Origin of the sequence: Sphingobacterium siyangense (assembly GCF_023277505.1) — a bacterium.
GTDB lineage: Bacteria > Bacteroidota > Bacteroidia > Sphingobacteriales > Sphingobacteriaceae > Sphingobacterium > Sphingobacterium siyangense.
Genome location: NZ_CP080574.1, coordinates 4,437,360 through 4,495,030 on the forward strand (window position 1 = coordinate 4,437,360; position 57,671 = coordinate 4,495,030).

Genomic DNA, 57,671 nt, shown 5'->3' on the forward strand with positions numbered 1-57,671 from the left:
CTTACCCTCAAAATCTGGATTAGGCAATTCATTACCATCTTTTAAAGGCCAGTTATACGCCCGAATATAATCGACCTCCATATTGACTCCGCCTTCAGATCCATAGGCTCCAAGAAATACGTTCAAAAAGTGGTTGGGTGAATAAATCTGATTTTTATTCGTATATTCTTTGATCAGATCTCCATTGATATAATGTTTAATACTTGTGGGTGTCCACAATACCCCATGTGTTACCCATTGTCCGACATGTTCATACCCCTCTGCAATATGTGTAGCAAGGTTACGTTGAAATACCCCTTTTTGATCAACATGTCCATGTATCACAAACTGAGCCGTAATATATTCGAAAACGTCGATTTCAAAAAGCTGTCCCTTGGGGCGAATGCCTTTAATTCCGTCGACTTCGGATCCTTCTTGAAGATAATAACGAATATCTGGTCCAGGTGAATCAAACCAAAAAGCTGTATTTGTTCCCTTGGGATTCCCCTGTCGGTTACGTCTTACCTTAACTTCAAAGTACCCACCTTTGCTGTTGTCCAATAAATTTTCATTGGACTTCCAATCGTAGGTTTGGATGGATGAAATCTTCTGGTTGCCACCCGCTGTAAAAATCCGTTTGGGAATAGTATCATTGACATACAGATTGATCGCTGATCCATTTAAAGTATAAGCGGGTTGTGGCAAACGATCATGCAACATTTCATCCTTGGATTTTGCATTCAGATAATTCAAGGATGAAAAATAGTTGGTCGTCCATTTATTCCGATTAAGTAATTGATCGTTAAATTCATCCTGCCAATAAACTTCCATACCAACAGGAACTGCTCTTGAACTTGGATTCTTTCGCTCTTCATCGAGTTCAGTATTATCCAGCTGCCATCTCTTGCTCGTATACACTTTTCCATTTGCCAAGGATTTTCCTGTAGCAGATTCTACCCAGATATAATAGGTCGTTTCAGGCTCTACCTGCTGAATATAATAACGTTTGGCACCTTCTGCCAATATCGCATTGGCTGTCTGCGGTTTCTTATTCGTTTTTGCCCAAAAGACTTTCGCTCCGGATATGCTCGGTTGATTATCCTTCATGTCTACACGGATCCAACTCCGGGTACCCAATAGCTGTAATGGTACATTTGAACTTGTCGTTTGAGCCGATAGCCCTAACGCTGACATTACCTGAATACCTGCAAGAAATAGATATTTTTTCACAATTTTCTTATTTTATAAACGAACAAACGATAGTCAATCTGCTTACGAACAGACTATAACCTTACGATAATAACGAGAATTATCAGCATTGGCAACTCTGATCAAAACGCAACCGTTTGTTCAATTTAGCGATTCCGAAAATTGGGACTTAAACAATGGATCAGACAACTCGAATTTTCCGCGCTAACGCGTTCTGCAGCATTGGTAAAGTCAAGAAAAAAGCCGCTTGGAAAATCCAAAACGGCTTGATATATAGCGTAAAAAAAGTTTCCATTCATATTATTCATGCAAAACCAAAATCGCTTTAACTGATCGGTTCAAAACTTCATTCACCGTACTACTTGCAAATAAACGGTAAATCATATTATGGTTGCGTTTGACCAAACACAGAATATCGGTCTGATTGTTTTCAACAAAGTCAATGATCGCATGTGATGGCCGTGTATCATCCTCATCCACATAATTAAAGTTGATATCTACGTTAGGAAGCAACTGACGCATTTTTTTCTCCCCATTACGCACCAGCTTTTCGTCCAAATCCCTTTCTGAGACGTGTAGAATTTCCAACTTCTTGGGGTCTGAAAGTTTTAAAATACGATTGAGCGCTTTGACATCACGAACAGACAATTTTGTTGTTTTATAATCCGTTGCCAATGTAATGACTGGAATAACCGACAGATTACTTTCAGGAGGTACAATCAAGGTCGGAATACGCAATTTTGTCACAGCCATACTCGCATTACTACCGACAATTTCTTTAATGCCTGTCGCCCCGGTAATTCCCATCACCAAAAAAGAAACATCCGTATATTCAACATACTTTGTGACTACATTACGCAGATAACCTACTTCAACAACGGTTCGCACCTTGAGGTCATTGTATTTATTTTCCTGGACCACCTGATCAGTCCATTCTTGCAAAGCAGCACGTTTTCTAGCGTAATAATCTTCTATAAAGATCGCGTTATAAGTACTGTTGTTGATCCCTTCTGTCGGGTGTATGGCATGTACAACAGCAACTTCCATATTCAAACGAGAAGCCAAAGACAAGGCGTAACGCAAAGCATGACTTGCATTGATTGAAAAATCGGAGGCAACAAGAATTTGTTTCATTTTTTAAGTTTTTAATATTTACCTGTCAATAGCCATGTGTACAAATGCAATGGATGACAAAAACATTCAGATAACAATCAACTAAATAAAAAGATGGAAGAATACAAATAGTAATAATGCCAAGCCAATTGACACGGGTAAAGTAAGTACCCAGGCAAGACCGATACTTTTGAGTGTCCCTTTATTCAGATTGCTCTTTCCTCCAGAAGCGACCATTGAACCGGCAATACCACTTGAAAGCACATGCGTTGTACTAACCGGCAAACCCAAGACGGTACTGATACCAATTGTCGAAGCAGCAACAATCTCGCTTGAGGCTCCTTGAGCATAACTCAAATGTTCATTTCCTATTTTTTCACCAATCGTTACTACAATACGTTTCCAACCGATCATTGTCCCAAGACCTAAGGCGATTGAAATAGTTAAGATCACCCAGATCGGTGCAAAGTCCGTAAGATGTTTCAATTCGCCCAACTTACGATTAAGCTCCAATCGATTTTCAGGATTGATATCGATCTGTTTACTGCTCTCTAATGTAGCAATGGATTTAACTAAACCTTCAACCTCTTTTCTGAATTTAAAAGTACCGGCTTTATCCGTTACACTTTTATCCATCAAATGCAACTTGACTTGCTCAATCTCCTGATTGACTTGCACAAACATCGTTCCCTGAGCGACATTACTGGAAGCAATTGTCTGTAACACGATTTCCGTTTGATCGAGCGTTTTAATGACAGCCGCATCTGGTACGGAATGGTTTATTGCAAAACGAGCAGGCAGAAATGCAATTAAGATCAACATAAACAGTCCTACACCTTTTTGTCCATCGTTGCTACCGTGAAAAAAACTGACCAATGTACAGGTCAGTATAAGAATACCGCGTACTAACAAGGGAGGTCTGTCATCTTCTCCCTGTGGGATGTGAAAAAGTGCTTTATAACGGACGACATGCTTTAAAAAGAGCATCAATAACACCGCTAGACCAAAACCAATCAAAGGTGAGAGAATCAAAGAAAGACCAATTTCCTCGGCCTTATGCCAATTGACACCACTGCCTCCATAATACCAGGTGAAGCCTATACCAGCCCCGATAAGGGCACCAATCAAGGTATGTGAACTCGAACAAGGAATACCAAAATACCAAGTCCCCAAATTCCAGATAATAGCAGCTAATAATACAGAAAGGACCAAACAAGCGCCTACCGAAACCGGTAGTGCCATTAAAGTATCTAGAGGCACCAATTTAAGTATTCCCATAGCCACTGCGATCCCACCTGCAAAAACACCTAGAAAATTCCAAAAGCCAGACCAAGGAATGGCTACAATTGGTTTAAGTGCTTTGGTATAAATTACCGTTGCAACAGCATTCGCGGTATCATGAAAGCCATTGACAAATTCAAAGGCCACAACGGCAAATAAACAAAGGGCAAAAACAATAAGAAGTCCAGTACTAAGATCGGTTTCCCCTAAGAGAGGAATCATGTTGCAGAAAATTTGCATATTATTCTTTCATAAGATTTATGGTTGTCCTTGCTGAGTTTTTCTTACTTGCTGAGTTTTCCTTAAGGAAAACTACCGCAGGAACAATCGCTTCATTCAGCTCAAAAATAATTTTCAGATGTTAACTTTTGATAAAGGATATATTACGTTATACAACACGAAAGAAAAACTTAAAACACTGTTAACGAATCTTATTCCATCGCTATTTTATTTCCCACAAACTTTCTTAATTTTCAGGGAGCTAATACGGACTTTATAGGGACCTCATTCGGACTTCATTCGGATGAAAGCGAATAAAGACCGAATAAGTTCCGTAGAAATAACGATTATAAAACGGATCAAAAGTAAATTTGATCGCTAGTTTCTACCCACAAAATATAGCCCCCCATATAAAACCAACTGTGAAGCAAGAGCCGTATAAGACCAACCGTAAAGTAAGAGCTGTATTAGACCTTTTGTAAACTTTTTTCAGGAATGGACATAGTGTATCTGCGAAATGCCAAGCAGAGGATTCGAGAGAATTTTAGTCCGCCATTTACAACGAAAATAGTACGATTTACCGATTCAAATCCACAGTCTACCGAAAAACGCACACTTTTTAGAATTAAACCCATTACTTTAGACAAAAGTAAATTTAACACCGAATTAATTATGCCTAAAACTTATCCATTAGACTGTTCCTTGACGAACTATTCTCCCTTACAGCGGATTACATTTAGTACGCTAACTTTTCTCATCGCCATTTATTGCGTTCTTTTTGCACAGCATACAAAAGCGCAATCTTTAGACTGGTCTACAAAAGATATTGTATTTAAGAGTGAGGGTATTAACCTGGCAGGAACCATACTTCAGCCTCGGCGTGCCCATGCTGCCATTGTCCTCATACATGGTTCTGGACAAGAGAAAAGAATGATGGATTTTGCCTCATATTTAGCCCAAAACGGTGTTGCCGTATTTACTTATGACAAGCGCGGAGTAGGAAAATCTGAGGGGACCTATGCTGGCCCTGAGGTCGGTACCAATAATATCGATTCTGCCAACCTCCACCTGCTCGCTAAAGATGCACAAGCGGCAGTAAAAGTATTCCATCAACAACTAGGGAAAACGAACATTCCTGTAGGGCTACTGGGATTCAGCCAAGCGGGATGGATCATTCCCTTAGCGACTAACCAAAATCCTTTGGTCGACTTTTTTGTATTGTACAGTGGAGCAGTTATCCCTGCCCGTGAGCAGCTCCGCTTCCAGTTCTTTACAAATGGAAAAAAAGATTTTTGGGATAAACATACGGAAGCCGATGCCCGACAACATGTAGCGAATGATCCAGATCGCTATCAGTTTACAAATACCGATCCGATGACATCACTTAAAACGATAACAACTCCAGGACTCTGGCTTTTTGGATCCAAAGATATCCAAATACCTGTAGGCTTATCGATTGAACATATCAATGCACTGAAAGCACAGGGAAAGCTCTTCGAATATTGCTTATTTCCTTTATTGGATCACAATACAAGCCTTTCGGCATCGCGTGAACCAAGTGCTATTGCATTGAATTGGATCAAAAATCAACGTAAAAAAAAGTCATAAAAAATGCCTCCTGACAACGATTCATCTGCATAAAATCAAGCATTAAAAAGGCCTAAGTTTTTTACTTAGGCCTTTTTAATGCTTGATTTGAACTCGCTAGATTAATGCAAATCCGTACGAAGTACTTTACTTTTGTTCAATGCTCGATTGGAATAGATGATATACACGGTGCCAATGATAGTTGGCATAATCCAAACCAGCGTTGAGCCAAGCTGAATCCCAGCAACTAAAAATGCAGTCACCGACGCAATCAATGCGCCCACCATACGGCCCAGGTGACTGACCAGCCAGGCATTTTTCTTTTCTTTGAAACTTTTAAACAGCTGAAAATCCCGAATACTCATAAATGCACCAAAACCACCAAAAAAGACATATAAAACAGAATTTGCCACCTGTTGTACCAATCCAATTAAACCAAGACATAACATACCGACCGATACAAGTAGCATCGTGGCGGAAATCAGTTTGTCTTTCCAATCGGCCTGTTGTTTAATTTTACTGCGTAAAGTCAATGCGCGATTACCAGCTAGAATGAGATAGATGGTAAAGATACCGATCAAAAATAAAAATGTGTTTTCGTGGCCCGGCATCCTCGCAATAACGAGTGAAATTAAAGAACTAATCACCATCGCATAGGAAAATATAATCCCCATTTTCTTGTGCCCTGCTCCCCCCTTTTTTACAGCCACACTTATCAGGCCGGTAATCAATCCTATCCCACCAAAAAATGCGTGAACGTAGATCAATGTCTTAATTGTTTCTTCCATAGTTCTTCTTTAATAATTGTTTATAGCTAATAATGGTATTGAAGCAAAAAGGCTAATGGTTATGCCACATTTAAAATAGATAGACAAAAAACAACACTATAATGCCGTTTGCGACAATTGGCCAAATGTAAAAAATATCCTTTAATTATCTATTTGTTTAAATAAAAATTACTCTTTTTCCTCACGGACGAGAAAATCATAAGAGTACCAGAATTTCAGGTGCCCATGGGAATTAAGGCCTCCTAGACTATAGCTAATGGGATAATCAAAGCTATTCTGTTGCAGTTCAAGTTCATTTTTATAATCAATGACAAGTTTTTTAATTTCATCCAGACCTGTCGCGCGTCTAATAAAACTTGTTTGACGTCCACCGCGCAGATAAACCAATACGTCGGACCCTTTTAATACCGTTTCGTCGGTTTTCGTCAGAAATTGATTGTACAGCAATTTTTCCAATACATTTTTAAGATCACCTCGTGGAAAATCACTTTCTCCCATCATGATTGAGTGTGTACCATAGTTGACTGAGGAAACATAGTAGGGATTATAACCTGTATTTTTTAACTTCCCAAGTGCATCCCTATTAAAAGCCTGTTCATAGTCTTTCAGATCCGCATGGAGACTAAATGTAATATGTTCTCGACGCAACAACAGGCTATTAGCTCTTTTTATCGTGGTGGAATCATGGTGACGGACCAATTTGAGTACACTATCTACGTCAGGGCTATTATTAAGATGGTAACGTATTGCCCTATAATCGAAAAATGCCCCTACCGATGATTGCTTCAAAACAGCCGGTTCCCCCTTGCTTTTCTTCGCGAAAGCTCGCACAGCATCAAATCCAGGAATAATATGAATGGGAGATAAAGTGGGTTGTGTAGAAAAAATTGTGCTTTTGAAAGGTTTATAATAGTTACGAAGGGAAGTTAGTTTTAGTTGCGGTGTGGTATCTTTTAATCCCCAAACTGTCCCCAAATAGAAGTTTTTATTTGTGGTACCATCCACGTAAATCTGGCTAACCGAAAACCCGACGGAACGCCCTTCAAATTGATACCTTTTAGCCATTGTTCCACCACCGACCTCCGTGGAGTCAAAGTCAATATCTTCTTTGTCACAGCTGGACAAAAAACAAATGCTTAGTAACAACAGGAAAAGATATTTCATAATTTAAAAAATTAATCGTCAGCTCTGGTGCAGCACTTCGATCTCATCTACCCGTCGGACAATGGCCTTTAGATTCTTTTCAAATATATACAAAATTCCTAATCCAATATACATAAAAATAAGAATAACAACACGATACAAAGCTAAAGGTATATAATTAACGATCCATTCAGAAGAAACCAACCCGATGATCAAAACCATAATCGGTATCGTTAAACCTAGATAATTGCGATAAACGCAGTATTTGCTCCCTCTAGGCCGATGCCGCAATAAGTATACTGGAATATAAAAAACGAGTGTACCGATCATCCCTAATTTTAATCCGGTCCAAAAAGCATCTGCATCGAGCGGCACAAAATAATAGAACAATGTGAAGTACACGATATAAATTGCACTATGCCAATGCTTGACGAATTGTAAAAAATCAGCAGGAAATTTATTGATCTGTTTACGTTGCAGGTTCAATTCATAGCTAGCGGCAATGTTTCCAAAACCTGCCGCTCCAAAACTGGCATAAGCGAGATCAATGGCTCGATTGAAATATATACCGGCATCTGAAGACATGAGTTCCTCTACCTTACAAGCAAAGTGATCCAGAATTTCAAGTTGAACATCAACATAACGATATCCTTTAGAACGAATAAAATCCATCAGAATACCTAATTCCGCTTTGGTCAATTTCTTTTCTGTCATGATACAATTGGTTTAGTGTTCAAGATAACCTGTAACTTCTCCACAAAGGTCAACGCATCTTTCATTTTACTTACCTGAGCTTTTTTTCCCTTCACTGTCAGGGAGTAATATTTTCTTGCTCTTCCATCGACTACTTCTATTGCTGTATCCAGGAGTCCTTCCGCTTCTAGCTTATGTAATGCAGGGTAGAGCGCTCCCTCAGTCAGAATAAACTCTCCTCCGGTTAAGAGTTTTACTTGTTGAGTCATTTCATAGCCATACATTCTTTTCGTTCCAGACAATAGCTTTAGAATAATCGTTTGTAAAGTGCCTTTTAATAACTTCGTATCTTTCATTCGTTCATCTTAAACAATTAATTAAATATACCTAATTTTCTTATATATACAAAAATATAAGAAAACTATGATACAGCAGCTTGCATTTTAACCGCCGCCATTAGTTATGGCCCTTGCACTGCCTTTTGACTGGACTGCTTCGGCCCTGCTTTTGCAATTAACCAATCAAATTCCTATGAATCGCCTAGTGTTTACCTCGTGAACCAGATAAACATTAGGTCTCAGGTAGGCGTTTACGAGGAACAAGAGTGAACAAAGGCACTGGCAAGAGCAAACAATGGCAACGGCAGGGATACAGGGAAAAAGCCGCTAGAGCTGGGAACTCCAAACGGCTTTGCATTAACAATTATATATAGAATGATATGATTATCCCGCTTTCAGGAGATCAACAATAAGACGATCTCTATTTTCATTCAATGAGGGATAAAATTGATTTAAATCAACCAATATGATCGGCATACCCCTATTTTCGGGTTTATACAAGACATTATCTACCAAGTCCCGACAGAAAACTAACGATTCATTATCCGTGAATACTTCTTTTGACCTTTTGAGGAAACTATCAAAAAAACGTCTTGGATTATTGATGATTTTAAGATGTTCCTGGTTTGGAAAAACCGTACTGGAGAGATCTAGCCTTCGAGAAAATATAACGTCCTTCAATTCCGCATGACCGAAATTTATCAAGGGAGTTTTTAATGGTTTGGCTTTTTTGAGAATAAAAAGATTGGTAGAGTATAAATCTTCTGTAAAAGGAATTCCATAAAACCATGAAGAACTGATCTTTCCTTTAAAAACCACATGAACCAAATTTGTCCCATCGAAAGTTGTTTTGTCAAATGTATTGTAAAGAAAGGAGGACTTTTCAATTTTTAAATTTCCAATAATGGCTTTCGAAAAATCGTTCGCTTCGAATGTACTTTCCATCCAAAGCCCAGATTCCTGAAAAACAACAGACTGAAAGTTACAGTCTATAAAGGTACAGCGAATGAACTTACAATCACGAAACATGGAGTTCATGAAGCTTTTCCCTTTTATCGTACAATCGATAAATGAACAGTTTTTTAAAACTTTGTGATTGAATTCAAAACTTTCAATCTCACTTTGTTGGAATATTTTATTAGTCAGTGCCATGCTAAAAATGATTAATAGGCTAAAATTTCATAGTAGTTGCATTGTAAATGGATTTTTAACGGCCAAAATCTCCATTTATACAATGATGACAACGGGAAAGACAAAACGTCCTAAAGAAATTTTGACTTTTTTTTTTATCCTAGCCTAAAACAGCCAAGAAATATAAGATCTCCTAGCAAACTGACTATAGGACTACGCTAGCCAGCGATTCTTATAACTGGCCAATAGACACAAAAAAGCCGCAAGAACGGGGAGTCCTTTACGGCTTACTACCTATGAAAAACATTCACCTTAAGTATAAGGCACTATCTACTATGACAATTAAAATTAAAATGGCACACATAAACCTACAGCACAATGAATTAGCGAATTAAGATCTTTTCACTCCCTACTTCAAAAAAAACTCCAATCTATGTTCTTGGCATTTCTTGGAACCAAATATAAAGTGCTCGGTCAGAGATTCTCCCCCCCGTTTACAATTCGCCAAAAATGATTTACGATTCGTCTGTTGTACTATTTGAATCGACCGGTTAATCAGCCCTTTACTGCTAAAAGAAAAAAAAGTATATTGGTGAACACAATTAAAACTGTTTATGAAATTGATAAAAAATATTTTGGCGGTGCTCGTACCACTTACCTTATTCAGTGGCACAGCCTTTTCCCAAACCAAAGAGGAGCTTAAAAAAAAATATGAAAACAGCATACCAATTCCTATTATGTATTGGACTCAGCCGTCAATGATTTCCATTCTATTTCCATTGATATTATTGTACAAGATGAAATCCCAGACCACTATTCATTTTACATTTCACCCTTTAATATATCCCTAAACAATATGCCTTTATATTGTGGTATTCAATCTGCCGGTGGCGGTATCAGTGTTAAGACTGGTAAAGAAGAAGATATCAAATTTAATGGCATCTTTTCACGTTGGTTTGAACGAACAAAAAAGGCTTTAAAAACTACAGGATATTATGCCAGTTCAGATGCGGAGGGTGATTTTATCAGTGTCCGCAATACCGTAGGCTGGCACAAAGGTTCTTATCGCATCACACTAAAAAAAGAAGGTTATATCGCAGGCAAAGCCGTTCCAGACACTATTAATCCCAAAGAAACCTATTTCAGCTGGGGCGATTATGAACATTCCTGGGTCACGATGTATGTCGAAGATTTAAGCACTAAAAGAGTGGTCAATGTAGGGTCCCTAGCCTTCCCGGGTAAAAAGATCCAGATGAAAAAACACATCACATCGTTCTTGGAGCAATACAAGTATTTTATTGATTTCGCCCAAAGACAGCGGGACCTCGAAGGGTTGAATGTCATCCGATACGATAAATTGCCTAAAGTAACCGTTGTTCAAAAAAATCTACGCATCAATGGTAAATTGGTCAAGCTTGAAAAAGTGCCGACTTACCATAACCGTACACATAATCCCGAACAAAGTAAAGTAGCCGGTGAAATCCCTATCCTATCCAAGGATAGTTATAATGCTGCAACTGGTGAACTTACACTTGAAACGGGCGTGTTTGTAAAATGGCCGGAGAAAAAAGACGTTAAGTAAAAAGAACCTTTTTAATTAAGTCCAAAACTGACAATAAACGAGTTTTCTTCTTTTGCGATCCTATCTGACTTATTCTTAAAAGGCTCTCCAATGGAAGCGCCATTCTTCGCAACAGCACAAAAAATTGCTCCATATTGAATAACGTATAGCATGGCTTATCCCATTGCGTAAACGACGACAAACCTGATCGGAAAAGACACATGTGGTGAACTCTTGTCAATCAGATAAAGTCGCACACAAAATAACATGTAAGTCAAGTCCAAAAAAGAGTCTTCTCATCATTGTGATGAGAAGACTCTTTAAAAAATTGAAGTCTTGATCCGAAATGTTTGCCGAGCGGCTTACTTAATGACGAACCAAGTTTGACTTTTTGCCGGTATATTGACCTCAAAGATCGCTTCTGAGGCTGCATTTAATGGTATTATGCTGCTGTTCTGATCTTGCTCAACCACTTGTGCATTTCCTGTCAGTCCGGTATAGTATAAGTTGACCTTAATTTTTCGTTTTATCGCTTCGTCCAATGGATTATAGATCATTAGTAATCCTTTTTCTTTCCCCGCCGGATTCACGTGCAAAATAGCATCATAATCCATCCCGTCAGGACGTCTTACATGGATAATATCACTGTCCAAAACTTCGCGGTGTTTCTTGTAAAAATTCACCCATTTGGCCACTACATTTTTTGTTTCTGGGGAGTCATAAAGCTGTGGCCCACGATAACAGGCCTGTACACCTGCGCCAAATAGATTGGCCAAGCGTTGCTCGTAATGCGGTAGGTGATCCTTCAAAGGCTCGATCGTTGCCTCTTTGCCTCCACCTTGATATTCTACCAAAGGAACAAACATCCAGCCCATAGACGGCGCCTTTGCCCAGGTACCATCAAAAATATTCTGTCTTTCCACAATCTCCTGTTGTGCCCTCGGAAGCGACCAGTTCGCCTCACGGTAGCCCATCCCGACTTTGTTTCCGCCATTCAAGAAATACATATCCGGAATATTCAGGTAGATTCCCTTTTCACGGCACCATTTGTAAAAATCAGTGATCCGTTTAAACTGATTCCATTGTGAGTCTTTTTCATTATGATGCCCGGGGTGATCGGTGGAATAGCACCAATCTCCAGGATAAGATCCATCGTGCTCAAATACGCCCAATCCCGAACTTTCATACAGGTTATACAGCTTTTTGAAGTAAGCCTGGCCCCATTCACTCTCAATACAGGGTGAACTTCCAAAGCGAGGATGCATGCCTTCAGGTAGCACAACGTCATTTTTAGCATCAATATGCCGACTAGCCAGGAGCGAATAGCCTCCAAGTTCAATTCCTTTGCTATGCGCATAGTCAGCAAGCTCCTTCATACGCTTGAGATTTTCGGGAGAATCATCTTCGGCATTGAATCCAGACCAAAAGGTCATAATCACCATTTCAAAACCAACTTCCGATGCTTGATCAATTGCCTTTTTTACCGACTCGTTGTCCGAACTCCGTACATGCATCAATATTGGATTTTCAGTTGCCCATGGCGCCATGGAGCGCAGCATTTTTCGATATCCAAGGCTCTTACGTTCGCGTTCCCAGCTATCGTTCAACAGCTCCCAAACCCGATAGCTTGCAAATTCTCCACCGGCAGCAACCTGTTGTTCAGGTCCCATTTTAGGTGCAACTTCCAACAGACAGGGTGTCTCCCGGTCGTAGTGGACCTGTGTCGTATATAGCGGGTCTTTTTTCCACTCCAGACTCGAGGAATAAACGATTTCATCGCTCATACCGCCAAATGTATAATCTGTTTCCACCGTGATATTAGGGTATAACCAACGGCTTCTATGATCTACCGAACTTTCGGGCTCAAATACAGCCAATTGCTCACTCTTAAAGCTATTAACCACAATTTCCCGGTCCGACTGATTCTGCACGGTAATCCACTTACTAAAGATCGGCATGTCATCATAAAGATCATAATGAACCTGTACCGTAATGTTTTTCATATAAGCAAGTTTACTGGATAGATCGCCTGCAAATTGGGATGGAAAATCACCGTATGCCCAAAAACCTTCTATTTTGGAGCGCCCTTCCTTTGTCGAAGCCTTACCATCCTTATTCCCGCCGTTTGGATCCATTTTTCCTACACGAACCAGTTGTATCTTGTCACCCGACTTTAGTGGAAGATGACCAACAGTACGCCATTGCTGTCCGTCCAAAGAGGCTTGTGCCAATAATTCTTTATCGGCTATTTCATATCTAAACCATAGCTGATCTACTTTACCAACTTCGAAAGTTCCGTTATCGCGTTTGCCATCAAAAAAAACAACCTTGCCTTCGCTTGCTCTCCAATAAAGTCTGGGATTACTATTCGTTAGGCTTAGTCCAAAACCCAATCCCCAATCGTTGGATTGATCAGTACCTTTATTCATCTTGGCTACGAGTACCTTTACCTCTTGAGGAACTGTTCTTTCAGCGAACACAGCAGCATTTTCAAGTGCCATAATTTCGCCCACTTTTCCTTCATTGACAAAGGAATTACGCTCATGTGATTTTGAAACCATCAACTTCCATCCGGAATCTAGATGCTGAAATTTATCTTCCAACAGCAATGCCCTGTTTTGGTCACTTTTATTCTTTGCGGCAAGCGCATCGATCACCTGCTGATCCAATGTATAGGTAAATGTCAGCTCTTTGCCCGGGACAGGCCAAGGCATATCTTTAGGCATCCAGTTTGGTCTCTTTTTCCAACCAAAACGGGGTTTTGTATCTTCAATTTTATAGTCATGGAATTTAAAAGCCATGGGGTTTGCCTTTAAACTCGGGATCCATTCTTTCAGTAAATAATTATGTACTTTCTGTCCTTCCAATCCGCCGACATCAAAGGTAAACCCATCGATTGTTACGCTGGCTTCAGGTCGAATCGACCGTAGAAATGCTGTATTTCCAGTCAATTCATCCAAACCAATACTGGCTACATTTGGAAAAGTCGTAAATGTACGGCTGACCAAACCATTGGAAAAGACCAAATGACCTTCTTTCGTCTTGAAAAGTCCTGCTTTCGCCTGGGGAGTTCCTATTAGCCAGTCTCCAGACAGGCTGTTGCTTTCTTTGCTAAATAGCGGCAGCTGCTGACTATAGCTCTGCTTTGCCTGGCCCAACAAGCCCAATAGACACAGGATATAGAGTTGTTTTTTAAAGTAATTCATCTTTTTATTTTGCCAAAACATTTACTGATGCGACTTTCAGATACTTGCTTAAAACTTTGATTTTATTTGCTTTCAACACTTTTACTGAGCCCCCCATTCTTTATTCTGTTCTTTACCCATAAATAGCACCAAGGTTCCGCCTCGCATAATTTCATTGTGATCTATAAAACAGTTATTATAAGAGATGCCATTAAGTTCAGCCTTTTGGATGTAGCGATTTTCAGGCGAGTTATTTTCTGTTTTGATTACAAACTGTGTCCGAGGATAATATTTGGGATCAAGTTTAAAGGTGATCGTATCAAACACAGGACTTGTAATCTCATAGCGTGTGTCACCCGGACAAATAGGGTGTAATCCAGATGCCGCCAATACATACCATGCTGACATTTGCCCCACATCTTCATTACCTATCAGACCATAAACTGAATTATGATAGGCACGTGAACAAATTTCACGCGTCCATTTTTGCGTGAGCCATGGCGCTCCTAAACGATTAAACAAAAAGGGTGCATGGTGTACCGGTTCATTGGCATGGTTATAATAATTATTCCACATCATATCTTGCGGAGCGAGTTCAAAAAAACTATTGAGATCCGCGATGGTTTTTTGCTTACCACCCAAAAGGCCTGCAAGTCCATCCACATCATGAGGGACAAACCATCCCTGCTGATAAGGGTTGCTCTCAACACAGCCATAATTTTGGGTTAAGCGGCCCGTTTCTGGCCATTTACTCCATGTACCATCCTGTTCTTTCGGTCGAAACCAGCCGACTGTGGGATCAAATAGGTTTCTATAACTTTGCGCACGATGAGCATTTAAATCCACATCAGCCGTTTTATTTAATCGTTTTGCTAATTGAGACAGGCACCATTCTGTATAAGCGTATTCCAATGTCGTTGAAATTTCTCCTGTAGTTCCCTTTTCTCCATTTCCAAATTTTTCAACAGTCTGTCGCGCATATTTATAAGCTTTTTCTACATCAAAGTTGGATATCCCTTTCATATAGGCGTCCGTAATAACTGATACGGCAGGGTTTCCGATCATACAGCCACTATACGCATTCAAAAATTCCCAACGTTCTAAATAATCCTGTTTACTTTCTTCGGCCAATGTCACCAAAGAATTGATCATATCATTTACGATAGTCGGATTAATAATCGTTTGCAAAGGAAACTGACTTCGAAAAACATCCCAGCCGCTAAATACTGTTCGCTTGGTAAAATCTTTCGTTTGGTGAATATGTCCGTCACCGCCAACGTATTTTCCATCTACATCCGAGAAATCTCGCGGATCGATCATCGAATGATACAAAGCTGTGTAAAAAACAGTTTTCTCGTCTTCTGTCCCACCGTGAACCTCGATTTTCCCTAATGCATCATCCCATCGTTTCTGCATTTGCTTCAATACATTGTTAAAGTTCCAATCTTTGATTTCTGTTTCAAGGTTATTTTTGGCTCCCTCCATACTGACAAATGAAATTCCAGCTTTCATTAAGACCTGCTCATTTGCTTGTGTAGGGAATTCGGTATAAAACCCCAAATGTTTACCTTCCATAATGCCGATATTTTTTGTGACGACAGATTTGGAAACCATCTCTTGATAACTGGCACTTGTGACATCTTCCAATTTCCGTTTTTGCCCCTCTGGAAGGGCACAACTCCATACTCCTGTATCGGTAAAAGGCTTACTAAATTGGGCATAAAAATAGACCGTATAATTTGCCTTCCCATCACCATTTCCCCAACCTCCACCTTCGGGCGTGCACTTCATCCATCCTTGGATGGTATGGTTGTCCACCACTTTCACATATTGTTCCGTAGATGTACCACCTACTCGCCGCGCTAAGTCGATCTGAATCCGCGACTTTTTATGTTTGGGAAAAGTAAACCGAAGCATACCGCTATGCGGCGTAGCGGTCATTTCAGCTTTTATATGATAATCTGAAAGCACCACTTCATAATAACCGGCACCTGCTTTCTCATCTTTTTTGGAAAAACGAGAGCGGTAGCCTTTTTCCGGATGTTCGGCACTGCCTGCCGAAGTTTTCAGCTCTCCTGTGGTCGGCATGACTAAAAAATTACCTAGATCACCGTACCAGCCTATACCACTCATTTGTGTAAAGGCAAATCCTTCGATGGAGGTATGCTCGTAGTTGTATCCAGAACCATTATCTCCACCAGTGATCGTGTTGGGGCTAACCTGTGTTAAGCCAAATGGAGTTGCTGCCCCTGGAAAAGTTTTACCGAAACCATGCCCACCGGTTTCGGCTTTTTCACCACTGGTAACCGCACCGATAAACGGATTGACGTATTTAGATTGCGAATAGCAATTAAAATAGATAAAAAATAGAACAACACTAAATTGAATACGGGATATCATAAAAAATGGTTTAGATTACTTTGTCAAGTCTACGGAATCCGATAAGATACAGACAATTGGTTATGTTCGACCAAAAGTTTGCCAAAGACTATAAAACTGGAACAATATAATCAATCTCATTCTTTTTGTCTTCCCAAATCAAATTTCCTTAAAATCTCAAATACCCGTTCTTTACGCAATAACCACATGCCTAACTTTTCTTCGGCAACACCATCCAAAAGTCGGTACGTAAAGACAATCCCCTCCTGTTCATCCAACTGAACCTCTAAATATTTCATCGCAATACCATCTTTATACAGTATGGGGCAAATTTCTGTAATATGTGAGGACAATAAGAATACACTGTTCTTATATCCTTTCAAACAGTTAACTAATTCCTGGGTTGCTTCACTAGCATCACTATGGTTTGTCCCCTTGAATAGCTCATCCATGAGAATAAACATTTGCTTACCGGATGCCAGTAACTCCGCCAAATGTTTAACCCGTAATACTTCGTTAAAAAAGTGACTTGCACCTGCATTTATATTATCACCTAAATTTATGGTCGCCGATATTCCATCAAAAAGCACTGTTTTCATCGCATCTGCTGGAACCGGAAAACCAAGATGTGCCAGATAAACACAGCTTCCAATTGTCTTCAACAAGGTAGATTTTCCTGTCATATTTGCTCCAGTCAAATACCAAAGGTTATTTTCTTTATTGATTTCGACATCATTTTTAATGGCATCTTCGATAAATAAATTATAAGCTCCACGTATGGTGATCATATCCTCTCCCCCTGTCTTTTCCTCAATCTGAGGAAATACAAGATTCTTTCCTTTGATACTTTTTGCTACACTGAACAAGGCATCCAAATGATACAAAACATCGAAAATCTCACGTATTGCATTTCGTTTTATATTTCTAAAAAGATAATCGTATTTAATCATCAGCTCTTTAGAAAATTTGTTATTCAGCAACTGTATAAATTCATCCCGATCGATATCTTCCAAAACATAATCTATGTGTTTACTATACTCTTTGAGAATAGCTAAAGTATGACCTTCTGATTTTACATATTCTAATAAAATAGCAAGACCATCCGTAATCTTTGCTATTTCGTGAATAGATCGCTTTACAAGTATCTCGCGTTTTTTAAAATCCAAAGACAAAAAATTCGTTGACACCATTTCCAGGTAATAAGTAGTCCGAGAAGGTGAATAGGGTTCCTGTGGCAGAGACAAATATTGCTCAAGATCCTGCATCATATACTTATCCAATAGATCCGAAATCTCAACTTTTTGCATAAAAAGAATTAAATGCTGTCTGCTTTCTATTTCCAATTTAGAGGAAAGAGGTTTAAGAAAATAACTATACAACATGTCCCGCCCACCTACGGTAACTGTACAATCGAAAAAATCAATCATATCCTTATACCTGCTATTGGTAACATTTAAATCTGCTAAAGTCTGTTTGTCAACGATGGACATAATTTATTTACTGTGGCTCTTTCCCTAAACTTACTCAAAGTCATTATAATTAGCAACACTGTAGCAGAATCGTTATACAGCGAAATAAATTTTCATAATCATGAGATTACTAGCGATTATTCTAGAATATTAAAACTGAAATATATACCTAATGAGTCAATCAGGCAAGATATAGGTTCTTAAGCATTTAAATTTAGTTGAACATATCCAAGGAAATAACGGAAGGGTAAAAAACAAAAAAAACACCCGAAAGCATGGGGTACTCCGGGTGTTTTAGCCATATTATTAACCTATTTTATGAAAAGTGCCCTTGAATGGGCAACACTAAAATAGAAAATAACTTTGTATAAACAAAATAAAATCAAAAAAAATCATTTTTTCTAAATCACTAAACCGGTTAAACATGGAAATTTAGCAGCGCGGCTAAAGTATTTCAAGGTCCTTTTTTGTTTGGGCACAAGTTAAAATCTAATTGATATTATCTTAATATATTGCAGGGGTATAACAAAGGGTTAGCAGGGGTATATCCCCTACTAATCCCTTGTTACCCCCCTATAAAAGTAGTGTTATTCCTTTCTTAATTTTGAATCTGAGGAGAACTTGATGCAGGCCTTCGCTATCATTGTGAGATTTTGTTTAATTTTAAATCGATCAAGTAACTGTTAGCTATGACCGAGCGTGAAATTCTGAGACAACATATCGACAAAACCGTCCAGTTAAACGACGAACAATTCGACTACTTCTTTTCTTTTTTTAAACCGATCTCCTTTAAAAAGAAACAAATGATTATCCGTCAAGGAGACCTTGTGGAACAAGAGTATTTTGTGCTAAATGGATGTTTAAAGACCTATTTCACCAACGATGAACAAAAGATGCATATCTTACAGTTCGCAACAAAAACCTGGTGGGCTTCCGATTATAATGCATTGCATAACCAAGGCCCAGCTACGGTCAATTTAGATTGTGTCAGCGATGCAGACACTCTTTGCTTATCGAACGAAGACCGTGAAAAAGTATGTAAGGAAATTCACGAAGTTGAAACCTTTTTTAGATGGCGTTCCAATAAAGGATATATTGGGCTGCAAAAAAGAATAATGTCACTGCTGAACAACGATGCTCGAAGCCGCTACGAGGAACTCATGCAGCAATATCCCGAACTCTATAATCTCATTCCCAAACATTTGATTGCAGCATATCTGGGTGTTTCCCGCGAAACACTGAGCAGGCTATACCAAGCCAAATAATGTGATCTATATCACAAAAGCAAAACCATTCGCTAAATTGTGATGTATATCACATAGGGCTCTGGCAATTTATCCCCTACTTTGTACTATCGTTTTAAACATATAATTTTTTAACAGACTTGGTTATTTAATATGAAAAAAGACAAATTAAAAGTATTGGTTGTATTGACATCACATGACCAATTGGGAGATACGGGAGAAAAAACAGGTTTTTGGATTGAGGAATTTGCAGCACCTTACTATGTTTTACAAGATGCAGGAGTGGACGTCACAATCGCATCGCCTAAAGGTGGTCAGCCACCGATAGACCCTAAAAGTGCACTCCCGGATTTTCAAACCGAAGCAACCAAACGTTTTGATGCCGATAAGGAACTTCAAACAAAATTGGCAAATAGCATTCCTTTGGATCATATCAATGAGCAGGATTATGATGCTGTTTTCTATCCTGGGGGCCATGGACCTTTGTGGGATTTAACCAACGATAAGACATCCATTGCATTGATCGAATCATTTTGGGCCCACAACAAACCTGTCGCTGCCGTATGCCATGCCCCAGCTGTATTTCGCTATGTCAAGGATAGTAATGGTCAGCCACTAGTCAAAGGCAAAAAAGTTGCCGGATTTTCAAATAGCGAGGAAGAAGCGGTTCAACTAACGGATGTTGTTCCCTTTTTAGTGGAAGATGAACTCGTAAAATTGGGTGGTCAGTACAGCAAAGGGGAAGATTGGCATAGTTATGTAGTCAAAGATGGTCATCTCATTACCGGGCAAAACCCTGGGTCTTCGGAAGAAACTGCTAAAGCTTTGTTTACTCTATTGAGCAAGATATAATAAACAATTAGCTAAAAATCAACAAGGTTATTTCCTTGAAAGGAAATAACCTTGTTGATTTTTATATAGGTAGCAGCAAAGTACAAACTGGCTTTGGCCGATTTATATTTTTTGTGAGCAATATATAAAACCGTAATTTTTCCAATAGTGGAATGGACATCCTATAAGATTTTGGCATAAAAAAAGCACCGGAGTTTTCCGGTGCTTTTTTAGTTCAGAAGTTCAATAAAGACAAGTGAGTTAATTATTTTATGCTATAGGTTACGTTTGCCATTGTCAACCAAGGCGAGGTAAATCGTATATTAATTGTATCGCCCGATTTGCCCAAAGCCTGAACATACACGATCATTTTTCCATGATAAACGCGCTGTTTATTATCGGTATAGTCGCCCATATCTGCATTGTTCCCCGCTTCCATACCCAGTAATCGCGCATGTCCAGCAATATCACAGGTGATTTCATCTTCCGAAAGGACCACAGGAAGTCCCTTGTTATCCACCACTTGCAAGGCGACCTGCAAAATGCCACCGCCTTCAATCGCTTTCCCTCCTATCACCGTCGCCTGAATCGCCGCCGGACGTTCACTGGATTCGATAGTGTGCCGAACTACTTCTTTTTTATTCGTGTCCAGACCAACAACCTCTAGTTTACCAGCTGCATAGGGAATATCCCAAAAGATGATACCTGTCTTCTCATCGTAATTTCTCTCTTCGCCAACAACCTTACCATTGAGCTCCAATCGCGCCTGAGGGCTATTGGTGTAACAGACCACCCTGATTTGCTGTCCCTCCTGATAGTTCCAAATTGGCCAGGCATCCATGGAGGGCGCTTCATTTTTCCGTTGTCCTTGCTCGGATTCCAACGCAGACCAAACATCGGTAGTCGTTGCTGCGCCCTTCAATGGATAGGTTCCCAAATAAGCCATTGGTTTATCGGACCACAGCGATTGGCGGTAATAACCCCTCGGTTTAATAAAACCTGCGAAATCCAGCAGTCCCGAATAAAATCCACGTGAAGGCCAACGCCCCGACTCTCCGAGATAGTCAATACCCGTCCACAAGAACTGGCCAAATATATGCTTGTTGTCGCGTACGGCAAGCCATGCCGGAAGATCGTGCCGATTCTCACTTCCGAAAATCACGCGTGCTGGATAGCGCTGATGATCCAGTTGATAACGACTTTCGGTATAATTGTACCCTGCAATGTCGAGTGCCCCCGGATAGGCCGTTTCGTTGGACATAGCCACACCTGCAAGCCCTGCTGTAACAGCTCTGCTTTTATCATATTTTTTCACAACCGCAACCAAGCGTTTCGCTATATCACCCAATCGCATCGCATCTGGTGCATCCTTTTTGTATCCGCCATACGAAGCCTGTGTAAAACCACCCTCCTTCTTCTCGCCGTTAAGGACAGGATGTGAATAAGGGTCATTTGGATAATCCACTTCATTCCCTATACTCCAGGCGAAAATCGAGAGGTGATTGCGATCCCGTTTGACCATATCTGCAAGATCTTGCTCTCCCCAGCTTTCAAAAAAGTCATACGATCCCTCAAAACCGGGCGTTCCGACATTCCAGCCCTGCAGCCATTTCCGTTTTGGAAATTCCCATTCATCAAATGCCTCATCCATAACCAACAGCCCCAACTCGTCACATAAGGTGTAAAGCGAGGATGCTTGCGGATTATGACTGGTTCGAATGGCATTGACACCCAAAGATTTCAATGTCTGCAGCCGCCGACGCCATACCTCGGTATACATTTCAGCACCCAGCACACCGGCATCGTGATGTAGGCATACGCCTTTGACTTTCATCCATTCGCCGTTTAAAGCAAAGCCCTTGTTTGGATCAAATGTAAAAGTTCGGAAGCCCGTTTTGATTGCCGACTGATCAATTTGCTTTCCATTTTGCAATACGCTTGTCCGCAAGGTATATTGATTGGGTTGATCCAAGCTCCACAATTTAGGGTTTGCAACCGTCAATTGCTGCTGTATCGTCGCTTTAGCGGTAGCATCAATCTTTACTTTCTCCGATTTATTAGCGACAACCTTCCCTGCGGCATCAATCAACTCCTGCACAACGGTAAGCGCACTGCCGTTGGACGTACTATTGACAACGGTCACTTCGGTATTTAACATTCCTTTCCCTTGCTTTAGCTCGGGATAGGCATATACTCCCCATTGATCAATATGCAAGGGATTGGCCTTTACAAGCCAAACGTCACGATAAATGCCCGATCCCGTGTACCATCTTGAATCGGCACTTTTACTGTGGTCGACCTTAACAGCGATGGTATTTTCTTTTCCAAACTCAATATATGACGTGATATCATAAGAAAAGGATATATAGCCGTTGGGGCGTTTTCCAACAGATTTGCCATTGACAAACACCTCGCTTCGGTTGTATACCCCCTCAAAATAGATAAATATTTTTTTGCCCTGATCTGCCATAGGTATCAGGAGCTGTTTTTGATACCAGCCAATACCACCCGGTAAATAGCCTGTCGCGCTGGCTAAACTTGGACTGAGGGGGTATTTTACGCCCCAATCATGGGGCAAACGGACCTGCTGCCAAGCTCCACGCTTCGTTTCTGCGCTGGCCTGCCCCTCGATATCACCCAAATGGAAACGCCAGTCTGAATTGATCGCTTCGGCTTCACCAAATCCAGCCTGTGCGTATAGGCCACTGATGCCCATACCAATAGAAACAGCTAAGACGGATAGTTTTTTTATGAGATTATTCATTTTACTTTTTTGCATTAGGTTCAAGTGATTAAAGCGTTGGAACAACAGGCAACACATTGCCCTGATCATCAAAATACAAACGATCCATGCATACCTCCCGGTTAAATCCTGCTGCGTCGCCCATATCAATACCTTTGGGATAATTGAATCGATGGTAAACAATATACCATTCGTCTTTACCGGGAATCTGCAAAATCGAATTATGCCCAGTGCCATAGATCCCTTTCGCAGAATCTTTTTGTAAGACTAAATTATTAGCTGGAACAGTGATCGGTCCATCAGGGGAAGTTGCAGTTCCATAGCGTACCCGATAATTTTCACTCCGGGTATCGTCTTCTGACCAAAAGAAATAATAGCGTCCTTTGCGGTAGACAACATAGGCACCTTCGCGGAATGTCTTATCGGGAGTGAGTACCTTTACTGTATTTTTTTTGATGGAAACCATATCTTTGTTGAGTTCAGCAACAGCCAGATAGCCATTTCCCCAATACAGATAGCTTTTTCCAGATTTGGGATCGTTAAACACCGCCGGATCAATCTCCTGCCCGCCATTGACACCCTCAGGCTTAAAATCGATCAGCGGTTTTCCCGCGTCCTTAAAAGGCCCGGTAGGTAAATCAGCCACCGCAACACCGATCTTTTGCGCTGCTGTAAAATAATAATAGTACTTATAATCGTTCTTGACTTTCTTTTCCGTAATTGTAGGTGCCCATGCATTGCGAGGTCCCCAGGCAACATCTTTTTTCAGGTCCAAAATCACCCCTTCATCTTTCCACTGATTGAGATCGGAAGACGAGAAGGTCTTGAAATAATAGCCCCCCCAGCCATCAAAACCATCACTCGTTGGATAGATATAGTATTTTTTTGTTTTATTGGAATAGAGTACATCTGGATCGGCATAAAAGCCATCCAAAACGGGATTCTTTCTGAATGCGAATTCTATATCTTTGGGTTTCCCCCATTTGGAGGTCAAGTCCAAAAGTTCTTGTCTTGAAATAGGAATAATGGTCCCATGACGTGGATGGAAATCCATGTCAATTTGATGGTCGATTACTTTAAAACGATCAAGGTCTTCAGAGATGCAGAATTGGTACTTCCCTTTACCATAGACATCATACATCAGGATATATTTATCCGACTGATTGAGTTTAAAGACACTGGATCCTTCCACAGCATCATTGGTCTGCTGTTTATACCCCGGCTGTTCAATCCATTTTCCCGAAGTCAGAGAATCGGTTATCGCCAGCTTAATGCCATTTCCATGTCCTTCAGTTTTGTAAAAAAGGTAGAACAAGCCATTCTTTGCAATAATATCGCCATCGATACAGGATTTACCATTTTTTGGAAGAAACAGCACTTTAGGTTCGCTTTCAAAATCTGTAAACTCCTTATTAGCATAAGCATAGTAGATGATATCCGGGCCATTTCCGTGCTGCATGGACCAGTACACCATGTATTTACCGACCGAAGGGTCATATATAGTCTGTGGTGCCCATACTCTTTTCAACGCTTCCTGACCTTTGAAACGCTGCTGGATATCGATTGCCTGATGAGACCAATGCACAAGGTCTTCGGATTTTAGCAGGATCAAACCCCGATTAGAATCCCAGCCTTTGGAGGAGGTCATGTCGGTGAGCACCATATAAAATGTTTTCCCATCTTCGCCACGGAGAATATGGGGATCACGTACACCACCAGTCTTGCTGATCACCTTCGAATCCAGGATAGGCTGGTTTTCATTTAAGGCTCTGTAGGTATAGCCATCTGTGCTGATCGCAAAACAAACCGCTTCATCTGCGACAGCATTACCTTTGAAATAGGCAAATAAATAACCTGCAAAATCTTTGTCCGTAGGTCCGCTGCGATAAGCCTGAGCAAAAACACCGCATGTAGCATGTATTAAAAATAAGGTAACTAAGATTGAAATTTTGTTTTTTTTCATGAAGGTTTAGTAGAATAAATAAGCATTAGACCATTTTTTTGCATCGATGAAAGCCACGGGATATAATCCCGTGGCTTCGTAATCCGGCAATTTTACTTGCCATCAGCACCTATTTTAAAGCTATTTTTTGAACTGCCGTATAGTAGTACTCTCCAGATACCGTAGCTTTCACCCCTATTCGGGCAAACACATAATCGAGGTTTTTCAGGTTGTCCGGCAATTCACCGACGATACTTGTCGGTTGACCAAAAGCAACATTAGCCAAATTGGCATCCACACGTAGCTCGCGTTGTACCTGATCTGTTAAAACAGATTTACCGAGGTAAAGTCGCACAAACTCCAAATTTGCCGTACCTACTATTCTATTAACCGTAAAGTTAGCAGTAATACTGTTATTATTTTTTTGAAAAGACTCGTTTGTCACCGTGAAATAGGGTGTTACAGGCACATCAATTGTCGTATTGCCTTTCACTTGCACCAATACCGTATCGGTTGCCTGTTGTAGCCATGGTGAATCTCCTTTCCGCACCAATTTGTATTCGCCATCAAAAAGACTAACAGAAAAAGAGCCGTCCTGATCAAAATATACGGGTATTGCTGAGCGAAGCGGATACCCATCCTGCCATAATTCCAATTGAGGCCCATTATTCCGAACGCCAATCGCCTTTCCTTCATAAACAACGCGTCCCGAAAGCGTTGATTTTGGGGCTTCAAAATTATCATATTTGCAACCTACAACGAGTAGGCTTGCAAAAGCTACCAATAAGCTTAAAAATTTTATTTTCATGGTACAACTAGATTAATGGAATGGATTTCTAACTATTTTAGGATTTTTATTAATGACATCCTGACTAATGGACGCATAATAATTGGCCATACGGAAAAAGCGTGCCTTTCTGAAACGCGCAGGTCTTACCCGTTCATAGATATACTTACCGTCATCGGCATGCCCTGGACGCACGACACGATAAGCATACAGTCCATATACAACAGCGTTGGGATCATTTTCCGATCCGTCCCACACCAAATGTGCAATACGCCATCTTTTAAGATCATAGTAACGATGATCTTCGAAAGCAAGTTCGACACGTCGTTCGTTCCGGATAATATCCATTGTTAGGTTACTAACGCTATTGGCCGGAAATCCTGCTCTTTCGCGCAATTTATTGACGTAAGTTCTTGCGTCCACGGTCTGTCCCAGCTCAAATGCAGCTTCTGACGCGTTGAGATAAATTTCACCAAGACGAAACCACGGCCACCAGTTAGCAGCTGATGTACCGCGTGTACTGGCTGCCGGCGCATCGCTGACAAATTTACGGATATAGAAGCCGGTGTTGCTGACGTCCTGTGCGTCATAAAGCGGTCCATCAAAGCCGGTCCACAAACCACCACTCGCATAATTCTGTCCCAGTTGTGGCGCTGCAGTAAACTGGTAAGCTCCATTCGTCCCCCAAGTTGCCACTCCAGCCTGAATACTCACAGCACGTCCGCGGAAAGAAGTTCCCGGATAAATCACCGTCCCAAACAATCGAGCATCTTTATTCGCAAAAATATCGTTGATATTTTGATAGGCTACGTAATTTCCTGCGCCGTTTTTATCATGTAGTGTGCCTTTGCTACCGTCTAGATAATCAAAACTTTCTACAAGACTCAATGAAGGAGAAATTGTCGATGATGACTCATTGTCTTCGGTCAGACTTCTGACGATATTGTCATAAGCAAAGCGGTGAACTTTTAAACTCGTGACAAAATCCTTGGCAAAGATGACTTCGGCACCAGTTTTCTTATTGAGCATATCATAAAAATTGGCACCTTTATCGGCATTCTCATTGTAAAGCGCATAGGGACCATTCATAATTTCCTTGGAAGCAGCCAGCGACTTGGTATAATACCCCGTCGCCATATTGGCTGGAATACCCACTTCTCCTCCGGCAGTCGTTATCGGTGAGGCCATTAGATTATTATATTTCGCGATGGATGCCGCATAAAGCATTGCCCGACTTTCCAAAGCTAATGCTGTATACTTGTTGGCTCTGGTCTTACTGGCATTATAGACGGTAAGATCTTCCTTGATCTCTTCCAATTCTTTGTAAATAAAATCGTAGACTTCATACTCCTTGGCACGTGCTACCTGCAATGGTGTTGGATCACCGCTAAAGTCATAGATGAGCTGGGTTGTAACGATAGGTACGCCGCCCATGCGTTTGACGAGTTCGAAGTAAACAAAGGCCCGGATGAAGCGTAATTCGGCTTTATACTGCTTACGTTGTGCATCAGACAATTGTGTACTGAATTGATCGATATTTTCGAGGGAAAGATTCAGATCCCGAATCAGTCCATAATCCCAATAGCGACCGTAATCGTCACCAAACTGATAATCATTACGCCAGTTTTGATCGCGATGTCCCGACCACATGGCATCATCCAATTCGGTCATTCCTCCTGTATTGAAAACACCATGTAGCGTTGGCATTCTGTCGTAATAATTGGCGACCAGTGAAGTTAACAGTTTCGGGTCATTCCAAAGCTGTGCATCGGTAATCAATGATTTTGAATCCCGGTCAAACCAATCGTCGTGATTGCAGCTGCTCAACGAGGACAAGGTCAATAAAGCAACTCCTATATATGTAAGTTTAAATCGTAGTTTCATGTTAAAAAGTCATATTAAATCCAACCATAAATACCCTTTGCTGTGGATATACTACTGCTGCTCTCGCTTCGATCTCAGGATCAATCTGGTAGTCTTTGACATTGTCAAAAGAAATCAAGTTTGAGGCATTAACGTAGAACCGTATTTTTTCGGCCTTTATCTTTTGAATCCATGCTTTTGGCAGATTGTATCCAAGCTCCAGGTTGCGGACACGCAGGTAACGTACATTGGTCAACCAAAAATCACTATTTCGACTATTGGGACCTGAGTTGCCATTACGAATCGCAGGGTAGCGTCCCGGAATCCATTCACTGTTTGGATCATAAGGGTCTTTGCGATGCCATCTATCTTCAAGTAGATAGGCTGGAGAATTACCCCCACCGTGGAAGGCATTACGTAATTCATAATCCTGAAACCAGGATTGCACCGCACCACCGGCCAGATCAATATTTAAGTTGATGCCTTTCCAGTCAAGTCCTATCCGACCACCGAAGCTCATCATCGGTGCCCAACCCGTCGGATAACCGATCGGACGCTGATCCATATCATTGATAACCCCATCGCCGTTTACATCTTTATAAATCAGATCACCAGGAAGTTGCGTCCTATTGTTCTGACCATCATTATTGATCGGATGGTTGCGGATCTCTTCTTCCGACTGAAATCGTCCAACTACTTGGTATCCCCACCATACTCCGCCCCAGCGGTCTTCAATCGAGTTACGGTATTCATTCCACGAATTACTGAAACGAGGCTTATAGGTTTCTAGGTCACGATAACGTGAAAAAGTCATATTCCCACTGACAACATAGTTAAGCTCACCGACCTTATCGGTATAGGTAATGATACCTTCGGCTCCATAATAGCCGTTCTTACCGAGGTTTTCATTGGGAAGATCATAACCGATTTCGGCTGGTAATAGGACATCGTACCGTTTGCCAGGATATCCAGTACGGATAATTTTAAAGATATCGGCCGTCAATGTCAGCTTATTTTTCAGCAGTGTCGCATCGATACCCATGTTATAATTGGTGTTTTTAACCCAGGAGAGGTTGCGAACTGGTAAACCTCTAGGCTGTACCCCGGGCACATAAGCTCCGTCTAAGACAGCACTTCCAGCCGCCCAATTATACCCGGCAAGGTAATCGTGCATTCCCACGCCCTCTTCAAGTCCTGTTTGTCCGATCGAACCACGGATTTTAAGGTCACTCACCACAGATTTTAAGGATTTAAAGAACCCTTCATCCGAAATACGCCAACCTACCGATGCTCCTGGAAACAATCCCCAGCGTTTACCTTCATAATATTTAAAGGAACCATCATAACGGCCCAGTACCTCCAGAAGATACTTGCCCTTGTAGTTGTAGTTGATACGGCCAATATATCCAGCCCGAGCCTCGTAAGCCCATTCATCGGCCAAACTATTGAGCTCCGACAGTCTTAACAACGGAATATAATTGTTTGAAGGATTTGCGCCCAATGCCTTATACGTCCGGTCCCAATCTGAACGCTCATAGCCTAACATTCCCGCGAAAGTATGATCGCCGATCTGCTTGTTATAATCGATCTGGAACTGTGCAAAGCGAGAAACAATCTCCCTCGTGGTATCGTAACGCCAGCCAGCATCACTTCCACCAGTACGCTTATAGGCATTATTTTCGTACCGATATACATCATAGGTATATTGGAAGCCTTCAAATTTATTGTTGGTATAGTTGTAAGAAACAGTTCCTTTTGCCGACAAACCAAAATTTGTCTTATAGGCCGCAAAGAGATTCACATTTCCAGCAAGGTATTTATTGTCTTTATAGCCGGCAATATCGCGACTAAAGAGAGCCGGGTTATAGGGAAAATCATTGGTATGATTGATATATTCCGGATTGTCATTTGCGTAGGGACCTACAGTCGGCCTATTTTTCATAATAGCCAAAATAGACGAGAAGTATCCATCCCCACCTGGTAAGCCAACATCCTGTGTGCCCTCATGTCTTCCTGAAATCTGCGTCCCGACAGTAAGTCCTTTGAGTACCTCAGCTTCCATATTGGCCTGGAAATTGGTTCGCTTATAATTGAAATCCTTGATCATTGCATCCTGATTGAGGTGGCCCAATGACAGGAAGTAATTGGATTTTTCATTTCCACCGGTAACATTGGCATTGATGTATCGCTGTGGAATATTCTTACGGATCACCATGTCATAATAATCATAGCCTTGGTAGCCGGGCTCTGTCCCTGCCTGCCATTTCGCCAACTCCTCGGGCGTATATACCGTCCTCGGGTCGCGGTTTTCATTCTGTGCGGCCTCAACCAATCCACGTGTGTATTGTTTAGCGTTTGCCATGGTCGGAAAACGTGTCAAATTTTGCCAGCCTTGGTAGCCATTAATATTGATTTTTGCACTTTCTCCTTTTGCGCCTTTTTTGGTGGTAATCAATACAACACCTCTGGAAGCACGGAATCCATATACTGCTGCGGCGGCATCTTTCAAAATAGAGATACTCTCAATATCTTCTAGATTCAGCGAATTAAAGATATCTGCGCCGGAGCCATTCTGTGTACCAACCCAATCAGTACCTTCCTGACCTCCATAAGCAACCCCATCAATTACATATAAAGGCGAGCCCATATTCCGGATTTCGATCGCTGCACCACGACCGGGACGCGCGTCTTTGGCACGCACTGAGATCCCCTGCACCTTTCCTGCCAAAGCCCCAGCAGTCGTCGTCGATGATGACCGTACAATATCCTCTGATTTAATATTGCTTACCGCCCCTGTAATATTACGTTTGGACTGTTTACCATAACCAACAACGACGACATCCTCCAATACATTTTCATCGGCCTCGAGCTGGATTTTTAAATTTGTTGTTCCATCCAATGGAATTCGACGAGTCTTATACCCAACAAATGACACGACGAGCGTTCCTTTGTTAGCATTCAGCTCAAATTTCCCCGATTTGTCTGTTGAGGTTCCCTTACCTCCTTCCAGGAGGAGTACACTCGCACCAACGATAGGCTCGTTTGCTTTGTTGAAAACTTGTCCCGTAACCTTCTCCTGCGCATACAGCAATGTTGGCATCACGCTCAACATGGTGTAAAAAGAAGCAATCTTTAAGTTTTTCATAAATTTCAATACGAATTAAACAGTAAATAATACAATCTAGCCGGACAAGACAATATGATGGTAAACTACGGTCTACTTTGGTTATTTCTTTTGCATCGTTGCCACCCCTACCTAGATTTATAATTGGATTAATACCTCAAACTTAGCCGATTTTGCAGCATTCTATCGTACACAAATCCGTCAAAAAACATATATTTTTTAGTCAAAAACAGCTTTTTAAATATATTTAAGGCATATTTTATGTTTTTTTTCTCAAACTGATCTACGAAAAAACTATGCCCCTATCTATGTTGAAATAGTAGGGGCATACTTATCTGATGTGGATTGTTTTAATACACTACGCGAGCTTTATTGTCGGATCGTTGATATTCGGAAGGTAGCTGGCCAAACTCCTCTTTAAAACATTGTCGAAAATAAATCGCACTATTGATTCCGACCATAAATGACACTTCAGTCACGTTATACTTCCCGGTCCGAAGTAGATCTGCCGCCTTATGGATACGTATCTTACGTACGAGTTGATTGATATTTTTCCCTGTGATGCCTTTCAATTTCCGATAAAGGGTAGACTGACTCATATTCATGCGATCAGCGAGGGCAGCAGCATCCAATACCTCATCCTGCATATGCTGTTCGACAATCTGCATAAAATCCTGAACAAATTCATTTTCACGCCAGAGTTCCTCCGTAGGCTTTTGTTCTAGTCCTATATTGGTAGTTGAAAAAGATGATTTTGAATTTAAACTTTCCAAAATCAGTTCATTGATCTGTTTCTGTCGGCTCAATAGATTGTCAATACGTTTGAAAAGTAAAGCTGCTGTAACTGGTTTGATCAGGTAGGAGTCTATCCCCAGATCATAACCTCTCTGCCGATCTGCATCGGTATTTTTTGCTGTCAATAGCAACAGTGGGATATGACTTGTACTACGTTCCTGTTTCAATTGCTTTACAAGCTGAAAACCATCCATATCGGGCATCATAATATCACTGATCACCAAGTCGGGCACCCTAGCCATCGCCATTTGATAGCCTAAAGTTCCATTTTCGGCGAGCACCACGTCATATTGTCTTTGCAAGGTACTTCCCAGATATTCACGAAGTTCCAGATCATCCTCAACCAATAGCACTAGCGGACGTTGCGAAGAAACAGGCTGCTCGCCATTCTCAACAGGTAATCGATCGGTTTTCAATTTTACTGTAAAGGTGGTACCAAGGCCAAATGTACTATTCACATCAATCTTTCCATGATGGATCGCCACAAGTTCTTTCACCAAAGCCAGACCAATACCCGTACCCTGAGTACCTGTACCCGCAACCTGATAATACTTTTCAAAAATCCTACCGATATCTTCTTTGTCAATACCTACTCCTGTATCCTCTACGGACAACACCGCCCAATGGTCCAAATCCGATTCTTCGTAATGCAAGCTTAGTTTAATATAACCTGACTCGGTATATTTATAGGCATTCGACAATAAATTATCGACGATCAATTGTACGATTTCAGCATCAAATAGCGTACGTGAATCCCTCACAGGGAGTTCAGACAACACCCGAAGACCAGGTTTGTGATTCAATGTTTTATATTTATGGGCAAGATCTGCGAGCATTTCTCCCAAAGACCCAGCTTCGGGCACAAAGGGTTTAAACTGCGATTCTACCTTCCTAAATTCCAACAACTGGTTGACCAATGTGAAGAGTCTATTAGCGCTTTTCTGTACCGTCTGAACCAGTTCGCGATGTTTTTCAGTAAGCTGCTGCTCTTGGGACAGGTCGTCAAGGGGGCCTAGAATCAACGTCAAAGGTGTCCGTAGCTCGTGTGTTATATGCGTATAGAAATTTAGGCGCTCTGCATGTAACTGTTCGTCCTGCACATGTTGCCGCTCTTTCAGTTTTAGTTCGGATTCGGCTTTCATTTTTTTGAAATAGAAAGAAATGATAATATATCCAATTAGCAGCACAAGGAGCAGATACACGATCTTGGCGGATAAACTGAGATAAAAAGGTGGCGCAATGTTGATCAATAGATGCTGGTAGTCCTGCGACCATTGCCCATTTTTCATCCGGGTACGAATCAGCAACTCATGTTCACCGTAGGGTATATTACGAAAATCGAGGTTGGTCTCGTTTCCCAGAAAAATCCAGTCATTATTAAGCCCTTGCAATTTATAGCCAAACTCGACCAAACCGTCTAGAGCAAAGTCCATAACAGCAAGTTCGATACGAAAGCTATTTTCATCATAATTGAGTTCAATCGCCTTTGTCGGCGAGGGATATTTATCGACCTGCGTACCGGACTCTCCGGATCGAAAAACAATAAATCGGCTAATACTTAGGGGCGAGGTTGGTAAATTGGACGGGATTGTGGCTGGGTTGAAATAACACATTCCTTCCTGCATCCCAAAATACAGTCGACCTTCACTGTCTTTTCCTACACTTGCATTGATAAAACCTCCCAAAGGCAAACCGAAAGACTGGTCATATTGTAGAAAACGTCTTTCTTTCGGGACATAGCGTAACATCCCCGATTTGGTCGAACACCAAATATTTCCGGTCTGATCTTCTGCGAGTCCATTGACAAAAAGCCATGCATTCCCTCCCGGAGGCATCAATAGAGACAGATCACCAATCTTCTTACCCGCTTCCTGTACAGCCAGTCCTTGATTTGTAGCCACCCAGATATTGTTATTTCTATCCCGCAACAAATGATTAATCGTGTTATTTTGCAAGCCATTACCCTTGTCCATTTTTCGAAGCAGTTTATGCTGAGGATCGTAAACATAGAGTCCTTGCCCATAAGTTCCGACCCACATGTTGTGTTGGCCATCTTCCATCAACGTTCGGGGCGCATAATCGCCAAGCATTGGTTTGTTGATCAAAAGCTTCTGGACATGCCCCTTTCCTTCATCATATATAAATACCCCTTGATGTGCTGCAAACCAGATCTGTCCCAAATGGTCCTCATAAATCGCGCGTACCTCCGTCACAGGCTCACCTAAATCAATGGTTTTCCAAACGGACGATCCAGCATATTGAACGGCAATTCCACCTTTACGTAATCCGAGCCAAACATGTTGATGCTGGTCCTTAAAAGCTGTTAGCAGGAAATCGTCTGCCCCACCATTCTTTTTGGTAATCTGTCTCAATAAACGCCCTTCCGCATTCATTTCGACCAGACCTGAACCTTCAGTCGCCAAACGTATTGTCCGATTTTCCCCCACCAATACATTGCTCACTGTTGCCAGTCGATCCGGCAGCATATTGTCTGATGGAAAGAAACTAAAGAAGGGGGCTATATGACTCACAACTCCCAAGCCACCACCATATAACGCTAGCCAAACGTTTCCAAACCGATCGGGAGTAATATGCTGAACCATCGTATTATTGCCTTTCCCCAGATCAAAACGCTCTACATGCTGTACGGCTTCAATACGCTTATCATAACCATAGCTCGGCTGCAATAAAAAGAGTTGCGACGATTCGGCGCCTATCCACAATGTATGGCCAATTTCCTTAATCGCATATACAAAAGGTTCATTTCCATTTTTTGCCAATCCTGCCAAAGAAATCTGCTGTAGTTTACCGGAAGCTGGATGATACACAGCCAGCCCCTTTCGGGTCCCTATCCACATATTGCCGGCTTGATCACAAAACAAAACTTTAATTTCATTATCTGGTAATTGTCCGGAGGTATTGTGATTAGTTAGTCTTTTCAAAGAATGGCTAATGGGATCCATTATTGTTAAACCTTCGTTAACATGCCCGATGTAAAGCATTCTTTTTTGATCTTCGGCCAGAGACCAAATGCTATTTTCGGGAAGACCCGGAAAATTCTTTTTATTGAAATGACTAAATTCTCCCGTTACCGGATCAAAATGCTGCACCCCTTGATGGTAGGTCGCTAACCACAATTTCCCATCCTTGCCTTCAATCATATCCGTAATATCATTCGTGGCTATGGATTTTGGATTAGCTGCATCATGTGTATAATAACTGAATCTATTTGTGCCTAGGTCAAGCACATTCAGCCCATTGGACCTTGTTCCGATATACACTTTCCTGTCTGCATACAGCAACGTATTAATTTCATTGCTATTGATCGATTGACCGTCCTGCTTATCGGCGGCATAATATGATTTAAAAGACTTTCCCGCATAACGGTTCAGCCCCAGCTCTGTGGCTACCCACATAAATCCTTCATCGTCATGCACGATATCCAGTACCTGCTGATTGCTTAAGCCATCTTGAAGGGAAAAAAAATGGGCATTGTTGGGCTGTCCATAAACATAGGCCAACTGCCAAAGAAAAACAATAATAATGAGAAAATTTTTCATAGCTCCGCCACCACCAAATAAGTTAACAACACCAACCTGTTCTCTTGAATGGGATCCTTTGCCGACTATCATTCGCCCCAATCCATTTGCAACTTTTTGCAAAATTGTTGAGCACCACAACAACTATACAATGAAAATATTCAGGATATAAACACAACATAGGCCCATTCAAATAAAGGTTATTTTCAAGTTAAAGATAAGAATAAATATATAAATGTCAAACAAACATTTATAATAGTACCAAGAGGAATATCGTGCATAATCTCACGGAATATTGATCAACTAAAATTACCTACCAATACCTGAAATATTGGTATATTGCAACAAAATCTAATAACACTTGTGAATCACAAAAAACACGTTCATGAATAAAATCTTCTCAACCTTACTCCTATCCTGTGCCCTGTACCTGCCGACACTAAATTTTGCGCAACAAAAAAATGCACTTCCTCAACTCATTCCATTTCCGCAGCAATTGGAGGCTAAGCCAGGCCATTTTCAGCTAAAGGGTCAAGAATTGGGTTACTATATTGATCCAGCCCTATCTTCTAAATCATTATCGGGATGGATCGACCATTCCCTATTCGGGAAACTGAACAAAAAAAACGTAAAGAAAGCCAGCGCTACGTTGCAATTGATTAAAAATCAAGGCCTCTCAAATGAGGGGTATGAATTGATCATAGATCAAAAAGGTATCCAGATCATCGCCGCATCTGAAAAGGGTGCATTTTATGGATTACAAACAATCCAGCAATTATATTTACTCTCAGGAACAACAGCTAAGCTTGCTCTCCCCTATGTAACGGTCAAAGACGAGCCAGCTTTCCAATGGCGAGGTGTCGAACTCGATGTAGCCCGTCATTTTTTTCCAAAAGATTATATTTATAAATTTATCGATCTACTTGCAACCTACAAGTTTAACAAATTTCACCTGCACCTGACAGACGATCAAGGTTGGCGCATAGAAATCAAAAAATACCCCAAACTAACCGAACAAGGGGCTTGGCGGACGTATAACAATCAGGATTCTGCCTGCTTTGTGAAAGCCAAGGAAAATCCCGACTTTAATCTGCCTAAGGAATTGATCCGCACAACAAACGGAAAGGAAGAATATGGCGGTTATTATACACAACAGGATATCAGGGACATTGTAGCTTATGCGGGCAGCCGACAAATAGAAATCATTCCGGAAATAGATATGCCAGGGCATATGATGGTAGCTACAAAGGCCTATCCCGAACTCCTATTGGACAGTCAGTCCGCGGGCTGGGGAAAACAATTTTCTGTACCGATCAGCCCCTGGAAAGAAAGCAGTTATACTTTTGTTGAGAATGTACTAAGCGAAATCATTGAGCTATTCCCATCACATTATATTCACATTGGTGCCGACGAGGTAGAAAAAGACTCCTGGTCAAAATCAGCAGCTGCGCAGGCTTTTATGAAAGAAAAGCAAATACCTAACTTACATGATCTGCAAGGTTATTTCGTCAAAAGAGTGAACAATTTTATCCGTTCAAAAAATAAACAGAGTATCGGCTGGGATGAAATATTGGACGGCAGTTCCGATACCAGCATGATGGTCATGTACTGGCGTGGTTGGGTAAAAAATGCACCTATGGAAGCTGTTAACCGTGGTCACAGGGTCGTTATGACACCTACAAATCCGCTTTATTTTGATTACCTTCCAAATAGCAGCAGCCTAGATGCCGTGTACAATATGAGCGTGGTACCTTCGGATATATCCAGCCAAAAAGCACATTTGATCCAAGGTGCACAAGCCAATATCTGGACAGAAATGATCCCCTCAACCGCGCGGTTAGAGTTTATGATCCTCCCACGTTTAAGTGCTTTATCGGAACGCGTATGGACCAACAAATCCCTGTATGATAGCTATAGAAATCGAGTGATTGCACACTTTGGACTCTGGAACAAAATGGGTTTACGGTATCGTATGCCAGACCTCAACGGTTTCGCCGAAACACAGGTAATTGTCGACGGACGATCTACACTAAAAGTCTCGAATGAACTTCCCCAAAATCCAATACATTATACCACCGATGGTAGTCTTCCAACAAAGCAAAGCGCAGTGCTGAACGGCTCTCTTGTCGTTAAAAAAGAAGGCCCTATTCGTTTTGCGACAATCTCGCCTTCGGGTGCAAAAAGTGAGCTCTATCAGGTTGATTTTAAAAATGATACTTGGAAAAAGGGTATAAAAGTTGATGAAAGCACGGTGGTTCCGGGTCTTACGGCAACATTTTTCAATGGAACTTTTACCAATACTTCTGCCATTTCGGGTCCCGAAGTGCGTCAGGAAGTGATTAACAATGTAGCGCTAAGCGATACCATCAAAATGCCTTCTTTTGGTGCAAAAATAAGAGGATACCTCTACGTCAAAGAAAAAGGAATCTATAATTTCTATTTTACTTGTGATGATGGTGGTGTCCTGCGGATCCATGATCAGCTTGTCGTTGATAATGACGGGCAGCATGCACCGATTATGAAAAGCGGACAGATTGCGCTAGAAACAGGCTACCACCCAATTGCTGTAGATTTCCTTGAAGCTGGAGGAGGTTTCACTTTAAAACTTCAGTACAATGTCAATGATTCAAAAGTGATCGATATTCCCAAAGCGTCTTTTTTCCATAAAAAGGATTAGAAAAAATCGACATAAAATAGCAGTTATACCATCCCCAGTGCAGTCAATACGCACTGGGGATTTTTTTTACCCGACAAGATTCTGGTCTAACGCGAAGCTAGGGATAACATATTCGCAAAAAGCCGATATGCCCCTGCTACTCCTGCTGGCAGTTGTCTAAACAGCGACAGGCTGTTATAGATATAATAACCTTTTCCTTTTTTGTGCAGTAGCAATAACCCATCTTCCGTACGATTATCTCCATTTTGCCCACGCAGTATCGGTTCAAAATCCGAAGCCCATTTTTGAGGTAAAAAAAGTGCCCGGTCCTGCACCCAATTTTGAAAATCATACTGTCCGATTACATTAGGGTAGTTCAATATGCGATGGGAAGGGTTCAAAAATGATATATGGCTTTCCGTATCTGTAATTCTTTCCGGGGAAACCACTAAAGGATAAGCTCCAACCTCCGTCAAATGCAAATCATACGGCGTATTATACTGCCCTATCAATACACCGCCCTGCTCAACATAGTCACGAAAAAGCTGATGAAATCCCGTAATTAGGGGATGGCTATTGTATATTCGTATTCCCAAAACCACTGCATCAAAGCCTGAGAGATCCATTTCCCCAATTGACTCAAATGGAATAATCTCCAAATGACCAACAAGCTGGCGTAAGCTCCCTGCAAGTTCATCGTTCATCCCCGAAATATAAGCAACTTTCTGGGCCGTAATATTCACGGGTAAATTTAGCACCCGCAATATGCCCTTGGGAAAGTAAGTTACTTGATTAACATGTGGATAAACAATACTTCTGGATGTGAACGGATACCGCCCTGTAGCCGTCTCAATCTCAAAGCCGATCTCTTGAATATATTCCTGCTGCGCAGGCGACCTCAACTCAAAGCTAAGCTTCTCGGTTGCATTACCCGCTATATTGAGCTCAATTTCTTTCGGAAATACATCGAGCCCATCCGGTAGCGTAAGCTTAACCTTTATAGATAAGGATTCGGAGACATTAGATTGTAGCTCTAAAGCAATTAAACGTCTAGTCGCATTAGAGAGCACCACGATATCCGAATCAAAAGTTGCTGTCACCGGAGGGGCAACTGCAACAGGACCAGCAGCATGTTTTACAGGTAGCTTAACCGCAATCGGTAAGCCAGCAAACTGCAGTTCCAAATGAACAGACAATTCAGTTCCAAATTGTGTCAATACAACATCAGCAGGCGACGCGGGCGCATAGTTATGTGCATCGCCCTCAGCACTAAGCCAAGTTGGAAAAGAAGGTAAAATCGTATCCAGAAGCTGACCATTTAAATGGATCGTCTTCGAAGGTGACAAAGTAAAGTCTTTTTGCTCTCCGTTACGAATAAATGGAACTTTCACTGTAGTCAGCTGTAGATTGGATTCCGATGGGATATGCGCGTTCAGGATCATATTAACCTCGGTTCCTGGTACCCAAAGTTCCTCAATAGCCTGTACTTCCAAATATACACCAGCAAAGTCGAGCAGAAGACGCTCTACCTCAGCTCGTTTTTCATGGATAACATGACCCTCGGGAACAATCCTCATCCAAAATAAAATCGTTCCAAGCTCCAAAACAAGTTCTGCTGTATCTGACTCACATTTTGCAATAAGATCGTCCACCAAGCGATTAAATACGAGTGAATAAGAATCTTGAGCAGTATATTGCGTAAAAATAGCGGGCTGTCTCTCCGAACTGATCGGTGTACCTTTTAATAATTCAAAATATTCGGTGCTAGGCTGATGCCGAACAAGACTTCCCATGGCCTGAGAACGATGCCTATTACGGCTTTCTGCAGCAATCTCACCATAATGAAAGTCCAAAGAGCCGTGTCTCACTGGAATATCCAGCGAAAAATATGCTGGCAAAGGCCTTACTTCTCCACCGATATCCTTCACACCACTGTCCTGATACACATTCCACAACAGCTGCCGAGCCTTCCAAGGCTCCAATTCGGATAGCTGTTCTATATAAGCTGATGGATCAGCGGCCAGATCAAAAGCCTTTGCCGCTAGAATTGCTGAGGCCTGATGATGTCCATGTGAGTCCGGGACATCCGGTGAAAAACGTGTTACAATTACAGTAGGGCGAAAATAACGGATGGTCCAAACCATATCGGCAAGTACACCATTTTCATCCCATCGTGCCAGCGTTTCATCGACAGATTTTGCAAATCCAAAATCCTTAGCACGTGTAAAGAACTGTTTTGTTCCCTCAATTGCACGAGCCGCAAGTGATTCCTGCACCCGAAGTACACCCAGATCCAGTCCCTTTTCTGTGCCTATAAAATTCTGTCCACCCTCACCACGCGTCACAGAAAGATAGGCCGTATCGACCAACTGGTGTTGAGCCAAAAAGGTCAACAATTTATTGTTCTCGTCGTCCGGATGAGCACCGATATATAAAACACGATCAGACATTTTAAGCCTACATAACGCACGCATCATCATTTGTTCTTTACGCGAAAAAGCCTGATCTAAATGTTGTTCGTGTGCCTGTTGTGCTAAATATTCCAATGCCATATCCTTCCTACTAAATATTTCTACGGCTCAAATATAGGAATATTTTTCAATAAACTACTAAATTGGTGGATTATATATTTTAATAAAGAATTAGTATTAATTATAATGGAGGATTAGGGTTAAAAACAAACATGTTGCTCGTAAAAAAACACTAATCTAATCGTGTCAATACACCTTCTTTATGGGCGTAAAATTCATAGCTGGCTCCTTTGCTAAACTGCATAACCTTTTCGATATGGATACTACTATGGTTTTTGCTGAGGGTAAAGTATTTTTGCCGGAGCTGAAGCGGCAGACCAGTCCAGTGAATAGATCGCTCGAATTCCAGACCGTGAGCTTTACTATATTCCAAGACAAGATTTGTTTCTCTCCAGTTCAAAGTAAGCTCGGTTTTATTTGGCGAATGAGCGAAGCTAATCAGCAAACTATCCTGATCGACAATCTTACGCGAACTACCAACCAGCAATACTGCTCCCGAAACCACCATAGCGCCATAACCGATTTTTTTAAAGAGCTGATCACTGACATAGGGCAATATAAATTTGACTGTCACTGAAGAGACTATTGTTGCTATGGCAATAGCCAAGCCCAGTCCCAAGGCTGCCTTAGAATACAAACCTAAAATAATATAAATAATAAGCTTTACGAGATGTAAAAACACTTCATTTGCGGCACGGGTGGCTATAATCTCTTCTTTGGAAAGGCCCATTCTCAGATAGAACCGGTTGAACAGCAGCCCAATCGCACCTGTAATTCCCGAAATAAAGCCGGAAAGAAAACCAATAATTGCCAGAAAAGATTTCGAATACTTATTTTCCGATGGCAAATCCGCATTTTTTGATCCAAATAATTGGGGGATATTTCCAATAAGGAAAAAAGCGACAATCAACTGCAAATAAGAGGGTTCGATATATTTAATCAGATATCCCCCCAATAGTACAGCTGGAATGGAAAACGGCACAAACCATAAAAAGATTTTCCAGTTGATATGCCGTTTAAAAACGACTATTCTTGAGACTGAACTTGTAAATGTACCGATAGTCAACGAGAAAGGAATGACCGATGAAGGTAACATAAAATTCAAGAGAGGTATAAGGATAAGACTTGCCCCTCCTCCACAGATAGCGCTGATCCAAAAAGCGACTATCGTGCTTAAAAATAGGATAACTAAATTTGTAATCATATTTCAAAAACTAAAAAGCTACTTAACTGTAACACCTGACAAAGATGCCTCCCCTTTCTGTAGAAATTTAGAATTGATAGCCGCTGGTATTTATTTTTGATCTACATCATGCGTACACAGCCTGCTCAATCTTGTTTTGTATAAAAATTAAATGCTTTCGTATAATATCGATTTCCCGGTGTCACCAGGAACATAGATTTGTAAGGATACCTCAGGTGATTGGGGAATCAAATGATTTTGAACGCAAATAAATTAGTAGCGATGAAAGTTAGGCAAGTGTTGATTTTTAAAAGTTCTGTGAAGACCAAAGACAAGAAAAATTTTTTGATGCAATTGGTCAAAACCCATCTTCCACAAGTACAAGATGCCACGGTTGATCTTGATGATGAAGATGCTATTTTCCGGTTCGAAACAGAAGAGTGTTGTGTCGACTATCTGACAAATTTCCTACGTAGTTATGGTATCCAAGTCGATTTTCTGGATCGCTTTGTGATTGCCTAGGATAACTATTCGATCAAAGTAGCCCTCCGGTATATTGTTTAAAGAAAGATTCTCGATAAATCTCACCAATCGGGATTTCAAACTTATCGATGTAAACAGTATGGTTATCAAAAGAATCAATAAACGATAAATTAATCAGATAGGATTTGCTGGTACGCGCAAACAGGCTCACCGGAAGTTTCTGGTGAATTGTCTTCAAATTCATTGCAGTAATCAGTTTATTATTCCGGGTATAGATAACCACATAATCTTTGAGTGCTTCTATAAAGCGAATATCAGTAAATGCAATTTTATAGTATTTCCTATCCGATTTAATAAAAAGTGCATCCTCACTGGCCTTCTCAACCGTACTTTGGTTTTCTTTTAACGCTAGTAATTTTTTATAGGCCATTGCTTTATCGATCGCTTTGGCTAAGCGGTCTTTATTAATCGGTTTCAGCAGATAATCTATTGCATCCAATTCGTAACTTTTCAGTGCATATTGCGCATAGGCAGTCGTCAGGATAACCAGCTTGTCATTTGGAAGAGACTGTGCAAAATCGAGTCCATTGACCGTCGGCATCTCGATATCCAAAAAAAGCAAGTCCACCGGGTTTGTCTTAATACATTCCAATGCCGATATCGCATTGGAAAATGTACCGACTATCTGAATAGACGAAATTTCTTCGATTAAATTTTTCATTTCCTCCCTAGCCAGGGGTTCATCGTCTACAATAATGCAATTCATAAGGGAATAGTAAGTTTAACGCTATATAATGTCTCAGTTGTTGACACCGAAAGTTCATAATCATTTCTATACAGCAGATCCAGTCGTCTTTTGGCATTAGCCAATCCCAGTCCGCTATATTTGCTTCGGACAAATGAGTTGTCGGGATCTTTCGAATTTTCACATTCAAAACAAAGCTGCTGATCCGTCTCAGAAAAATGGATTGTGATGAAAGTATCAGCATCACCAGCGCTGAGACTATGTTTAATCGCGTTTTCAACAAAGGCCGTAAATAGATGCGGCGGTAGAAATACACCTTTTTTTTCCAATTCTATTGGGCAAGATATACGCGTTTTTAAGTTATCGCGGCGTATTTCCTCCAATTTCAGGAAATTGCTTATAAAGTTGATTTCGGACTTCAGAAGTGTCTTATCATCGTTATTTTCATACAACTGATATCTTAGAAAATCTGATAACTTCATGATGACCTCGGTAGCCATATTCGGATCTTTTCGAATTAAAGCTTTAACGTTGTTCAGCATGTTGAATAAAAAATGTGGCTGAATCTGATTTTTTAAGGAAACAAGCTCTGTGGTCAAAGCCAGGTTTTTCAGTTCAGAAATACGCTTATTGTCTTCCAACCAACGTTTAAAAAGCTTAAATGTCGTGGTGGTCAGAATAATCGGAATACAGATAAATAATGCGGCGATTAGCCCCATAGAGTCCGACTCCGGTTTTTTTATAGCGGGAATATGAATGGAATAGATGTAATTTGCAATGTACATGACTACCAGCAAACTGGCTGTTACCAGCAATATCAGTGCTAAGACATATAACTCATATTTGGCCTTAAAGAAAAACTTTGGGATCAGTACATACATATTGGCGTAAAACATGCAGACGAATACAAACCATAGGATAATAGAAAAATAAAACCGGTAACTCCCTTGAAAATGAGAACTCGAATTTGCATTTGCAAAGAGCAACAGTAAACCGATCAGAAAAAACACATGTCGCAGTGGCCTGAATTTATTTTCTGTAAAATACCTTAAAACAATGCTATTATTGAAGTCTTGCATGCATTAGAATGATTTTAACCTAAATAACAAAAATAAAGCTTTTCTTGGCAGGAATCCGATCTCTTATACGAAGACCTGTTTTTTTTATACCAAAACTGGGAGATGATTTTTAACGTTCCTTTTCACTGTTCCCCTAAATTGGACTTTTGTATAAAAACAAGACCTGTTGGTCTAAAAAAAAAATCCCACCTACAAATTTCGGCTATCCTTACAATGATTTTAATCATACATTTATGCAAAAAATACTTTTAGTGTTTGTACTATTGTTTCGTATATCCACTTCAATCGCACAGACTAAAGATAACGTACAGCAAAAAGTGAGGGCTGTTGTTACCGACAAATTCCCCATAACACGGGTTCTCAATTTGACCTATGAATCCAATACAGGATACAGTTATTCATCAAAACTCCAAGGTCAGGATTTACCTAAAACAAAAGTAGAATCGATGTACCAAGCCGGAGGTAGTATCAACATTAATTTTTTAAAGAGCAGAACCTGGAACTTGGGTACCAATATTGGCTATCAGTTCACTTCTGTCAACTCCAATCGTCTAGACCCCATCGCACAATCCACCATACAGTCAACCCATCAATATCATTATCATTACGAATCACTTAATCTTACCCGTTATTCACGTTTATGGGGCAAAGTAGCATTTTATACCGCAACGGTTGCTGCCAATGGGAGTGAAAAAGCAATAGAACGCATGAATGGGATATTATCTGCTACTGTGGTACTAAAAGCTACGCGGGAGATTCAAATGGCGGTGGGCCTCATCGGCTTTATAGATCCGGCAGCCATTATTCCGGTTTTCCCAACCTTTGCCTACAAGCAACAATTTGCCAATGGGATGATACTTGATGTCATCTTACCTAAAGGAGCCTACCTTCGAAAAGAGGTCTTGCGGAATGGCCGCGTTTCAATAGGTTCCGATTTAAATAGTACGATCTTTTACCTCTATAACTTTCAGGGCGCTGAAAAAGTATATACCTTCAGTCAGATGGAGATCAATTCGGGTCTGACTTATGAACATAACCTGGGCCGATCTTTTATTGCCACCCTTAAATCAGGACTAAAAACCATACCCCGTGCACGCGTATTTGAAAAAAACAAAACCCAGCGCGATTATATATGGGAAGCAAATCCCGATCCTTCATTTTATATTAATGCGGGGCTTTCCTTCAATCCCTTTGCTAAGAAAAGGAAATAATAGCTTTTTTTCGGGTTATCCACCCTATGTAAATCGATGATTGAAAGAATCGAACAGGAGGTTCAAATCCGGCTTCCTCACAGAGCTCGGCTAATCGTTCTTCCGAGACATGCAACAATTCATGCTCGATTCTTCGCAATCTTTGAGCGACCTGTATTTCATCTATCCCCTTGGGTAGAAGAAGTCTCAACAACTGCAAGTTTTGTTGAATCTGCTCCTTATTGCCCGTAATATCTAATAATAACAAGGGTGCTTGCGACATCATTCTCTTGGAAATGTCTTGGAGCATAACCAATTTTTCGCCATTGTCTTCTAAAAAGTGTAATACAAACAAAAGCGTCGCAGCACCATATTGTTTCTCTTCGTCCAAATCACTTACCACACCTTCGACAAGATGAACATTCTCATCCGCTTCAAATTTTTCCAGGGTTTGGCTAATCATCTCAGGCGATGGATCTACCCCGGTTATTGTCCAAGATTCTGCTGTATCAACAAAACGTTCTATTTCATTTCCTGTGCCACATCCTACCACCAATAAATCCTTATTTTCAGTTTCTCGGAGGAGCTTTGGCAACTGATCTAAAAAATAATGGTAATTGGGAATCCAGCTCTCAACAAATTGGTCATAGCCACTTGCGCGCTCATTTTCAAACAGTTCTACTTTACTCATCTAGCTAACAATAATCGTTCAATATAAAATCAGTATGCAGTTAAAAGGTATATCTTTTCTGCATTCCAAATATACATCCAAAGTCATCTATTTAAAACTATTCTAAATAACTAATGATTATACTGACAATCTCGTTACTTATATTTCACCGAATAGATCGGTCAATGAGTTTCTATATTCAGGTTATATCAATACTATTTTTTTGAGAGTGTATCAATTACTTTTTTCAGATCGATCCCTTTCCCCAATCAAGGCCTAAAGATATTACCAGCGTGTACATGTATTCAATAGCATTAAAATAAGCCTCCACTTTCTTATAATACTTTTTTAGTATCGACATTAATACAAGTTAAAACCTTAAAGGTATTATTTTAGAAATTACATTCTGCTCATAGTTAATTTTATCGTGCATGGTGACGATAATTGTCCCACAACTATGCTGTCCTTTTACTATACAATTTCAAAATTGCTATAATACTTTGAAATTTTTGGAATCAGAAGGATGATTTTCAACCATCATGATCAAGCGTTTTAGGAAGAGATCCCTATTTTTTTTATGGGGGATTGATGAAGGTTCAGAACCGTAACTTAATAACATCTGACAAATCAGCATAAAAAAGGCCAGGAAATCACCCCCTGACCTTCGAAAAATACAATATCTAACCTACATTACTTACTTTTTTAACCGATGCAGATCGCAAATAGTTTTAAATATTTTTAGGAAATTCGTCTTTCCACCAGGTAAAACGCCAGTCATCGCCTTCTTCTTCGGTCAACAGGCATTCTTCCAGCTCCGCCAGATATTTTTCTTTATCCAGATCCTGACCTATAAATACCAATTCATTTTTTCGATCTTCCCACTCCGGATGCCAACGTTTAAGAAGTTCAGCGCTGATTTCGGCATAACCGGGATACTGATAGCGCTGCTCTTCGGGCATGCTACTCCACCATGAGCCTGCACTTTCCAACCTTACGCTACCACCTGCCTGACTAAAACTGATGGCCAAATGCGGGCGGGAGGCCAACCACAGTAGACCTTTGGCTCGTATGATATTGTGCGGGTAACGCTCGTTGAGGTAACGGTGCAGCCGTTGTGGATGGAAGGGCCGTTGCGATCGAAAGACAAAAGATGAAATACCATACTCCTCTGTTTCGGGGCTATGTTCATTTTCAAGTTCTCTGATCCATCCAGCCGAAGAGGAAGCTTCATCAAAGTCAAACGAGCTCGTACCCATAATTTCCTTTGGATCAACACGTCCAAATTGTGTACGGATTAACTTGGCTCCGGGATTGAGCCGCCCAATAGCAGACTCGAGAGTGCCCAAAGTTTCCTCAGATACCAGATCGGCCTTATTCAAAAGGATAACATTGGCAAATTCGATCTGATCAGTCAACAGATTTACAATTGCCCTATTGTCATAGTCGTCATCCGTCAGTTTCCGATCTAATAAGGTATCGGCGCTTCCAAAATCTTTAGCAAAATTGAAACAGTCCACCACAGTTACCATAGTATCAATGTAACTGAACGTAGACAGATCAATCCCATTGTCAGCACTACTATAACTGAATGTCTGCGCTACTGGAATAGGCTCCGAAATACCAGTACTCTCGATAAGAAGATAATCAAAGCGATTTTCTATCGCTAGTCGCTCCACCTCCACCATCAAATCCTCCCTTAAGGTACAACAAATACATCCGTTGCTCATCTCCACTAACTTTTCTTCTGTTCGCGAAAGCACATTTTCACGTTCAACAGCTTGTGCATCAATGTTCACTTCACTCATATCATTAACAATAACAGCAACTTTCTTGCCTTCCTTATTGTGTAGAATATGATTCAATAGTGTGGTTTTTCCCGCACCTAAAAATCCACTTAGAACGGTGACAGGTAATTTAACTTTTTTGGAAATGCTGCTCATAGTAATTTCGTTTAAACAAATGTAAAAACAAAACAACACAAATGCAATATTGTTGCGTTATAAAAATATACGCTAAAACAATTAACAGGTGAACTTCCTTAAAACTTGCGAATGCTGAAGTATAAACCTCGTTTAACATGATCAGCATCCCCTTGCCGTAACGTACGTTCACGATCAGCATCCCAGTATTTGCAGTCTAGTTTGATAAACGGGGAAAATCCTTCAGCCCCTTATGAGCACCATTTTCCATCCCCCGTTACAAGTACATCGATTGGTGTGTAGAGCTTGTCCTGCAAATATCCTTGATATCCAGCAATGCATATCTCCACAACAATATAAATCATTAATAAAATTAAAGCCGCCTGATGTAGCAAAATCAGAGCGGCTCAGCTTACAGCACAGGAAAGTCTGTAAAGGTTACCTACCAGTGGAACTATTAGCTTAAAACAAACGCACTTTAAATCCCAGTTGATACTGGTCAATATGTGCATCCCAGTTATCTACGATTTTATTATTCTTTTTGAACTGTCGGTATCTAAAATACAGCGCACCAAGGTCTATCCCTAATGCGTAACCAATCCGTGTACGCCTGTTGAACGCTGGTTTTCCATCATTGAGTTTATAAGCGTCGTCATTGAGCAACATATTAAAATCTAGACCGCCCAGGATGGAAAATTTTCTTGTAAAATTAACTTTAAGGTACACCGGAGTGTTGAGATATTTCAGCGAACGGGTCCCTTTGGACAAACCTCCGGAAAGGGAAGCTGTGTTGTCATTAACACGTATTCTGGTTAAATTATAACTAGGTTCAACTTGAATATCCATTTTGCTATTAAGCTCAAATATCAAATCTCCCCCCAATTGATATCCCATTCTATTGGCGCCAAATGCATTCCCACTTGCACGCGAAATATTACCACCAAGCCGAAGTCCAAAACCCATTTGTCCGTAACATGCGGTCTTGAAACCGAACAATTCCATGATCAAAAAACAAACTAGTGTACAATGCTTCAACTTTAATCGATCTATCTTTATCATTTTTACCATAAAACACACCATTACATTAGACCAATAACTGTTTTCCTGTAATTTGCAACTTCACAAAATAGGCTATATTATTTTTCTTTATACTGTCCTTCAATATTCGCGCTTCCTTCGTAAAGTACGTGTGGGTTCGCAAGAAGACAAGGGTCAGTGCACACCAGATACGTTCATCGATCACCTGATTCTTTCTATAATTTACCTCCAGATACATCCTTTGGTTAAGGTCAACAAAACTTTTACTTCCTAAATGAAAAGAAACTGCATCCACAACTATTTCCTCCAGCAGATTTTCTGGCTTTTTCGAGGGCCTTGTTGCAAAAATGCACATTTCAACTTTTTTGATTACGGACTCTGCAACCAAATATTCCTGTAAAAAACACCTTGCTGCAGATGCGCTCTTCTGACGGGTTCCTTTTACCCCTTCAAATAGATAACCTATATCCTGAAAATAAGCGGCACAATTTACGACGAATTTATCTTCGGCCGTCAAGCTATACTTTTCACTCAGAATAACTACCGCATTTACAATATCACGAACCCTATCAATCGTGTGAAAACACAGTTGTGGATTGTGGTTCTCGCGGTAACTCTGCACTAAAAAAAGATCTGCCTGCTGAAGTAAGTTTGTGTAATCCATTTAAACAAAACTAAAATTTCGTAAAAAATAGATTTAACATATTATACCAAAGGGTCTATTTTTTATACCAAAAGGCCCTTTAAACAAAAAGGCCAGATAATCACACCTAGCCTTTATCCTTAATTTTTCCTTTTTCTATCAATTATCCTAAGCGCAAAATCGCTTTAGATGGTTAATTGCTGTTATTTATGACATTATTTGATCGTTACAGCAAAAGCATATTCATCTGGAGGAAGACATTGTGAGGCGTCACAAGCTTGCCATTCCACTGTACCTTTTACTGTTGCAGTTCCTTTGTTAAGCGAAACCTTTTGCTGAAAGATCACTTCATTTGTGAAGTATCCCACATCCATTTTGAAAACCTCTTCGTGTTTAATCTTTGGTTTTGGTTCAGCTGTCTTACCTACCAACGCATAATCAGCGGTTTTACTGAAATTGAAAGATGTTGGAATTGGTCCTCCATCTTTTACATTTTGAGAGTAAATGTGCCAACCATCTTGAATGGTAGCCTTCACGTAAACCATAGCTTCCTTGCTGTTCAATTTTTTGCTGGCTACAGTCCATTTTACAGGTTTATGGATCTGAGCGAATGCGCCCGAAACGGCGAACATAACCACGGTCACTAACAATAAAATCTTTTTCATGTTTGTATCAATTTTTCAGTTTATTATTTCATCGGCCGCACATTTGATACAGTATTTTTCTGTAAAAAACACCACTTAAATGCGTACAACAATATTCGCTATAAACAGAATAAAACACAACATGATCACAATAAAACAATAAATTTTATCAAAAAAAACTAATTAAACCATATTTTTTACACTTTTAAAGACTCAGTTTTTTCAATTCCAGTAATATATTCAAAAAAGGCTATCAGACTAAAACAAAGGGAATTGTCAGACATTGTCTGTTGCGAGCTTGTGAACGCGTTCTGCTCTACGACTCCATCCCGAGCGAATCAATTTTACATAATTATCCGTATCTTATGCATGATTCACATTTATGCCATGGCTATACCAACCACAAAAGACGAACTCCTTCAAGCTATACGTACAAATTACAGCAAGCTTGTCTGTGAACTTTCCGATATTCCAGTCGATCAAACTAATCTTCTTATACTCCAGGGTCATGCTAAAGGAACAGTAATGAGTATAAATAATCTAATTTCCTATTTAATTGGCTGGGGTGAGCTGGTTCTCAAATGGAATAAGAAAAGTGAAGATGACAAAGAGGTTGATTTTCCGGAGACTGGTTTTAAATGGAATGAGCTAGGCAAACTGGCTCAAAAATTTTATCAGGATTATGCCGACCTAGATTTTACGACTTTGTGCGCAAAACTAGATCAAACTGTTTTAACAATTGTGGAACTCCTTGAGCAAAAAACAAACATGCAGCTGTATGGTGTAACCTGGTATGGAAAATGGACCTTAGGCAGAATGATTCAATTTAACACCGCTTCACCTTATCAAAATGCAGTCGGGAGAATCCGTAAGTGGAAAAAAGAGAAAAAATAGTAAACCATCGCTGGATAAATATTGTTATTCAATAAACACATATAATCATTACTATGGGAAATCTATTATATACTATCGCTGTTATTTTGGTCCTGATATGGGCAATCAGTTTTTTTGGCGGATTTGTTGGCGGAGGGCTAATTCATATTCTTTTGGTTATCGCTATCATTGCAGTGCTTCTGCGTGTAATTAAAGGAAACGCGTGAAGACTGTAAGCAGTTTATTGATTACGATAAAAAGCTCCTCATTTTAACGCTGAGGAGCTTGTATTTGCTGTAAATTCTTTAGCTAAGGAACTTAAATATTCAGATCTCCTTCTTTACCTATATCTTCCGCTTCACCTGTTAGTCTAACTTTTAGCATTTTAAAAAGGTTGACAATCATATTGGAGTCTGAATCCCAATAATGAGCATCTTTAGGCGTAACACGCAACAATCGGATATTGGGATCCTCCTTACCTTTCTCAAACCATCCTTCCATCATTTTGTTCCAGTAACGATCTATCCTTTCCTGATCTCGCGAAAGACTCGCTTTACCATTTATACTTAGAAAGGTGTAGTGTTTTGGGTCCGCATAAAATAAGGAAGCTTTTGGGTTCTGTGCGATATTCTTAAAGGTATCACTCTCAGCAGAACAAATAAACCAAATATCTCCATCTTCGTCTACTTCTTGTCTACTCATTGGAACCCCATGCGGGTACTCCGATTCAGCTGGGAATGAACAGACTGTTCCCACATCGATTTGATCTACAATTGCTTTAAGCTTATCTAAAGCTTCTTTGTTATTTAAATTATTCTCTGCCATAATATGTCGTTTATTAAGGAACAGTATCCTGTAGAAAATCGTTTATTTTTTCAGCAAATTCAGGCTATCTTGGGTAGTGAAAGGGGAAAAGTACGAATAAAAAAAGGCAAATCAAGTAATTTTACGCATCCTTAATACTAATAATATTAGTAATTTTACATCAAAATAGTAGAAAATAAATCATGTTTGGTTTTGATGATAAATTGCAAATATTAGCTGATGCCGCTAAGTATGACGTAAGTTGCAGCTCAAGCGGAAGTAAACGAAAAAATAGTGGTGGTATAGGTGATTCATCGACTAGTGGCATTTGTCATACCTACACCGAAGATGGTCGCTGCGTCTCCCTGCTAAAAATTTTAATGACCAATTATTGCATCTACGACTGTTCATTTTGTGTGAGCCGACGAAGCAATGACGTACAACGGGCAGCATTTTCGGTAAAGGAAATTGTCGAATTGACCATGAACTTCTACCGTCGTAATTATATTGAGGGTCTTTTTTTAAGTTCGGGTATTTTCAAATCTGCCGACTATACCATGGAACGCTTAATGTTGGTCGTCAAGAAACTTCGGACGGAAGAACGGTTTAATGGTTATATCCATCTCAAGGCCATTCCGGGTGCGAGTGAATCGTTATTAAAAGAAGCAGGTCTATATGTTGACCGGATGAGTGTGAACCTCGAAATTCCCACTGAGGAGGGACTCAAGCTAGTTGCTCCCGAAAAGGATCATCAATCCGTTCGCGAGCCTCTAGCGATTATTAAAAATGAAATCCTCAACCTTCGGCAGGATCGAAAAAAAGAGAAGAAAACACCCTTGTTTGTACCAGCAGGCCAAAGTACACAGCTGGTTATTGGAGCAACTCCAGAGAGCGACCTACAGATTATGCAGGCTGCCAATACATTCTATAAAGATTACGATCTCAAACGGGTTTATTATTCGGGTTATATTCCCATCAACGCGACCGATTCCAACCTTCCCCAAATTGGGACATCACCACCTCTTGTACGTGAAAACAGACTTTATCAGACGGATTGGCTACTTCGGTTTTATGGTTTTTCGCTTCATGAAATACTCAACAGCACGCATCAACATCTCGATCTAGAAATAGACCCTAAGCTTGCTTGGGCGCTACGCAACCCACAATTCTTTCCCATCGACATCAACAGCGCTACGTATGAGTGGATTATCCGAATCCCCGGTATTGGCAGGCAATCCGCAAACAAAATTGTACAGTCGCGCAAATATGGAAAATTAAAGGAATATCAACTTCGAAAAATAGGAATTGCCTATAATCGCGCCAAATATTTTATGGTTTGCCAAGATACATGCATAGCAGGAGGCTTCCATTATCCCGAAAAAATCAGAAAGTCTATTCTTGAAAGTAACCCGCGTACACTGGTCACGGCTTCCAATACACAGCTAACACTTTTCTAATGGACTATATTTTTGACGGAAGTTATTCCGGATACCTCTGTTGTGTATTTGAAGCCTTTGAACGGAAAGAATTTGATAGCATTCCCACAACAGAAAAGTCTATGGAAATTAATATTTTTTCGGAGAAGCGACAGGTTCATACTGATGTAAAAAAAGCCATGCGCATTTTAGTGGGAATGGAAAAGATACTCGGAGCACAAGAAACAAAAATTTTTTATCATAACTTTTTGTCCGATAATCAATCTGAATGGCTCAATGGATTTCGGATGATCATCGAACTTTTTCGAAGGGGAAAATTGGATATACGCAATTATGGATACCCACCTGTACTCCGTATCCATCAGACGATCAAAAAGATCAGCCGCGAACGACACCGCATGAAGGCTTTTATCCGATTTGTCAAGTCTAACGATAATCTCTACACAGCCATCGTTGAACCCGATTTCAATGTGATTCCCCTGATTGTAGACTTCTTTAAAAACCGATTTGCCGACCAGTGCTGGTTAATTTATGATATACGGCGAAACTATGGCTTCCATTATGATCGCAAAAATATCTTGGAGGTATCCAACAACAATACACATGAGGTTCAAGATCCATATCAGCTAGAAGTGGATCTCGATCCTCAAGAAAAAGATTATCAGCATCTCTGGAAGACTTATTTTAAGAATACCTCTATTGAATCACGCAAAAACCTGAAGCTTCACTTAAGACATGTTCCCAAACGTTACTGGAAATATCTCGTCGAAAAACAATAAGTCCCTAATTAGTGAAAATCCTATTTCATATCATTATTTTGATCCGCCAAACAGCTTGCTCACCAACCAAATGACAATAGCGACTACGACAACAACCAATAAGATGCCCGACCATACACCAGCTTTAAATATACCTTCAATTGCTGCACAGCTCGACACGAGCACCAATAAACTCGACATGAGCGCAAATGGAATTATCTTTTTCATAAATACCTGTTTTAATTATTAATTGGAAGTATGACAATACTGGCCTTGAAAATGTTTTACAGCAATGACGTTCATGTACTTTTTACATCTCACTGCGGATACGTCCGATACGTTCACTGCATTAAATACTTGAGCAGTCCGTATTTTTTTGTCACAAAGTGAATGCGCTACGTTATTTACACCCTAAAAATACGGTTAACTGGCCAAGGGAAGCTTTTGGGTACAGCATTTGATTCTGTTTACCCAAATAGCAAAATAGAATTTAAACAATAATTGACTAAAGATATGGACACTATACACCAAAAAGCACAAAAAATAGGATTGGAAAAAGGTTATTATCTATTATTAATGGCTATATTGGATTTACCTGTTGATGGTAAGAAAAAATCAGAAAAGAAAAAATAAACATAAAGCCTTTTTCAACTACATGAAAAAGGCTTTTAGTGATATTTACATTAACAATTTTTCCTAAACTCCTCAGGACTCATTCCTTTATTTGCTTTAAAAAATGTACTGAAATATGGTACATTTTCAAAACCAAGTTCAAAGGCAATTTCTTTTACCGTTTTAAAAGTATGATAAAGCAATCGCTCGGCCTCCAATAGTATGCGTCCACGGATAATAGTACCGCAGCTCGTCGATCTTTTTTTTCGACAAATCCGATTAAGATAGTTGATCGATATATTCAATTGCTCTGCATAAAATGACGGATAACGCTGCTGCGCATAATGACTATCAACCAAAGATTCGAAACTTCGGATTTTATCGTCATCATCCTGCTTTACAACTACATGATCGACCACGATTTGCCGTCCCAAAATCTGGAGCAACATAATTAAATAGCGGCTCAATACACCGTGAGCACTCAATTTAACTGAATTATAAGCAGTTTCCATCAAACTTACTATATGTAGACAACTGATCATATCTTCTTTTGAGAGCACAAAAGCGTGCTTACATCTACTCCTTAAAAAATGAAAGGATTTTCTTACAGCAGTATTCTGCCTTTCCATGAAAAAAGATTCTGTAAATAAGACACTGTATCCTTCTACAGACGAACCTGCCTGAAAACTACACACACAATTTGAATTTATGCTGATTATATCATGGGCAGCTATAATCTGTACGCTCTGATCCGCTACCATAGACAGTTCACCACTCTTGATAAACAAAAGGGTATAAAAAGATCTTAGATGGAGCGTATTTTGATTTGCTTTAGCTTGTAAAAAAGCTGCTATAGGCATAATAACGATTCCCTTCGAAGTGGAATCAATATCTTCTAATTTTAGAAAATCTAGTTTCTCTTTTCGTATTACCATTTCTTTGTGATTATTCTGTAAAAAAATATTTGTGGAATAATCAAATGATTGGCGGTCTAAAAATTTTAGGTAGTATACCTCCGAAGGTATCAGAGACAAAGTCTTTCGGATAGACAGTCTTCACAGCAGGTACTATTGGAGAGCACAGCAAGATTTCCTTCACATACTGCACAAAGACCAATATTTCCACCCTCTTCATTTTGGCGAGCACATTGTTCACATCCTTTTGTTCAACCGTCTTTTCGCTGAGGAAACAGAAACCTTTGCAGCTCACTGCCGTTTCAAAACGATTGACGCAGAGATTTTGCTCGATATACGTGCGATTGCACTCAAATTCGATAAATGCCCACAATAGATTAGTTGCCTGCACACATATTGCCCAAGCCATTAACATACAAAACCACCATCTACTGCGCTGAGACTTCATTGATTTGATCTATTTTGTTGTGCTATTACGTTCGCGCAAATATTCTAAAATGGCACGTGCCTCTTCTTGCTTCAAGCCCAAACTAATCATTGGCGAACCATATTCCTTACTAAGTGCTTTTGCGTCGGCATCTTTCTCCAGCATGGTTGCCGGATCTAGCATCATGTTCATAATCCACTCCGGGGTACGACGTTTGATGACAGCATCCAATGATGGTCCTACTAATGTGCGGTCAAAACTATGGCACATTGCACATTTCGACACAAATAGTTCTACACCCCTATTTGCAAGCTGCGCATCAAAGGGTTTGTATTCAAAGGACGTAATGGTTCCTACACCTTTGGATCCCTCTGTTTTATAATCGAGCATGGCCGTGGGCTCAGCTACGGAAGGTTGCTCGGCACGATCTTCTTTCTTGGCTTTTGTACCCTCATTTCCGCTACACGCCAGTATAGCTACAAAACCGAAACAGCCTAGGATTACGTTGATTCTCTTTTTCATTTTTATTGTTTAAGTATATTGGTAAAATAAATTCTGTTTGTATTAAGTGACCTGCACCAGATATTTTATATCATCCTGATTTGATTTTTTGCCCTCTTTCCATAGTTCGACAATGACCTCCCAACGACCAGGCATAGAAAAATTAACAGTGCCTTCATAGTACCCATTACCTGTACTTTCAGCAGCAAAATTTTCCGAAGACCCCGTTTCCGTAGTAGGCCTATTGGTCTTTAGTTTAATGACATAATGATCCAATACCGGAAAATGATGACCATCCATTTTATTCATTAAAAATCGGATCGGATGCTTCCCCTGCTTTACGCTATCAGGCAATAGGCAGGAAATAAATACGCGGCTATCGTCTCTGGTTCCTGAGCTCATTGTTCGCATGGTTGCTGCTGCGGTAACCGGAATCTTGATGGCAAGTGTATCTTTTATGCGATTGTGACTACGTATCGTATGTAATTGCCAGCCCTTTCCCATCTGCGGGATATCTGCCATTATAAAAACCATTGGGCCTCTATACCAGCCTTCGCCGAGCGCGACGGGATGCTCATAGGGGCCACCATGCTTCATACGTCCCATACTCATTTCTGGATAAAAATCAAGGGATTTGTCATTGATCGGAATTCCCGAGGTATCTCTTAAACGCAGATAAATGGTATGATATTTATTGTTGAGTTTGGCATCCGCATATACGGTATAATTGTTAACATCCCAAACAGTATCCGCTATACGGACCAGATCGGACTCCTTAGGCAGGATAAAATCCGTAGCATTCTTACCCTTCTTTTTTGAATGATCGGCAGTACAGGATGAAGTTGAAAAAGCAACTGAAAACGCGAGTAGCAGTAAGATTACGCCCCCGACAGTCCCGACACGGGAATATAAATTCATATGTATTGATTTAAATCTTTTGAAAATAGACAGTACCTGCCATCAGTCAACATGCCGACAGCCCGTACGAAAAGCAAAATGACTTAAACCAAAGGTGGATGAAAAATAGTAAAGATTGGTCTATAGGAATAGTTTGCCTGATATGCTGGAAGTAAGGTCTCCGCAGCTGCTTCTTCAAAAAAAGCGATATCAAGGTTAAAACATTGCTGATTATTGATAAATACAACGTCGATTATACGAGATTCCAGGTTCTTTTGTTCCTTCTCCTCATGTTCACGCATTTTCTTCATCAAAATACATTGTCCTCTACAGGAAAGTGCCTTTTCGTTGAATCGATTGATACACTCATTCTTAGCGATATAATCTCTGTTAAATTCAAAAACAGTCCATAGCCATACCGACGAGAAGCTCTGCAGGAGCATCAGCGGCAGTAGAATCCATATCAATTGTTTCGCTTTCATGTATCGCTAGTGCAGCAAATATACTAATTATTGACTTACCAGCAACGAACTGCCTCTTTTCAAAACGCCCAAATGTTTTCTAAAACATCAGGAAGTTTTAGTACATTTAGCTAAAAATCACGCGCTTTGAGCAAATGAAGTTTAATCCTCTTTTAGTCATTAAATTATTACTTGGGCTGTTTATCTGCATCGGAATAGCTTTGACCATATTGATGATGGTTCATAACAGCAAAGTTGTGGGAG

Annotated in this window: 46 protein-coding genes (2 of these 46 cut by a window edge); 12 read left to right on the plus strand and 34 right to left on the minus strand. The window is 40.4% G+C overall.

Translation table 11 applies throughout. The annotated features are described in order from the left end of the window. The 3 genes from K2F45_RS18745 to K2F45_RS18755 form a co-directional block, all read right to left on the minus strand. Window positions 1-1,209: the 5' portion of a glycoside hydrolase family 16 protein gene (locus K2F45_RS18745; RefSeq protein ID WP_248932042.1), read on the minus strand. The gene continues 378 nt to the left of window position 1, outside the view; only the first 1,209 of its 1,587 coding nucleotides appear in the window; it begins with the start codon at window positions 1,207-1,209; the stop codon falls past the left edge of the window. Window positions 1,210-1,488: 279 nt separating this feature from the next. Further along, window positions 1,489-2,322: a universal stress protein gene (locus K2F45_RS18750; RefSeq protein ID WP_145327879.1), complete on the minus strand. Its 834-nt coding sequence runs from the start codon at window positions 2,320-2,322 to the stop codon at window positions 1,489-1,491. A gap of 81 nt (window positions 2,323-2,403) precedes the next feature. After that, window positions 2,404-3,804: an inorganic phosphate transporter gene (locus K2F45_RS18755; protein WP_088162299.1), complete on the minus strand. Its 1,401-nt coding sequence runs from the start codon at window positions 3,802-3,804 to the stop codon at window positions 2,404-2,406. Window positions 3,805-4,296: 492 nt separating this feature from the next. Between K2F45_RS18755 and K2F45_RS18760 the strand changes: the two genes are divergently transcribed. After that, window positions 4,297-5,409, plus strand: a complete 1,113-nt coding sequence (locus K2F45_RS18760) for an alpha/beta hydrolase family protein (RefSeq protein WP_248932043.1) — start codon at window positions 4,297-4,299, stop codon at window positions 5,407-5,409. Window positions 5,410-5,510: 101 nt separating this feature from the next. Here the strand turns inward: K2F45_RS18760 and K2F45_RS18765 are convergent, their stop codons facing one another. From K2F45_RS18765 to K2F45_RS18785, 5 genes are all read right to left on the minus strand, one after another. After that, on the minus strand, window positions 5,511-6,176 hold the full coding sequence (locus K2F45_RS18765) for a DUF2306 domain-containing protein (RefSeq protein WP_075993507.1): 666 nt from the start codon (window positions 6,174-6,176) through the stop codon (window positions 5,511-5,513). Between the two features lie 168 nt (window positions 6,177-6,344). Then, window positions 6,345-7,340, minus strand: coding sequence for a hypothetical protein (locus K2F45_RS18770; RefSeq protein WP_248932044.1), 996 nt, complete (start codon window positions 7,338-7,340; stop codon window positions 6,345-6,347). Window positions 7,341-7,358: 18 nt separating this feature from the next. Continuing rightward, on the minus strand, window positions 7,359-8,033 hold the full coding sequence (locus K2F45_RS18775) for a hypothetical protein (protein ID WP_075993509.1): 675 nt from the start codon (window positions 8,031-8,033) through the stop codon (window positions 7,359-7,361). Further along, on the minus strand, window positions 8,030-8,368 hold the full coding sequence (locus K2F45_RS18780; RefSeq protein WP_075993510.1) for a PadR family transcriptional regulator: 339 nt from the start codon (window positions 8,366-8,368) through the stop codon (window positions 8,030-8,032). Before K2F45_RS18780 ends, K2F45_RS18775 begins: the two co-directional genes overlap by 4 nt. A gap of 366 nt (window positions 8,369-8,734) precedes the next feature. After that, window positions 8,735-9,502, minus strand: coding sequence for a pentapeptide repeat-containing protein (locus tag K2F45_RS18785; RefSeq protein WP_075993511.1), 768 nt, complete (start codon window positions 9,500-9,502; stop codon window positions 8,735-8,737). A gap of 835 nt (window positions 9,503-10,337) precedes the next feature. Between K2F45_RS18785 and K2F45_RS18790 the strand changes: the two genes are divergently transcribed. Continuing rightward, window positions 10,338-11,063 (plus strand): hypothetical protein, encoded by a 726-nt coding sequence (locus tag K2F45_RS18790; protein ID WP_248932045.1) that lies wholly within the window; start codon window positions 10,338-10,340, stop codon window positions 11,061-11,063. An 11-nt stretch (window positions 11,064-11,074) separates the two neighbouring features. On the opposite strand, the gene K2F45_RS18795 is transcribed toward K2F45_RS18790, so the two are convergent. The 4 genes from K2F45_RS18795 to K2F45_RS18810 all read right to left on the minus strand — a co-directional run bounded on the left by K2F45_RS18795 (window position 11,075) and on the right by K2F45_RS18810 (window position 18,096). Then, window positions 11,075-11,215: a hypothetical protein gene (locus K2F45_RS18795; protein ID WP_157626145.1), complete on the minus strand. Its 141-nt coding sequence runs from the start codon at window positions 11,213-11,215 to the stop codon at window positions 11,075-11,077. A gap of 189 nt (window positions 11,216-11,404) precedes the next feature. After that, window positions 11,405-14,248 carry a hypothetical protein gene (locus K2F45_RS18800; protein ID WP_157626146.1) on the minus strand — a complete coding sequence of 948 codons (2,844 nt, stop codon included), beginning with the start codon at window positions 14,246-14,248 and terminating at the stop codon, window positions 11,405-11,407. Between the two features lie 81 nt (window positions 14,249-14,329). Next, complete coding sequence (locus K2F45_RS18805) at window positions 14,330-16,627, minus strand: GH92 family glycosyl hydrolase (protein ID WP_075993516.1); 2,298 nt, start codon at window positions 16,625-16,627, stop codon at window positions 14,330-14,332. Window positions 16,628-16,743: 116 nt separating this feature from the next. Continuing rightward, window positions 16,744-18,096 carry a MutS-related protein gene (locus tag K2F45_RS18810; RefSeq protein WP_075993517.1) on the minus strand — a complete coding sequence of 451 codons (1,353 nt, stop codon included), beginning with the start codon at window positions 18,094-18,096 and terminating at the stop codon, window positions 16,744-16,746. 668 nt (window positions 18,097-18,764) lie between these two features. On the opposite strand from K2F45_RS18810, the gene K2F45_RS18815 reads away from it, so the two are divergent. Beyond that, on the plus strand, window positions 18,765-19,340 hold the full coding sequence (locus K2F45_RS18815) for a Crp/Fnr family transcriptional regulator (RefSeq protein ID WP_075993518.1): 576 nt from the start codon (window positions 18,765-18,767) through the stop codon (window positions 19,338-19,340). 132 nt (window positions 19,341-19,472) lie between these two features. Further along, window positions 19,473-20,171 carry a type 1 glutamine amidotransferase domain-containing protein gene (locus K2F45_RS18820; RefSeq protein WP_075993519.1) on the plus strand — a complete coding sequence of 233 codons (699 nt, stop codon included), beginning with the start codon at window positions 19,473-19,475 and terminating at the stop codon, window positions 20,169-20,171. A 244-nt stretch (window positions 20,172-20,415) separates the two neighbouring features. Here the strand turns inward: K2F45_RS18820 and K2F45_RS18825 are convergent, their stop codons facing one another. The 6 genes from K2F45_RS18825 to K2F45_RS18850 form a co-directional block, all read right to left on the minus strand. Then, window positions 20,416-22,914 carry a glycoside hydrolase family 2 TIM barrel-domain containing protein gene (locus K2F45_RS18825; RefSeq protein ID WP_248932046.1) on the minus strand — a complete coding sequence of 833 codons (2,499 nt, stop codon included), beginning with the start codon at window positions 22,912-22,914 and terminating at the stop codon, window positions 20,416-20,418. A gap of 28 nt (window positions 22,915-22,942) precedes the next feature. Beyond that, window positions 22,943-24,856 (minus strand): glycoside hydrolase family 43 protein, encoded by a 1,914-nt coding sequence (locus K2F45_RS18830; protein ID WP_075993520.1) that lies wholly within the window; start codon window positions 24,854-24,856, stop codon window positions 22,943-22,945. Between the two features lie 109 nt (window positions 24,857-24,965). After that, on the minus strand, window positions 24,966-25,643 hold the full coding sequence (locus K2F45_RS18835) for a DUF3823 domain-containing protein (RefSeq protein WP_075993521.1): 678 nt from the start codon (window positions 25,641-25,643) through the stop codon (window positions 24,966-24,968). A 12-nt stretch (window positions 25,644-25,655) separates the two neighbouring features. Beyond that, complete coding sequence (locus K2F45_RS18840) at window positions 25,656-27,506, minus strand: RagB/SusD family nutrient uptake outer membrane protein (protein WP_075993522.1); 1,851 nt, start codon at window positions 27,504-27,506, stop codon at window positions 25,656-25,658. A 1-nt stretch (window position 27,507) separates the two neighbouring features. Beyond that, window positions 27,508-30,630: a SusC/RagA family TonB-linked outer membrane protein gene (locus K2F45_RS18845; RefSeq protein WP_075993523.1), complete on the minus strand. Its 3,123-nt coding sequence runs from the start codon at window positions 30,628-30,630 to the stop codon at window positions 27,508-27,510. A gap of 329 nt (window positions 30,631-30,959) precedes the next feature. Beyond that, window positions 30,960-35,066 carry a hybrid sensor histidine kinase/response regulator transcription factor gene (locus K2F45_RS18850; protein ID WP_157626147.1) on the minus strand — a complete coding sequence of 1,369 codons (4,107 nt, stop codon included), beginning with the start codon at window positions 35,064-35,066 and terminating at the stop codon, window positions 30,960-30,962. A 262-nt stretch (window positions 35,067-35,328) separates the two neighbouring features. Here K2F45_RS18850 and K2F45_RS18855 point away from each other — a divergent pair, with 262 nt between their 5' ends. Then, window positions 35,329-37,620: a family 20 glycosylhydrolase gene (locus K2F45_RS18855; protein ID WP_248932047.1), complete on the plus strand. Its 2,292-nt coding sequence runs from the start codon at window positions 35,329-35,331 to the stop codon at window positions 37,618-37,620. Window positions 37,621-37,706: 86 nt separating this feature from the next. On the opposite strand, the gene K2F45_RS18860 is transcribed toward K2F45_RS18855, so the two are convergent. Together K2F45_RS18860 and K2F45_RS18865 are read right to left on the minus strand one after the other, a co-directional pair. Further along, window positions 37,707-40,151 carry a PIG-L family deacetylase gene (locus K2F45_RS18860; RefSeq protein WP_248932048.1) on the minus strand — a complete coding sequence of 815 codons (2,445 nt, stop codon included), beginning with the start codon at window positions 40,149-40,151 and terminating at the stop codon, window positions 37,707-37,709. A 151-nt stretch (window positions 40,152-40,302) separates the two neighbouring features. Further along, entirely contained in the window at window positions 40,303-41,334 is a 1,032-nt protein-coding gene (locus K2F45_RS18865; protein ID WP_248932049.1) for a sulfite exporter TauE/SafE family protein, read from the minus strand. Window positions 41,335-41,595: 261 nt separating this feature from the next. Here K2F45_RS18865 and K2F45_RS18870 point away from each other — a divergent pair, with 261 nt between their 5' ends. Then, window positions 41,596-41,835, plus strand: coding sequence for a hypothetical protein (locus tag K2F45_RS18870; protein ID WP_248932050.1), 240 nt, complete (start codon window positions 41,596-41,598; stop codon window positions 41,833-41,835). Between the two features lie 13 nt (window positions 41,836-41,848). Here K2F45_RS18870 and K2F45_RS18875 read toward each other — a convergent pair whose 3' ends face one another. Both K2F45_RS18875 and K2F45_RS18880 read right to left on the minus strand, forming a co-directional pair. Then, on the minus strand, window positions 41,849-42,562 hold the full coding sequence (locus K2F45_RS18875) for a LytR/AlgR family response regulator transcription factor (RefSeq protein ID WP_088162316.1): 714 nt from the start codon (window positions 42,560-42,562) through the stop codon (window positions 41,849-41,851). Then, window positions 42,559-43,620, minus strand: coding sequence for a sensor histidine kinase (locus K2F45_RS18880; RefSeq protein ID WP_070568077.1), 1,062 nt, complete (start codon window positions 43,618-43,620; stop codon window positions 42,559-42,561). Before K2F45_RS18880 ends, K2F45_RS18875 begins: the two co-directional genes overlap by 4 nt. A 233-nt stretch (window positions 43,621-43,853) precedes the next feature. Between K2F45_RS18880 and K2F45_RS18885 the strand changes: the two genes are divergently transcribed. After that, a complete protein-coding gene (locus K2F45_RS18885) occupies window positions 43,854-44,831 on the plus strand; it encodes a hypothetical protein (RefSeq protein ID WP_248932051.1) in 978 nt (325 codons plus the stop codon). Here K2F45_RS18885 and K2F45_RS18890 read toward each other — a convergent pair. The 5 genes from K2F45_RS18890 to K2F45_RS18910 form a co-directional block, all read right to left on the minus strand. Next, window positions 44,815-45,501 (minus strand): class I SAM-dependent methyltransferase, encoded by a 687-nt coding sequence (locus K2F45_RS18890; RefSeq protein ID WP_248932052.1) that lies wholly within the window; start codon window positions 45,499-45,501, stop codon window positions 44,815-44,817. The genes K2F45_RS18885 and K2F45_RS18890 overlap by 17 nt on opposite strands. Window positions 45,502-46,208: 707 nt before the next feature. After that, the gene (locus tag K2F45_RS18895; RefSeq protein ID WP_248932053.1) at window positions 46,209-47,420 is read right to left on the minus strand and encodes a GTP-binding protein; all 1,212 of its coding nucleotides are present in this window, start codon (window positions 47,418-47,420) and stop codon (window positions 46,209-46,211) included. A 441-nt stretch (window positions 47,421-47,861) separates the two neighbouring features. Then, entirely contained in the window at window positions 47,862-48,458 is a 597-nt protein-coding gene (locus K2F45_RS18900) for an outer membrane beta-barrel protein (protein WP_157698524.1), read from the minus strand. 25 nt (window positions 48,459-48,483) lie between these two features. Beyond that, a complete protein-coding gene (locus K2F45_RS18905) occupies window positions 48,484-49,101 on the minus strand; it encodes a hypothetical protein (protein WP_248932054.1) in 618 nt (205 codons plus the stop codon). Window positions 49,102-49,295: 194 nt separating this feature from the next. Then, window positions 49,296-49,745, minus strand: a complete 450-nt coding sequence (locus tag K2F45_RS18910) for a protein-disulfide reductase DsbD N-terminal domain-containing protein (protein WP_088162322.1) — start codon at window positions 49,743-49,745, stop codon at window positions 49,296-49,298. 348 nt (window positions 49,746-50,093) lie between these two features. Between K2F45_RS18910 and K2F45_RS18915 the strand changes: the two genes are divergently transcribed. Beyond that, window positions 50,094-50,618, plus strand: a complete 525-nt coding sequence (locus tag K2F45_RS18915; protein WP_276521427.1) for a ClbS/DfsB family four-helix bundle protein — start codon at window positions 50,094-50,096, stop codon at window positions 50,616-50,618. 53 nt (window positions 50,619-50,671) lie between these two features. After that, entirely contained in the window at window positions 50,672-50,824 is a 153-nt protein-coding gene (locus K2F45_RS18920) for a lmo0937 family membrane protein (protein ID WP_112376008.1), read from the plus strand. Between the two features lie 91 nt (window positions 50,825-50,915). On the opposite strand, the gene K2F45_RS18925 is transcribed toward K2F45_RS18920, so the two are convergent. Beyond that, entirely contained in the window at window positions 50,916-51,422 is a 507-nt protein-coding gene (locus K2F45_RS18925) for a pyridoxamine 5'-phosphate oxidase family protein (protein ID WP_120332455.1), read from the minus strand. Between the two features lie 182 nt (window positions 51,423-51,604). Here K2F45_RS18925 and K2F45_RS18930 point away from each other — a divergent pair, with 182 nt between their 5' ends. Both K2F45_RS18930 and K2F45_RS18935 read left to right on the plus strand, forming a co-directional pair. Further along, on the plus strand, window positions 51,605-52,858 hold the full coding sequence (locus K2F45_RS18930; RefSeq protein WP_075993537.1) for a putative DNA modification/repair radical SAM protein: 1,254 nt from the start codon (window positions 51,605-51,607) through the stop codon (window positions 52,856-52,858). Beyond that, the gene (locus tag K2F45_RS18935; RefSeq protein ID WP_248932055.1) at window positions 52,858-53,616 is read left to right on the plus strand and encodes a TIGR03915 family putative DNA repair protein; all 759 of its coding nucleotides are present in this window, start codon (window positions 52,858-52,860) and stop codon (window positions 53,614-53,616) included. Before K2F45_RS18930 ends, K2F45_RS18935 begins: the two co-directional genes overlap by 1 nt. 33 nt (window positions 53,617-53,649) lie before the next feature. Here K2F45_RS18935 and K2F45_RS18940 read toward each other — a convergent pair whose 3' ends face one another. From K2F45_RS18940 to K2F45_RS18965, 6 genes are all read right to left on the minus strand, one after another. Then, window positions 53,650-53,823 (minus strand): hypothetical protein, encoded by a 174-nt coding sequence (locus tag K2F45_RS18940; protein ID WP_167512259.1) that lies wholly within the window; start codon window positions 53,821-53,823, stop codon window positions 53,650-53,652. Between the two features lie 455 nt (window positions 53,824-54,278). Then, window positions 54,279-55,142, minus strand: coding sequence for a helix-turn-helix domain-containing protein (locus K2F45_RS18945; RefSeq protein WP_248932056.1), 864 nt, complete (start codon window positions 55,140-55,142; stop codon window positions 54,279-54,281). A gap of 40 nt (window positions 55,143-55,182) precedes the next feature. Beyond that, entirely contained in the window at window positions 55,183-55,569 is a 387-nt protein-coding gene (locus K2F45_RS18950) for a hypothetical protein (RefSeq protein ID WP_248932057.1), read from the minus strand. 9 nt (window positions 55,570-55,578) lie between these two features. Next, window positions 55,579-56,070 carry a c-type cytochrome gene (locus K2F45_RS18955; protein WP_248932058.1) on the minus strand — a complete coding sequence of 164 codons (492 nt, stop codon included), beginning with the start codon at window positions 56,068-56,070 and terminating at the stop codon, window positions 55,579-55,581. 42 nt (window positions 56,071-56,112) lie between these two features. Further along, complete coding sequence (locus K2F45_RS18960; protein ID WP_248932059.1) at window positions 56,113-56,967, minus strand: FixH family protein; 855 nt, start codon at window positions 56,965-56,967, stop codon at window positions 56,113-56,115. Between the two features lie 83 nt (window positions 56,968-57,050). Continuing rightward, entirely contained in the window at window positions 57,051-57,428 is a 378-nt protein-coding gene (locus K2F45_RS18965; protein ID WP_075993542.1) for a hypothetical protein, read from the minus strand. 134 nt (window positions 57,429-57,562) lie between these two features. Here K2F45_RS18965 and K2F45_RS18970 point away from each other — a divergent pair, with 134 nt between their 5' ends. Continuing rightward, window positions 57,563-57,671 carry the start of a hypothetical protein gene (locus K2F45_RS18970; RefSeq protein ID WP_088162329.1) on the plus strand. The gene runs 611 nt beyond the window's last position, so the window shows 109 of its 720 coding nt (coding positions 1-109); its start codon is at window positions 57,563-57,565; the stop codon falls past the right edge of the window.

Bases quoted from the DNA above. Each gene is read 5' to 3' on its own strand.
- K2F45_RS18750 (WP_145327879.1), bottom strand. From the start codon at position 2,322: ATGAAACAAATTCTTGTTGCCTCCGATTTTTCAATCAATGCAAGTCAT.
- K2F45_RS18755 (WP_088162299.1), bottom strand. From the start codon at position 3,804: ATGATTCCTCTCTTAGGGGAAACCGATCTTAGTACTGGACTTCTTATT.
- K2F45_RS18760 (WP_248932043.1), top strand. From the start codon at position 4,297: ATGGACATAGTGTATCTGCGAAATGCCAAGCAGAGGATTCGAGAGAAT.
- K2F45_RS18765 (WP_075993507.1), bottom strand. From the start codon at position 6,176: ATGGAAGAAACAATTAAGACATTGATCTACGTTCACGCATTTTTTGGT.
- K2F45_RS18770 (WP_248932044.1), bottom strand. From the start codon at position 7,340: ATGAAATATCTTTTCCTGTTGTTACTAAGCATTTGTTTTTTGTCCAGC.
- K2F45_RS18775 (WP_075993509.1), bottom strand. From the start codon at position 8,033: ATGACAGAAAAGAAATTGACCAAAGCGGAATTAGGTATTCTGATGGAT.
- K2F45_RS18780 (WP_075993510.1), bottom strand. From the start codon at position 8,368: ATGAAAGATACGAAGTTATTAAAAGGCACTTTACAAACGATTATTCTA.
- K2F45_RS18785 (WP_075993511.1), bottom strand. From the start codon at position 9,502: ATGGCACTGACTAATAAAATATTCCAACAAAGTGAGATTGAAAGTTTT.
- K2F45_RS18790 (WP_248932045.1), top strand. From the start codon at position 10,338: ATGCCTTTATATTGTGGTATTCAATCTGCCGGTGGCGGTATCAGTGTT.
- K2F45_RS18795 (WP_157626145.1), bottom strand. From the start codon at position 11,215: ATGCTATACGTTATTCAATATGGAGCAATTTTTTGTGCTGTTGCGAAG.
- K2F45_RS18800 (WP_157626146.1), bottom strand. From the start codon at position 14,248: ATGAATTACTTTAAAAAACAACTCTATATCCTGTGTCTATTGGGCTTG.
- K2F45_RS18805 (WP_075993516.1), bottom strand. From the start codon at position 16,627: ATGATATCCCGTATTCAATTTAGTGTTGTTCTATTTTTTATCTATTTT.
- K2F45_RS18810 (WP_075993517.1), bottom strand. From the start codon at position 18,096: ATGTCCATCGTTGACAAACAGACTTTAGCAGATTTAAATGTTACCAAT.
- K2F45_RS18815 (WP_075993518.1), top strand. From the start codon at position 18,765: ATGACCGAGCGTGAAATTCTGAGACAACATATCGACAAAACCGTCCAG.
- K2F45_RS18820 (WP_075993519.1), top strand. From the start codon at position 19,473: ATGAAAAAAGACAAATTAAAAGTATTGGTTGTATTGACATCACATGAC.
- K2F45_RS18825 (WP_248932046.1), bottom strand. From the start codon at position 22,914: ATGAATAATCTCATAAAAAAACTATCCGTCTTAGCTGTTTCTATTGGT.
- K2F45_RS18830 (WP_075993520.1), bottom strand. From the start codon at position 24,856: ATGAAAAAAAACAAAATTTCAATCTTAGTTACCTTATTTTTAATACAT.
- K2F45_RS18835 (WP_075993521.1), bottom strand. From the start codon at position 25,643: ATGAAAATAAAATTTTTAAGCTTATTGGTAGCTTTTGCAAGCCTACTC.
- K2F45_RS18840 (WP_075993522.1), bottom strand. From the start codon at position 27,506: ATGAAACTACGATTTAAACTTACATATATAGGAGTTGCTTTATTGACC.
- K2F45_RS18845 (WP_075993523.1), bottom strand. From the start codon at position 30,630: ATGAAAAACTTAAAGATTGCTTCTTTTTACACCATGTTGAGCGTGATG.
- K2F45_RS18855 (WP_248932047.1), top strand. From the start codon at position 35,329: ATGAATAAAATCTTCTCAACCTTACTCCTATCCTGTGCCCTGTACCTG.
- K2F45_RS18860 (WP_248932048.1), bottom strand. From the start codon at position 40,151: ATGGCATTGGAATATTTAGCACAACAGGCACACGAACAACATTTAGAT.
- K2F45_RS18865 (WP_248932049.1), bottom strand. From the start codon at position 41,334: ATGATTACAAATTTAGTTATCCTATTTTTAAGCACGATAGTCGCTTTT.
- K2F45_RS18870 (WP_248932050.1), top strand. From the start codon at position 41,596: ATGAAAGTTAGGCAAGTGTTGATTTTTAAAAGTTCTGTGAAGACCAAA.
- K2F45_RS18875 (WP_088162316.1), bottom strand. From the start codon at position 42,562: ATGAATTGCATTATTGTAGACGATGAACCCCTGGCTAGGGAGGAAATG.
- K2F45_RS18880 (WP_070568077.1), bottom strand. From the start codon at position 43,620: ATGCAAGACTTCAATAATAGCATTGTTTTAAGGTATTTTACAGAAAAT.
- K2F45_RS18885 (WP_248932051.1), top strand. From the start codon at position 43,854: ATGCAAAAAATACTTTTAGTGTTTGTACTATTGTTTCGTATATCCACT.
- K2F45_RS18890 (WP_248932052.1), bottom strand. From the start codon at position 45,501: ATGAGTAAAGTAGAACTGTTTGAAAATGAGCGCGCAAGTGGCTATGAC.
- K2F45_RS18895 (WP_248932053.1), bottom strand. From the start codon at position 47,420: ATGAGCAGCATTTCCAAAAAAGTTAAATTACCTGTCACCGTTCTAAGT.
- K2F45_RS18900 (WP_157698524.1), bottom strand. From the start codon at position 48,458: ATGATAAAGATAGATCGATTAAAGTTGAAGCATTGTACACTAGTTTGT.
- K2F45_RS18905 (WP_248932054.1), bottom strand. From the start codon at position 49,101: ATGGATTACACAAACTTACTTCAGCAGGCAGATCTTTTTTTAGTGCAG.
- K2F45_RS18910 (WP_088162322.1), bottom strand. From the start codon at position 49,745: ATGAAAAAGATTTTATTGTTAGTGACCGTGGTTATGTTCGCCGTTTCG.
- K2F45_RS18915 (WP_276521427.1), top strand. From the start codon at position 50,094: ATGATTCACATTTATGCCATGGCTATACCAACCACAAAAGACGAACTC.
- K2F45_RS18920 (WP_112376008.1), top strand. From the start codon at position 50,672: ATGGGAAATCTATTATATACTATCGCTGTTATTTTGGTCCTGATATGG.
- K2F45_RS18925 (WP_120332455.1), bottom strand. From the start codon at position 51,422: ATGGCAGAGAATAATTTAAATAACAAAGAAGCTTTAGATAAGCTTAAA.
- K2F45_RS18930 (WP_075993537.1), top strand. From the start codon at position 51,605: ATGTTTGGTTTTGATGATAAATTGCAAATATTAGCTGATGCCGCTAAG.
- K2F45_RS18935 (WP_248932055.1), top strand. From the start codon at position 52,858: ATGGACTATATTTTTGACGGAAGTTATTCCGGATACCTCTGTTGTGTA.
- K2F45_RS18940 (WP_167512259.1), bottom strand. From the start codon at position 53,823: ATGAAAAAGATAATTCCATTTGCGCTCATGTCGAGTTTATTGGTGCTC.
- K2F45_RS18945 (WP_248932056.1), bottom strand. From the start codon at position 55,142: ATGGTAATACGAAAAGAGAAACTAGATTTTCTAAAATTAGAAGATATT.
- K2F45_RS18950 (WP_248932057.1), bottom strand. From the start codon at position 55,569: ATGAAGTCTCAGCGCAGTAGATGGTGGTTTTGTATGTTAATGGCTTGG.
- K2F45_RS18955 (WP_248932058.1), bottom strand. From the start codon at position 56,070: ATGAAAAAGAGAATCAACGTAATCCTAGGCTGTTTCGGTTTTGTAGCT.
- K2F45_RS18960 (WP_248932059.1), bottom strand. From the start codon at position 56,967: ATGAATTTATATTCCCGTGTCGGGACTGTCGGGGGCGTAATCTTACTG.
- K2F45_RS18965 (WP_075993542.1), bottom strand. From the start codon at position 57,428: ATGAAAGCGAAACAATTGATATGGATTCTACTGCCGCTGATGCTCCTG.